Source organism: Blautia sp. AM29-29 (genome assembly GCF_003480555.1).
GTDB classification, from domain to species: domain Bacteria; phylum Bacillota; class Clostridia; order Lachnospirales; family Lachnospiraceae; genus Fusicatenibacter; species Fusicatenibacter saccharivorans.
This window is the reverse complement of sequence record NZ_QUJD01000010.1, coordinates 1-57671: the sequence shown is the minus strand read 5'-3', so window position 1 is coordinate 57671 and position 57671 is coordinate 1. Positions and strand designations below refer to the sequence as shown.

Sequence of the window (57671 nt, the reverse complement as noted above, 5' to 3'; positions counted from 1 at the left end):
GGGTTGGTCAGGTCAATGACGGTTCCGTCGGTTTTGTGAACCTTATAGATAACGCTCGGTGCGGTCGTCACGAGATCCAGATTGTACTCACGCTCCAGGCGCTCCTGAATAATTTCCAGGTGAAGCAGTCCAAGGAAACCGCAGCGGAAGCCAAAGCCCAGTGCTGCCGATGTCTCCGGCTCGTAGAAGAGGGATGCATCGTTTAACTGCAGTTTTTCCAGCGCGTCGCGCAGATCGCCGTACTGTGCGCCGTCGGCCGGGTACATGCCGCAGTATACCATCGGGTTGACTTTTTTGTAGCCCGGCAGTGCTTCTGCACACGGACGGTCGGCATCGGTCACGGTATCACCCACGCGGGTGTCGCGCACGTTTTTGATGCTGGCGGTGATATAGCCTACCATTCCGGCGGAGAGCTCGTCGCACGGGATCAGACGGCCTGCGCCGAAGTAGCCGACCTCGACAACTTCCTCGACAGCGCCTGTCGCCATCATGCGGATTCTCGTTCCTTTTTTCACGCTTCCTTCCATTACACGGCAGGAAATGATGACGCCGCGGTATGCATCGTAAACAGAGTCGAAAATCAGTGCTTTTAACGGTTCCGTCGGATCACCTTCCGGTGCCGGAATTTTCTGTACGATCTGTTCGAGCACCTCGTCCACGTTCAGGCCGGTTTTTGCGGAAATCCGCGGAGCATCCTGCGCTTCCAGTCCGATGACATCCTCGATCTCTGCAATTACACGGTCCGGCTCGGCGCTTGGAAGGTCTACTTTGTTGATGACCGGGAACACATCCAGGTCATGGTCAAGGGCGAGATAGACGTTGGCAAGGGTCTGCGCCTCGATACCCTGCGATGCATCGACAACGAGCAGCGCGCCGTCGCATGCGGCAAGGCTTCTGGAAACCTCATAGTTGAAGTCAACATGGCCCGGGGTGTCAATCATGTTTAAAATGTACTCCTCGCCGTCGGCCGCTTTGTATACGGTACGGACCGCCTGTGCCTTGATCGTGATGCCGCGCTCACGCTCCAGATCCATATTGTCCAGCACCTGATCCTGCATCTCACGCTCGGTCAAAAGGCCTGTTTTCTGAATAATACGGTCCGCAAGGGTTGATTTTCCATGGTCGATATGGGCAATAATACAAAAATTACGAATTTTACTCTGATCTATTCCTGACAAGTTTTTTCCTCCTGCTTTTTCACGGGTTAAATATCAATTTTATCTCATGTCTATTTTGTATGATACGAAATTCCACTCAAAAAAGCAAGATAAATTTATCCGCCTGATGCCGGACTTTTGCCCGACAGAACCTTATGCAGGATATCCGCAAACGGCCCCATTGCATTTTTCACCTCCTCGACCGTATTCGTCTGCGCACCAACCTCGAGAAGAACAGATCTCGGGCGGAGATGGAGGTTGTAGCGGTAGCCTTTTAAATAGATACAGCGCGAAAAGCCGGGATAATACTGTTTTGCCTCATACTCCATCTGAAAGGAAAATGCAAGGTTTTCCTCCTGATACGGATTGGGCAGGCTTGTCAGTTCGCCGCTTTCTTTCGTGCGGGAAAGGCCGTTGAAAAACATGATCTGCGCGGTCGGCTTTCCGTTGATTTCTGTCACAAGACGTTTTGAACCATTGACCCCGTCCCGGTGCAGGTCGATCACGACCTGAATGGACGGGTGTTCTTCCAGCGCCGCTGCGATGACCGGCTCCGCGTAGTTGTAGGCGCGGCTCCGCTCGAGACAGCCTTCTTTCATGTCAAATGCCTCTGTAATATGAAGCACTTCGTATCCGTACTGCTTTTCCAGAAGCTCCTGCAGATCATCACCGAGGCCGATTACCGTGTCCGCTCTTTCTCCCGGACGGGAATCGGCGAAGGTTTCCTGCGAATGGGTATGATAGATCAGAATCTGCGGGCCTTCGGCATTTTCCGGCAGGGTCAGGTCTTTTCCGAGCAGGGTGCTGCCGTCGATCTCGCCCGGCAGGACCGAAGTGTTGGGATCGACAACGAAGAAGCGGTTCAGGAGCGCCTGCGGGTCAGCAAGAAGGTCAGGGGAAATTGTCTCCTGAATCGTGTCGGCCTCCGGGTAGAGAATCTCACGCGGTGCGCCGCCGGTTTCGATGGTCTCCTCCGGGACAGACTGTGGCGCTTCGGGTTCTGCCGTTGATGCCGACTCTCCGGCTGCCGGTTCTGTGATTCCTGTTTCCGTCTGCTCCGGCTCCGTGATTTCCATTCCATCTTTTTGAGTTTCATCTTTTTGAGTTCCATCCTTTTGATCTTCCTCAGTTCCCTGCTCCTTCGATTCTGTCTGCCCTCTTTCTGCTCCCGGTCCCGGATTCGAATCCTGCTTCGCCGTATCCGTTTCCGCTGCTTCTGTCCCGGCAGACAGCTTATTTTCTGCCGTGCTTCCCTCCCGAAGCGCCGGTATCTGATCCCGCACTGCCGCGAGGAGATTTTCCATCCATCCCCTTCCGTCCTCTTTTCCGTCATAAAAAAGAAGCGGCATCATCACATCCACGGATAACTGCTCCGCCTGTGCTGCCGCCCGCTGCAGCAGAACTTTCCCCTCTGAGAAATGATTTTTCCGGAGAACCGCTGCACTGCGGAACAGCAGTATACTGCAGGACAGGAAAAGACATCCCCATCCGAACCATCGTCCATTTCGCCTGGCATTCCACATATTATCACCATATTCATGATATGTTACAGTTCCCCGGAAAATGCCTGATTCATACCTGCCGCAAGAACCCCGGCCAGGCGGCGGACCATCTCGTCGATCTCTTTTGTCGTCACGTAAAGGCTTTCGAGCGCCGGTGAAATGACTTCTCCCAGAAATTCATCCATCTCGGACTCCTCCAGCGATTCCAGAACGCCTGCGACGGCATCGTGGACGATCGTTCCTGCCCCTACAACGGTCGGCACACCGATTCCGATGACCGGCACGCCGAGCGTCTCCTGATTTAAGGCATTGCGGTGGTTTCCGACGCCCGAGCCCGGCCAGATTCCGGTGTCGGCAAGCTGGATCGTACAGTTCAGCCGGTGAATACTGCATGCGGCAAGGGCATCCACGGCGAGAATCACATCTGGATGGGTCTGTTCTGCCGTTCCGCGCAGGATTTCCACTGCCTCCATGCCCGTCTGTGCCATAACGCCGGGAGCAAGGGCACTCACTTCCCGGCCCTTCTTTCCGTAGGTGCGCACCAGATGGCGCGTAACGTTAAGCTGCTCCACCGTCTCCGGCCCGAGCGCATCCGGCGTGATGCCGCGGTTGCCGAGGCCGGCCACAAGAACGGATCCGCACGCTTCCGGCACCATTTCCATCAGACAGTGGGAAAACTCCTCCGCCGCTTTCCGGCTCTCCTCCTCGTCTGCCGTCAAAAGCAGCGGCGCTTCGATCGTCACATACGTCCCTTTCGGCTTTCCCATCATTTTTGCACCCTGCTCCGATGTGATTTTCACAATGGTTGTCTGAATTTCCGCCTTTCTTTTCTTCTTCTCAATCTCGACCCCGGAGATCTCCACATGGTCCCTCTCAAATTTTTCCTGATTCTCCATCGCCAGGTCTGTCCGCATCCTATACTTTCCTATCATACTTTTCTCCTTCTCCTGTATTTTTGTTGTAGTTTTTGCAATTTTTCCAAAAATATGTATTGACAAACCATGCGAAATATTATAGGATAATAAAGCATGTTTCAGTGGAGCGCCCGTGTCTGTTCCATTGAATAACATCCCTTAAATCACATTAATTTTAAAAATATTGGAGGTGTACAGTTTGGCTAACATTAAATCCGCAAAGAAAAGAATCCTGGTAAATCAGACAAAGGCAGACCGCAACAAAGCAATCCGTTCTGCAGTTAAGACTTCTATGAAAAAAGTAGATGCTGCTGTTGCTGCAAACGATAAAGAGGCTGCTGCTGCTGCATTAGTAAATGCGATCTCTACCATCGACAAGGCTGCTTCTAAAGGCGTTTATCATAAAAACAACGCTGCCAGAAAAGTATCCAATCTGAGCAAAGCTGTAAACTCAATCGCATAATCAAGATATAAAACAAAGAGAACTTAGTCATACCGTCATGTGGCTGGGTTCTTTTTTTATGCTTACCAAAAGAGTGCGCCGCGACAGATCTTTTGATAAACACAGAACAAGGCGTATCGGCCAGTTTTCCTGTACCGGTACGCCTTGTTCTTTTTATAGCAATCCCCGAAAATAATGCAAAAAATTCAGCACCGCAGAGCGTGAATTACTGCGTCACAGATTTTCGTCGTACCCCGGTACGCCTTCAAATCTGTTCCTTGCAATTCGCGCTCAGCAGCACTGCCTTTTTTGCATTATTTTCGGGTCTTGCTATAGAAAACTCTGCTCTTACGCCGCCCTGCTGTATTTCGTAATCAGCAGCTCCACGCTCAGCAGATCGGAAATTTTTCCCGTCTTCACGTCCTCTTCCATCTGCACGCAGTCATTGACCGCCGCTTTTAATTCCTCCGCCGCATACTGGCGCGACATGGGAATATAGTTCCGCACAACGAAGCTCTGCAGTCCCGTCCGTTTTGCGATCGTCGCCTGATCGCAGTGCTCTGCCAGCAGCTCTTTGACCTGCAGCAGCAGATTGAACTGGCGTGTCAGCAGAAAGAGAATCCGCATCGGCGGCTCCTTTAAAGCCAGCAGATCCTGATACAGATCAAGCGCTTTCCGCTGCTTCTTCTCCGTTACCGCGCGGATCATCTCGAAAATCCGGTTCGTAATCTGCGTTGTGCAGACTGCCTCGATATCCGCCCGCGTGATCACATCTCTTCCCATCGTATAGCTGAGCAGTTTTTCCAGCTCCTGCGAGATATTTCCCATATCCGTGCCCGTCTTTTCCAGAAAATCTTCCATATCCTGGCGCGTGATCTTTTTTCCCTCTTTTTTCATCATGCCGAGTACCCAGGTCATCAGCGTCTTTTCGTCCTGACGAGCAAATTCCACTGCTCTTCCCTGCTTCTGCACCGCCTTGTACATACGGTTCCGCTTATCGACTTCCTCCTCCACGAAGATCAGCACCAGATAATCCGGCAGGGATCCCATGTAGTCTGCCAGCGCGTCGGCTTTGTTTTTGAAAAATCCTGTATTTTCCAGCAGAATCACACGGCGGTCCGCAAAAAACGGCATCGTCTCCGCAAGGTCAATCACTTTGGGAATCTCGGTTCCTCTTCCCTCAAAGCGGGAGAAATTCATCGTGTCGTCCTCCGGCAGCAGTGCGTTTTTCAGCTTGTTTTTATACTGATGCTTCAGATAGGCTTCTTCTCCGTAGAGCAGGTAGGCCTGCTTAAAATTCTGCGTTTTGATATCTTCTAAAATGCTTTTCATTCCATCCTCTTTCTTTTGTTCCGGCAGAAGCACGTTTGCGCAGTGCCGCAGCAGCCGGAGCTTTTGACCATTCAGGAGACGGGAAATTCCACATCCGACCGGTATCCGTGAACCGCCAGGCGGTCACGCTTCAGCTGTACTGTCACGGCTCCATCCACCGGTGTTCCGTAGATATGGCTTTTGCAGGCACGAAGCCGCTCCAGCAGCTCCCGGTGCGGATGGCCGTACCGTCCCGGCCACGCGCAGGAAATCAGGCTGATCTGCGGCTGTATGCGGTTCAGAAATGCCTCGCTCGTTGAATTTCTCGAGCCGTGGTGCGCCACCTTTAAAATCTGGCACCGCTCTGCCGCCCCCAGGACCTCTTCTTCTCCGCTTCCCTCCAGATCTCCCGTCAGAAGTGCGCGGCAGGCACCGCAGGAAAGCTGTAATACAACACTTCCGGCGTTTTCCTCTCCCGTATAGTCTTCGCCCGCTCCCGGATGAAGTACCGATACGGTGAGTTCTCCTGCACGGATCTCGTCTCCCTTTTTTAGATATTCTACCATAATTCCCGCTTTTTGTGCGGCTAAAATAAAAGGATTTTCTTTTTCGCTTCCTTTCATCCACACAGGCAGGAACAGATGGCGGATGCGAAGCGCCGTTTTCTGCTCCCCGATCAGCTCCAGCAGTTCGAGGATTCCGTTCGTGTGATCTGCGTCCGGGTGCGTGACAACAACGGCATCAAGAGCGGCAATGCCGCGCTGTTTCAGATATGGGAGAATCCTTTTTTCCCCGACCGCAGACGCACTGCTGCTCCCGCCGTCATTCAGCATCACAAAACGGCCGCTCTCCACCACCAGCGAATCGCCCTGGCCGACGTCCAGCGCTGTAATGGAAAACGTTTCCCGGGGACGGTAAAAAAGCAGAACACAGGCAAAAAACATGGTAATACCAAAGAGCATCCGCTCCCGCTTTCGTGCCTGCGCACCTTTTCGTTTTGCCCCCTCCGGATTCATCTCCCGTTTTCGTTTTCGCACATACAGTATCACCAGCAGACCGGTCAGAATGATTCCATATCCTGCCATCTGCCATTTTTCCGGCTGACCGCAGATCCACACATTTCCCGGAATCTGTGCGACCGCCGCTGTCATCTGCCGCAGAAGTGTGAGCAGGAACCGCGTCGGAAGCAGAACAACACTTCCCGCTTTCACGCTTGCCAGTCCCGCCAGAAGCCCCGCAGCACCCGTCAGCAGCACCGCCGTCATGACAGCTCCTGCAAACAGATTCGGCAGAAACGCAAAGAGCGGAATCTCATAAAAATACCACGCCTGCAGCGGGATCATGACAAGCTGCAGGGAAAGGTACACCATCGCAGCCTCTTTTCCTTTCACCGCAAGCTTTTCCAACCCCGTTTTTTCCCCGCGTCTCTTCCGTTCCGCCTTCTCCCCCGCCAGAACCGGATAAACCCCGGAAATGGCTGTTACTGCTCCAAACGAAAGCCAGAACCCGCTCTGCTCCAGATACGAGGGGTTTTCTGCCAGCATCAGAATTGCCGCAAGAGAGAGCGCACTTAAGGAATCATACGTCCTTCCCACTGCGACAGCTCCCATCCGCACCGCAAACATCACCACTGCACGCACGGTCGCCGTTCCGCTGCCGGTAAACATGCCATACAGCACCATACCGGCGGCCGCTGCCAGAGACGCGGAAGTTTTCGGCAGATGCAGCGCCATCAGCAGCCGTCGGAGTGCCATGCCGAGCAGCATCAGATGCATGCCGGAAACGGAAACCAGGTGCAGCAGACCGCTCTGCCGATACGCCAGATACGTCTCCTCCGTGAGTTCCGACCGTTCCCCGAGCAGCATCGCAGAAAGCACACCTGCCTCCTCCTCCGGCATCATTTCTTTTAAAACGGCACAGCACCGCTCCCGCTCCAGCCGGAGCGCTTCGCCGAGATTCCACCGCCCGGCATCCACAACTTCCTCCCGCTCCGAAATCACGTAAAACGCACAGCCTTTTCCCTCATAATATGTTTTCTCATCAAACATCCCCGGATTGCGCGGGCTTTCCGGCTTTTTTACAGTTCCGTACACCCGCACAGCGGCTCCGACCGGCAGATCTCCCCGCTTTGCGAGCAGATAAATTTTCCCTTTGCTTCCCTCCCCGCGCAGCACATACCCGTTGTTGCTGCTCTTTTTCTCATACGTTTCAATTGTCCCTGCAATCCACACCCTGCTGCCCTGCTGCGCCTGTTTTTCGTATTTCGGGTCAGAAAAAGGCGTGCCAAGAGGCACGCCCGCAATCCGCAGCAGCACAAGCACCAGCATGAATCCAAGACACGCCAGGCACATGGGCCGTTTTCTCATGTATCTTTTTCCTCCAGATAAGACAGGTCTTCCTCGTAGAACTGATTGAGTTTCATCGTTTCACGGAAGGTTACATCGCTCTCTCCGTTGATGGAAAACTGCACCTTATCCACCTTACAGTTCGCCGTGATGGAATCCACCACCGCATAAATCGGAATCTGCTCCGCCACACTCAAAAGTGCAGAATCCTTAAAAGATTTGTCAAAATTCACATAGGCAATCCGGTCAGACGTTGTAACGCTGAGGACATTCATCGTCTCAGGAAATACTGCGTAGTGGCCGTCTTCTTTCGGCCCCTTCATCAGCTGCTCCACCACGACACGCTCCAGCGGAATGTTCGTGCTGTACGGAACCCGCCGTGTCTCCTTCACCAGCCGGTCGCCCGCTTCATTTGCAAAATACAGTGTCAGCGTCGCATACTGATACTGATAAATTTCCCTTCCGGAATTTTCCAGAAAGCTGTCCGCCGTCATCGTTCCGATCTCGCGTCCTTTGGAATCCTTTAACGGATCCCCGTCAATCAGAAGCGTCACGCGCTCCACCTCCGGAACCTGCACAAAGGTACGCACCAGTCCTGCACGCACCAAAACCTCCTGCGGCCGCGCAAGCTCTCCGTACTCTCCACTTAAGTTCAGCGTAAGGAGCCCGTTCTCCAGCGTATACGTCTTGATGGAAATCCCATTGGAAAGAAGTGCCTGGTTTCCGTCCTTGGCAGGTTTCTCCTGCAGCGCGTCAACCAGCTCCTTGATCAGTTTCTGATCCGTTCCTTCTTTTGGTTCATACGGCTCCTGCACCAGTGTTGTGCCGGTTTTGTCCAGGCAGTACAGGTGATACGCCGACTCCTTCTGGCTCTTCTGCCACTGCCCGCAGCCGCTAAGAAGCAGCACGCCGGCCAGCAGTACGCCAAGTATCCGTTTCATGTGCGCCACCTCCTACATCACGTAATTCAGAGGAATCCGCACGGAAAATGTCGTTCCCTCGTTTTCTTTGCTGTATACACGGATCGCTCCCCGGTGCATGACAATCGCGCTCCGCGCAATCGCAAGGCCAAGGCCGGTTCCGCCGATTTCCCGCGAGTGGGACTTGTCCACGCGGTAGAAACGCTCGAAGATATGCGCAATCGACTCCTCCGGGATGCCGATGCCGGAGTCTGCCACCGTCACGTAGAAATATTTGTGATCCGCATTTAAGGATACACGCACCCATCCATTCTCGTTGTTGTATTTGATGCCGTTTTCGATCAGGTTCGAGAACGCCAGCGAGAGCTTCGTCGCATCCACCTCCGCATTGACCGGGCGGAAGCTGTCGAGAATGAGCTCCACATTTTTCTGTGCGGCAATCGGATGAAGCCGCTTCAGCAGCTGCTCTAACAGCTCGTTGATATTGACCTGGGTGATATTGAGGTCTGCCACCTTTTTATCCATCTTGACCAGCGACAAAAGGTCGGTAATAATCTGGTTTTCGCGGTCGATCTCCGAGGTAATATCCTGCATGAACTCCTGATAAAGTTCCACCGGAACGCCCTCCTGCCCGTTCAGCGAATCCGCCAGAACCTTCATGGACGCAAGCGGCGTCTTTAACTCATGCGAGACGTTCGAAACAAATTCCTGGCGGGAATCGTCGAGCGTGCGGACGCGGGTCAGCATCTTGTTGAATGCGTCCGTGATCAGCTCTGTCTCGAGGTAATCCGGAACAGAAATGCTTTCGTCGAGATAGCCGTCGGTGATGTCCTCGATGGAACGGGTGACCTTCTGGAACGGCTTCATCAGAATGCCCGCGAGCAGATAGCCAAAAACCAGCACGAGAAGCGCAATGATCGAAAGAATCGTCATTCCCTTCGTCTCCAGAATTTTCATATTCGCACGGATCTCATCCGTCGAAATGCTGACGAGCATAACGCCGAGCGTCTCCTTCGTCTCGGTATTCTGAATCCGCACCGTCATTTCCAGATAGCTGTTTTTCCGGTCGTACTGGCTCGTCTCCTTGCCCTGAAAGCTCTGGATGACCTCCTGCGAGATAATCGTCTTTCCGCGGTCCATATCGTACGTATCTTTGATGACGCGGAAATCCTGGTCGATAATCAGGATTCTGCCGCCGTAGATATTTGTCAGCATACTGAGCTGTCCGTTGATGACATCCGATCCAGGATCTTCCATGTAATTCTGCTGGATGAGCTGGTTGCAGATAATATCGCACTGATTTTTTACGGTAATGCTGCGCACCGATACCGCACGGTCCTCATAGCTGTTTACGATGCTCTTCTCAAGGATCACACACGGTACAATGCCGATGATCACAAGAATCACCGTGATGCGGAAGCGCAGACTCCGCAGAAACTTCCATTTTTCTTTGTTTTTAAGCCTGGAAATAGTAACCAACTCCCCACTTTGTGTGAACGTACTTCGGTTCACTTGGATTTTTCTCAATCTTTTCGCGCAGACGGCGGATATGTACATCTACGGTGCGCACGTCGCCCGGGTACTCATAGCCCCAGACAATATTCAGCAGGTTCTCTCTGCTGTACACCTTGTTCGGATTGAAGACGAGAAGCTCGAGCACATCGAACTCCTTCGCAGTCAGATTGATCTCGCGGTCTCCGATGAAGACTCTTCTGCTCTCGCAGTCGATCCGCAGGTCTTTCACCTGTACGACTTTTGCTTTCTCTTCTTTTGGCTCCTGGCGGGCCGCACGGCGCATGATGGCCTTGATGCGTGCTTTTACTTCCAGAATGTTGAACGGCTTTGTGATGTAATCATCTGCGCCGTATTCCAGTCCCAGGATTTTGTCCATGTCCTCGCCCTTTGCGGTCAGCATGACGATCGGAACGTTGGAAAATTCACGGATCTGCTGGCAGACGGACAATCCGTCCAGCTTTGGCAGCATCAGATCCAGAAGGATCATATCGTATTCTTTTTCTTTTGCCATGGAGAGTGCTTCCTCGCCGTCGTATGCGCAGTCAACCTCCATGCCGTCCTGCTCCAGGCTGAAGCGGATTCCTTTTACGATCAGTTTTTCATCATCAACTACAAGAACTTTCTTTGCCATTTCTTCTCCTTCTTGTTCTAAACCTCGATAGAACCCCTTATCTTTTCAAACATCTTTCCCTTGATGCCCTCAATGTTCATAATCTCCTCAATCGAACCAAACGGGCCGTTTGCTTCGCGGTAGGCGATGATGGCATCCGCACGGCTCTCTCCGATGCCGGAGAGTGTCATCAGTTCTTCTTTTCCGGCCGTGTTCAGGTTGACTTTGCCGGAACCGGAAGCCTGCTCCGTGCCGCCCGTATTCTGCTGCGGCGTTTCCGTGATTTCCATGTTTTCTGCCTCCTCGCGCGTCCAGACGGTGATCTGCTCTCCGTCTTCGATTTTCCGTGCAAGATTGAGGATTTTTTCTTCAGCATCCGGCAGAAATCCGCCTGCCGCTTCCACAGCCTGCACTACGCGGCTTCCGCCCGGCAGCGTGTAGACACCGGGGGAAGCGACCGCACCGCAGATATAAACCTGCACTGTTTCTTCCGGTGCTGCCTCCTGTGCCTCACGTTTTTCCGGAATGCCTGTGGTTTCTCCGGCGCTTTTTTCGGAAACCGTCTGCTCCTCATCCACTTCCTTCTGATTCCCGAAAACGGTTTCCGCCGTGCTCCCGCCTGTGCTATCTGACAGTTTGTATTCTGTATCCCTGTGGTTGCATCCGCAGAGCAAAAAAACCAGCATCGCCGCCAGTATTTTTGCATGTTTTCTGCCTCTGTCCTGCTGTTTTTTCAATTTCATGCTGTGTACTCCCTTCCGCTTCGCATCTGACGCGCAAGGGTCCCTTGTGTACGCATAACTACGTTTCTATTGTATCGAAGAAACCATAAAAATACAAGTAGAAATCTTAATCGTTATTCCCACTGAAACACTACAATTCCCACAACGGCGATCGCCATGCCGATCAGTTTTCGCACGGTGAAATCCGTTTTTTCCATACCGAAAAGGCCGAACAGTTCAATCAGCCACGCCGCTGCGAGCTGGGAAATGACGATCAGCATCGCCGCCTTCGCCGGGCCGAGCCCTGCCATACTCCAGATAACCGTGATCGTGATAAACGCGCCAATTGCCCCGCCGAGCAGCAGATACCACGGCTTTACGCGGAACAAATCCCCGATCGGCTCCCTCCCGGTGATGCACCATGCCGCAAGACAGACGGCAAACGCACTAATCTGCACCCAGCCGGCCGCCAGCCATGTACTCGTCTGTTTCGTCACCTCTGTGTTGAAAACGCCCTGAATACTCATCAGCGCTCCGGAGAGCAGCGCTGTTAAAATTCCCGCCATTGATTTTTCCTCCTGCTGTTTTTTTATGTACTCTCGGAGTCTTTCTGCGCTTGATTTTACGAGAAGATTTTTTGTCAGTTGTGCCCAAATTTCTGAGGCGTACGCGGTGCGTACGTTGATGAAATTTGGGTGCAGCTGGCGGAAAATCGGCCGTAAAAGCAAGTGCAGAAAGGCTCCGAGAGTACATTTTATACTATTCCTTTTTTCCCCGTTTTTATACAGAACTCAGGGACAGCAGGAAAACAGCCGACCGGTCTCCTGCCTAGGAAACCAGACGGCTGTCTATTTCACATTACTGTAATGCTTTCTCCAGTTTTTCAATCATCTCATCGATGTCATCTTTCGTAATCACAAGCGGCGGTACCATACGAAGAACGTCGCTTCCGGCGGAAATCACAAGAAGTCCGTTCTCAATCGCGCGGTTGATGACTTCTCCGACCGGACGTCCCGTTACGACAAGGCCCTGCATAAAGCCTTTTCCACGGCGTGCTGCGAGGCAGTCATATTTTTCCACCAGCTCGTCCAGCTTTTTCTCCAGATACGGAGCCGTCTCTGCTACATGCTCTACGACATGCTGTTTCTCATAGCATTCAAATACAGCATTGACAGCCGCGCAGGCCAGCGGGTTTCCGCCGTATGTCGTTCCGTGGTCTCCCGGAACGAGCGAATGCTCTGCCGTCTTTTTATTCAGCACGAAGGCGCCGACCGGAACGCCGCAGCCAAGTGCTTTTGCACACGTCATGACATCCGGCTGTACGCCGTAATCCTGCCATGCGAACAGTTTTCCTGTTCTTCCCATACCGCACTGGATCTCGTCGAGAATCAGCAGGATGTCGTGCTCGTCACACAGATCGCGCACGCCCTGTAAAAATTCTTTCGTTGCCGGATAGATACCGCCCTCGCCCTGTACAGTCTCCATGATGATCGCACATGTCTTGTCGGTAATCTGTGCCTTTACGCTCTCCAGATCATTAAAATCCGCAAATTTAATGCCGCCGATCAGCGGTTTGAACGGATCCTGATAATGCGTATTTCCTGTTACAGAAAGCGCTCCAAGGCTTCTTCCATGGAAGGAATGGTTCATCGCGATGATCTCGTGATCGTTGCTGCCGTCTTTTAAGTAAGCGTATTTTCTCGCTACTTTGATGGCTCCCTCGATCGACTCCGTACCGCTGTTCGTAAAGAATACTTTATCCATGCCGGATGCCTTCGCCAGCTTTTCTGCCGCGGAGCCCATCGGAACATTGTAGAACAGGTTGGAAACATGGATGACTTTGTCCACCTGGTCTTTCACTGCTTTTTTATAATCGTCATTGCTGTAGCCGAGCGCATATACCGCGATACCTGCCGCAAAGTCCAGATATGCTTTTCCGTCGGTGTCATACAGATGAACGCCCTCGCCGTGGTCGATCACAAGCGGGAACCGGTTATAGGTGTGGAGCACGTACTGCTCGGTCTGTTCCATATACTCATTTGTCTTCATGATTGAATTTCTCCTTGTTTTCCCCTAAAATCGCCGTACCAATTCCTTTGTTCGTAAAGATCTCAAGCAGCAGGCAGTGCTGGATTCTTCCGTCCATGATGTGGACTCTTGAAACACCGTTCTCAATCGCGTCGATACAGCCCTGGAGCTTTGGAATCATACCGCCACCGACATTTCCGTTGGTGATGAGATCTCTTGCTTCCTGTACGTGGAGCTCGGAAATCAGGCTCTCCGGGTCCTTCGGATCTTTGTATACACCCTCGATATCGGTCAGGAATGCCAGTTTTTCTGCATTTAACGCCTCTGCGATCGCGCAGGCTGCGTCGTCTGCGTTGATGTTGTAGGTGTTGAAATCATCGTCCATGCCGACCGGGCAGACTACCGGCAGGAAATCGTTATCCAGAAGATCGTACAGCACTTTCGGATTTACATTTTTGATATTTCCAACGAAGCCGATGTCTTCTCCCTTGGACAGCTTTTTCTCTACGTTTAAGAGACCGCCGTCTTTTCCGCTGATGCCGACTGCGTTGACACCGAGCGACTGAATCATGGTGACAAGCTCTTTGTTGACCTTATTCAGCACCATCTCTGCCACTTCCATCGTATCGGCATCCGTTACACGAAGGCCGTTGACAAACTTCGGTTCCATGCCGACCTTTCCGACCCAGCGGCTGATTTCCTTTCCGCCGCCGTGTACGATGATTGGTTTGAATCCGACCAGCTTCAGAAGAACAACGTCCTGAATAACGTTTCTCTTCAGCTCTTCATCCACCATCGCGCTTCCGCCGTATTTGATGACAATGATTTTGCGGTTGAACCGCTGAATATAAGGAAGTGCCTCGATCAGCACATTTGCTTTGTCCAGATACATCTGATTTACCATGATTTTTTCCTCGCTCTCCTCTTTTGATTCCTGATTCTGCTGTACCGGAAATACGGTTTTCCGGCACTGTTTCGTTGTATTCCCTCAGAATTTTATCCGACTATTTTTTTAAGAACGGTAATCCGCATTAATTTTTACATAGTCATAGGTCAGGTCGCAGCCCCATGCCGTTGCTGTCGCCTCTCCCATGTGGATGTCGGCGGTCGCAGTTACTTTCGGCTCGGAGAGGATCTTCGTTGCCTCCTCCTCGCTGTAGTCAACGGCAACACCTTTCGTGATAATCTGCAGTTTTCCGGCTGCGCTCTCAAAGTAGAGATCTACATTTTCCGGATCGAATTTTGCTCCGGAGTAACCCATCGCGCAGAGGATTCTTCCCCAGTTGGCGTCATGGCCGAAGATTGCCGCTTTCGTCAGACTCGATGTGATGACGGATTTTGCCAGTGTCACGGCCTGCTCTTTGCTCTCGGCTCCCTGAATCGTCACTTCGAACAGTGCGGTTGCGCCCTCGCCGTCGCCTGCGATGTGCATCGCCTGTGTTTTATTGACTTCAAAGAGTGCTTCTTTGAAAATCTTGTAATCCTCGTTTTCTTCCGTAATTTCCGGGTTTCCGGCAAGACCGTTTGCCAGAAGGAGAACGGTATCGTTTGTGGAAGTATCACCGTCTACGGAAACCATGTTGTAGGTGTCCGGTACGACTTCGCTCAGTGCTTTCTGCAGCATCTCTTTCGAAATATTGGCATCGGTTGCCACAAAGCTCAGCATGGTGCACATATTCGGATGGATCATGCCGGAGCCCTTGCACATGCTGCCGATCGTTACGGTTTTTCCGCCGATTTCGATCTGAACAGCAACTTCCTTCGGCTCGGTGTCGGTTGTCATGATCGCCTGTGCTGCTGTAGCTGCGGCTTCTCTTGTAGCTGCAAGCTGCGGTTTCAGCATTTCCACGCCGGCTGCGATCTTATCGATCGGAATCTGTTTTCCGATAACACCGGTCGATGCAACGAGAACGGAGTCCTCTGGAATGGAAAGTGCAGCCGATGCTGCCTCTGCGGTTTTTCTGCAGTAGCCATAGCCCTCCTCGCCGGTGCATGCATTGGCGATTCCGCTGTTGCAGACGATTGCCTGTGCGGTTGGATGGTTGTATACAATCTCCTGGTCCCATTTGACCGGAGCTGCTTTTACGATGTTTGTAGTAAAGGTTCCTGCTGCTACGCACGGTACCTCGCTGTAGACAAGTGCCATATCCTTTACGCCCTGTTTTTTAATTCCTGCTGCGCCGCCTGCTGCCTGAAAACCTTTTGCAGCAGTGATGCCTCCTTCAATCTTTTTCATTCTTTTATCCTCACTTTTCGTAAATTCCGTCTGTTGTCTGCTTCTGTCTTTTTTACGGGAACATCGGCGGCATGCACAGGCCTTCGTTTTCCGGCAGGCCGAACATCAGGTTCATATTCTGTACCGCCTGTCCTGCTGCGCCTTTGACCAGGTTGTCCATCGCACCCATCATGATGATTCGTTTCGTTCTCGGATCGATCTTGAAGTTGACATCCACATAGTTGCTTCCCTCGACCCATTTCGTCTGCGGGCAGACATCCTTATCGAGAACACGTACAAACTGCTCGTTGGCATAATACTTATCATAAACGGCTTTAACCTCTTCGTAAGTCACATCTTTTTTCAGGGATGCATATGCCGTTACGAGAATGCCGCGGTTCATCGGAACAAGATGCGGGGTGAAGTTCAGGGTGATCGGGTAGCCAGCTGCATAGGAAAGCTGCTCCTCGATCTCCGGTGTGTGGCGGTGGCTGGCAACGCCGTATGCCTTGATGTTTTCATTGACCTCACAGTAGAGGTTGTCCACTTTCGCTCCTCTTCCTGCTCCGGAAGTTCCGGATTTTGCATCGATGATGATGGTGTTGCCATCAATGAGATCTTCCTTTAATAAAGGATAAATCGAAAGAGTTGAGCAGGTCGGATAGCATCCCGGGTTTGCCACGATGCGCGCCTGTTTTACTTTCTCACGGTTGATCTCGCACAGTCCGTAAACCGCCTCGTCGATATACTGCGGGGATTTATGCTCGATCTTGTACCACTCTTCATACGTTTTTACATCTTTAATACGGAAATCGGCGCTCAGGTCGATGACCTTTACTTTCGAAAGAATTTCATCATTTACCAGGGAAGCACAGAGTCCCTGCGGAGTTGCTGTAAAAATGACGTCTACTTCCTTTGCAAGCTGCTCCATGTTGTCGTCCTTGCAGACATCGTCTACTAACTGAAACATATTCTGGTAAACCGACGCATATTTCTTATCGATATAGCTTCTGGAACCATACCATTTAATCTCCACATCTTTGTGTCCCAGGAGAATACGCACCAGCTCGCCTCCTGCATATCCTGTAGAACCGATAATTCCTGCTCTGATCATACCTTTTTCTCCTTTTTTCTTTCGCCCGTTTTCTTGTCTTGCCGGACATTTTTTCTTTTTTCTTTATGATAGCTCAATTATTTTCTTTTTTCAATGAAAAATCTTTGTTTTCTGCTGTCATATACCGTCGTTTGCATAAGTATACACCTCAAATGTATATTATGCAAGTTTTTTTTGAATTTCTCAAAAAAAGCTTGCATAATCCTGTCGTATGATGTATATTTTAGTCATTGACGATGCACCGCGCATATAGGTGCACGAGAAATCCAAGGAGGATCTTACATTATGAAAGAAAAAGTTGTACTTGCCTATTCCGGCGGACTTGATACTACTGCCATTATTCCGTGGCTGAAAGAGACCTTTGACTACGAAGTAATCTGCTGCTGCATCGACTGCGGCCAGGGAAACGAGCTGGTTGGCCTCGATGAGAGAGCAAAACTTTCCGGCGCTTCCAAATTATATATCGAAAACGTTATCGACGAGTTCAGTGAAGACTTCATCATGCCGTGCGTAAAAGCAGGCGCTGTTTATGAGAACAAATACCTGCTCGGTACTTCCATGGCACGTCCGGTTATCGCAAAGAAACTCGTTGAGATCGCAAGAAAAGAAGGTGCTGTTGCCATCTGCCACGGCGCTACCGGTAAAGGAAATGACCAGATCCGTTTCGAGCTCGGCATCAAAGCCCTTGCTCCGGATATCAAAGTAATCGCTCCTTGGAGAATGACCGATGTATGGACCATGCAGTCCCGTGAAGACGAGCTGGCTTACTGTAAAGCACACGGCATCGACCTTCCGTTTGATGCAAACCACAGCTACAGCCGTGATCGTAACCTGTGGCACATCAGCCATGAGGGACTTGAGCTTGAGGATCCGTCCAACGAGCCGAACTACGACGATCTTCTCGTACTGACCACTCCTCCGGAAAAAGCTCCGGACGAAGGCGAGTACGTAACCATGACCTTTGAGGCCGGCGTTCCGAAGACCTTAAACGGAAAAGAAATGAAAGTTTCTGAAATCATCACCGAGCTGAACAAGCTGGGCGGAAAACACGGCATCGGTATTGTTGATATCGTTGAGAACCGTGTTGTCGGCATGAAATCCCGCGGTGTTTATGAGACTCCTGGCGGAACCATCCTGATGGCTGCACATGAGCAGTTAGAGGAGCTGATTCTCGACCGTGAGACCCTGAAAACAAAGAAAGATCTCGGAAACCTGCTTGCTGAGGTTGTTTACGAAGGAAAATGGTACACTCCTCTGCGCGAGGCAATCCAGGCATTCGTTGATGTCACCCAGAAATATGTAACAGGCGAAGTAAAATTCAAACTGTTCAAAGGCAACATCATCAAAGCCGGCGAGTCTTCTCCGTACAGCCTGTACAATGAGTCTCTTGCTTCCTTCACCACCGGCGATCTCTACGATCACCACGATGCAGACGGATTCATCACACTGTTCGGTCTGCCGCTGAAGGTTCGTGCGATGAAAATGCAGGAGCTGGAGAAAAACAACAACAAATAAGATCTGATCCTATGGATTCCCAAAAGAAAGCGGACTCGCTCCGCTTTCTTTTTTTGCATACAAAAAGGACCCGCCCATTTCAGGCAGGTCCCTTTGTTTATTCGTAATATGCGTCGATTCCGTCCGCAATTCCCTGTGCCATCTTGTTTCGGTAATCCTCGGTTGCCATCAAACGGTCCTCGGAAGGATTGCTCATGAAGCCAAGCTCAATGATCGTGACCGGAATGGTACTCCAGTTGATGCCGCTCATGGAATCGGTGTAAATCACATCGCGGTTCTTCGCACCGGTGTCTTTGCAGAATGCTGCGATCATCTTCTGGGAGAGCTTCTGGCTCTTGCTGACCACATCACCGGAAAGATACGTATTTCTGCTGCTCGGTGCCATCGTGAGTGCTCCGTAAACCGACTGGTTCGAATCTCCGTTCGCGTGTACACGCACGAGAATGTCTGCTCCGTTCTGCACGGCAAGTTTTGCACGCTCGGAGTTGCTGATATTGACGTCGTGCGTCTCGCGGATCATGTAAACATCGTAGCCGCGCTCCTCAAGGATATCGCGTACCTTTAAAGATACCGCAAGGTTCAGCTCATACTCATTGATGCCGGTTGCCACACCGCATGTTCCGGAAGCAACCTTCGCCTTATAGGTCGATGATCCCGGTCCGATCGGCTCTTTCTCGCTGTTTCCTCTTCTCTGGTGTCCTGCGTCGATTGCCACGCAGATATTTTTGCTGTTCCGGCGGACACCGTTTTTATCAACGTAATAGCCGTCGATGTAGGTATCCTTATAGATGCCGCCCCAGCTTCGGAAGTAATACGTTTTTCCGTCCACTTCCTGCCAGCCGTTCTTGTAAATACCGCCCCAGCTCCGGAAGTAATACGTTGCGCCTTTGATCGTTACCCACTGGCTCTTATACATGCCGCCCCAGCTCTGCAGGTAATACCAGTTATTATCATACCACAGCCATTCACTGTGCATCATTTTGCCGTCCTGCCTCAGATAATACCAGTTCTTGTCATACAGCAGCCAGCCTTCCCCTTTTGGGGTTCCGTTGCTGTCCATGTAATACCAGTCACTGCCCTTGGCCGCCCAGGCGTTCACGCGCATGCCGCCCCAGCTTTCAAAGTAATAATCAACGCCGTCAATCGTCTGCCAGCCGGTACTCATCACACCGTCTGCGTCTACATGGTACGTTCTTTTATCATGCACAAACCACTGATTCGTTCTGAGGCTTCCGTCCTCATTCAGATAGTACCATGTTCCGCCGACTTTTTTCCAGCCCTGGAATCCGGCTCCGCCCCAGCTCTCGAAGTAGTAGAGCGTTCCGTCAATCTTCTGCAGTCCGGTGCTCATCACACCGTTTTCATCTACATGGTATGTTCTCTTGTCGTGAACGAACCATTCATTCGTTTTGACGCTTCCGTCCTCGTTCAGATAGTACCATGCCCCGCCGACTTTTTTCCAGCCTTTGTATCCGGCTCCGCCCCAGCTCTCAAAATAATAGAGCTTTCCGTTGACCATCGAAAGACCCGTGCACATGATTTCGTCTGCATTCAGATAATATCTCCGGTTCAGATGGGTGATCCACTCGCTGGCGGCCATCGTGCCGTCCTCTTTTCTGTATTTCCAGCTTCCGTCCTCCTGTTTCACCCAGCCGGCAGGAAGTTTCTCTTCCGGCTCCTGTTCGTTGTCCTCACCTGGAATCGTAACAGCCGGCGTCTCGTTTTCCGAAGTACCGCTCTGCTCCTGCGCTGCCGCTTCCTCATCCGAATTCTGCTCGGAACTTTCCGTCTCATCCTGCTGCCAGGTTACGGCCGTGCCGTCATTTTCTGCTGCGCTTACCCTTGCCGGAAGCGCCCAGCCTCCCGCCGCAACGGCCGCTGCGATCAGCAGTGCTGCGATTTTCTTTTTTGCCATCTGTTTTTCCTCCTTTTATCGCGCCATCTGGTAAATCTCATATACTTCCTGTGCGCCCAGCTTGCGGATGCGGGACAGTTTTACAGTGTCCTGCTGTGTTGCATCCATGGAAAGGGCACGCAGATCCTCATCCGACGGGTTCAGAATATCAAGCTCATGCAGGGAGGTCGGCATGCCGAGCGAATGGAAGAACGCTACTGTGCGCTCAATGCCTTCCGTTGCCCGTTTGTGATCGCTTCCCTCTGTGATGCCCCAGACTTTTTCTGCAAACCGTGCAAACCGCCAGAGAACCGTCTCCTCATCGTACTGGTATTTCGCCCAGGCACCCCAGACTGCCGCCAGGGATGCGCCGTGTGCTACATCATATTTTGCACTTAACGCATGGCCAAATTTATGTACCGAAAAATCTTTGCCGCGTCCGCACTCCGTCAGTCCATTGTGTGACAGGCTTCCGCACCACATGATTTCCGCCATCGCATTGTAATCGGATGGGTTTTCCAGAACCTTCGGTCCGTTTTTGATTACGGTACGGAGGAGTCCCTCTGCAATCTCGTCCGTCATCTCGCACTGGCTCTCCGGAATGAAATAGCGCTCCATCGTGTGCATCATGATGTCGGTTACTCCGCAGGCAATCTGGTATTTCGGCAGGGTTGCTGCCAGCTCCGGATTCATGATGGCAAATTTGCAGCGGTTGAACGGCGTGTTGATGCCTGCCTTTTTGCCGATTGCCTCGTTTGTCAGAACGGCGGAATCACTCATCTCGCTTCCGGCTGCCGGTATCGTCAGAACCGCTCCTACCGGGAGAGATTTTGTCAACGGTACTTTTTTCGTCCAGATATCCCAGAGTGCCTCCTCCGGATTTGCAGCTCCGTGTGCAACGGCTTTTGCGGTGTCAATCGAGCTTCCGCCGCCGACGGCAAGAATAAAGTCTGCCTGCATTTCCACTGCTTTTTTCACACCCTCCTCGGCAAGGGCAAGTCTCGGGTTTGGTTTTACGCCGCCAAGCTCTTCAAAGGCAAGGCCTTCTTTTGCAAGAGATGCTTTCACTCGGTCCAGAAGACCGCTCCGTTTCGCACTTCCGCCTCCGTAAACGACGAGCACCTTTGTGCCGCCCCATTTCTTTACCTCAGCGCCTGCCTGGTTTTCAGTCTCTTTTCCGAACACGACTTCCGTCGGGGTATACTGTATAAACTGATCCATCTTCTTATTTCCTCCCTGCATTTTTATTCTTCATAAATCCGTACGTTTCCCGAGCTTACACGGTAAAGATCGTCTCTCCTGTTTTCCAGAGACGGGATTTCATTTCTTGTCCGCTCCAGCACTTCCGGATCCAGCTCTGCGATGAGTACCTGCGGGGTATCATCTGCCTCCGCAAGAATTTCGCCGTCCGGCGCAATGATCATGGAATGGCCGTACGCCTCAAACCGCGCTTTCTGGCCGCACTGGTTGGCGGCGAGCACGTAGCATCCGTTTTCAATGGCGCGCGTGCGCAGCAGTGCTTCCCAGTGGCGCTCTCCCGTTGCTTTCGTAAAATCCGCCGCTATCAGAAATGCATCTGCTCCGGAGGATGCCATCAGCCGGTACTGTTCCGGAAAGCGGATATCGTAGCAGATGCTCATGCCGAACAGGCCAAGCGCCGTGTCCGCAAGAACAATTTCATTTCCCGGGCAGATCTCGTGTGATTCTTCGTAGGAGACACTGCCCGGAATATTTACATCAAACATATGTATTTTGCTGTATTCTGCAATCGTTTCTCCATCTGGTCCGAACAGAAACGACGTGTTGGACGGACGCCCCGGATGGCGCCGTACCGTCATGCTGCCGCAGTGCAGATAGACACCGTACCGTTTGGCAAGGCTGGAAAACCGGCGGCTGACGTAGCCCGGCACTGCACTTGCGTGCCCCGGCATGTCTGCTCCCGTGTATTCTGCGGTCTCCGGGAAAAGAATCAGCTTCGCTCCCTGTTCCGCCGCCTCCCGCACATACTGCTCGGCCATGCGCATATTTTCATTCATATCCGGCCCAGAATCCATCTGCACCAGGCCTGCAATTATTTTTTCCATCTTTTTGTCCCCTCGTTTCACATGTTAGCTTGTGATTTTTCCGCTTATATTCTCGTTTATTATATCGCATATTCCCCGAAACAGCTACCCAAATTCGCAATTTTCATACCTTTTGCAGCTTTTATTTTTTAATTTTTGAAAATAACAATTGACAAATCCAGAAAACAGGAGTAGCTTAGAACCATAAGCTGTCGTGTTCGATCAGATGCGGCAGAAAAAATCACGAAAGGAGAACACCACTTATGATCAATCTTATTTATGCATCCAGCGTAAAACAGAATAAACTTCGTATGGCGATCAAACCAGGTGGCTGCCCTTCTTTCGAAATTCTTTGTAAGCATTAACTCTGCATAACAAATCTCTATGCATTCTTTATGCCTGCTATTTCGCACAGAAGGCGCGGTACGTCGATACTGCGGCTTTTTTTATTGCTATAAACAGTACGAAACCGTTCTTTCCGGCTTCGCTCCGTTTCCGGCAGGCAGATTCCGCGGTCTTCTTACCGCATCGATTCCCTTCTTTTATATACAAACGCAGCCTTCGCTTTCGTTTCCCGTTGTTCCGTTCCCACACTTACGGAGCTTTTGAAAGCCTATGTTCTGCCAGACACCCAAACGACATCAATGAGGAGGTTTTAACATTCATGAAGAAAAATCCAATCGGTAAGTACCTGCTCCAGAACTGGTACTACTACGTTTTCGCTTTTGGTTCCATGGCCTTAAGTGTCTTTCTCGATATGCTCGCGCCGCTTGTCACGCTGCACATCGTGGATGACGTGCTGGTCAGTCACAAAATGGAACTGCTCTGGAAATACCTTGCCGCCTTTCTTCTGATCGGTGCCGCAAAAGCCCTGTTTCAGTACATCAAAGAATTTTTATTCGATGTCAGCAGCGTCCGCGTCGCCAGCCAGATGAGGGACAACCTGTTCCGCCACGTCCAGCGGCTTTCGGTGGAATACTTTGACAAAAACAATACCGGCGAACTCCTCGCCCGCGTGCGCGATGACGTCGACCGGATCTGGGATATCCTCGGCTTTGCCGGCATGCTGATCTTAGAAGGCCTGATCTGTATCATGATGGCAATGGTCAGTATGGTCAAACTGGATCTGCCGCTGACACTCGTCTCCGTGGCGATCCTCCCTTTCGTCGCAGGCATCGCAATCCGCCTCGAAAAAGAACTCGACCGTGTCTACGATGCGATCAGCGAGGAAAACGCCGTCATGAATACCGTTGCACAGGAAAATCTCGCCGGTGTCCGCACCGTCAAATCCTTTGCACGGGAACCGTATGAGATCAAAAAATTCCGGAAACACAATCAGAAATACTGCGATCTCAACATGGATCAGGCGCGCGTCCTGATGAAATACGATCCCGCCATCTCGTTTCTTACGAAGCTGATGCGCGTGCTCGTCCTTCTCGCGGGCGGCTACGGTGTCATCCACGGACGCATTACGCTCGGTGTTTTAACGGCCTTTATGGAGTACACCTCCAAGATCACCTGGCCGATCGAAAACGTCGGCTGGCTCGGCAACTGCTTCGCTTCTGCGATTGCTTCCAACAAGAAGCTGAACAAAATTCTCGCAGAGGAGCCGCAGATCGCAGAACCGGAAAATCCGGTGGAGCTTTCAAAACTTCCGGGTGACCTGGAATTCCATCACGTCGATTTCTCCCTGCATGACACACCGATTCTGCAGGATATCGACTTTACCTTAAAGCAGGGCCACACACTCGGCATCATGGGTATGACGGGTTCCGGAAAAACAACCATCGTCAATCTGCTCGAGCGTTTTTACGATGTCACCAACGGTTACATCTGTCTCGACGGCCACGATATCCGCACCCTGCCGCTGCGCACCGTGCGCGATACTTCTTCCGTCGTCATGCAGGACGTCTTCCTGTTCTCAGATACCATTTCTGAGAATGTCCGCCTCGGCAGCCGCAGCACGATGAAATCCGAGGAGGTACATAACGCCGTCTCCGCTGCATGTGCTTCCGAGTTCGTCGACCATCTTTCGGATCAGTACGAAACCGTCATCGGCGAACGCGGCATGGGACTTTCCGGCGGTCAGAAGCAGCGTCTTTCCATCGCACGCGCCCTGGCAAAACAGGCTCCGATCCTCGTACTGGATGATTCCACCTCGGCGCTCGATATGGAGACCGAATACGAAATCCAGAGCCATCTCGCCGAGAAAAAAGATGTTTCCAAGATCATCATTGCCCACCGCATTTCTTCGGTGCAGAATGCCGATGAGATCCTGTATCTCGATCACGGACGCATCGCCGAGCGCGGCACGCATGAGAGTCTGATGGCACAGAAAGGCCTGTACTACTCCACCTGGGAGGCTCAGTACGGTGATTACCATAAAGCAAAGGCAGCCCTCGAGCAGGCACTTCCTGCCAATGCTTAATTCAATTTAATCTATTACCCGACAACTTCTGTATTTACTTACCCGTTAAGAGAGGAACAATACGATTATGGCTATCAATTCCAGTAAAGTAGATGAAGAGCAGAAAGAGGTCTTAAAGAGCGCGACCATCCGCCGCCTCTTCTCCTACTTAAAAAATTATAAACGCCAGGTTGCCGTCGTTCTCGTGGTTCTCGCCGTTACCATCGCGATTTCCACTGTGAACCCGCTGCTCCTGGAGTACGCCATCGACGTCAATATTGCGCAGAAAGACTGGCGTGGGCTTGTTGCCCTCTGCGTATTCATGGTTGTGATCAACCTGGTTTACGCGGCCGGTGTCCGCCTGCGGATGCTTCTGATGGCGCGCATTACCAACAACATTCTTCTGGAAATCCGTGACGAGCTCTACACGCATATCCAGACCTTAAGCTTCAGCTTTTTCGATACCCGCCCGGCCGGAAAGATCCTGGCGCGCATCATCGGCGATGTCAACTCGTTAAAGGATGTGCTGAACGACGGTGTCACAAAGCTGATTCCAAACATTCTCACGATCATCGCCATTCTGGTGATCATGATGATCAAAAACATCTGGCTCTCCTTAAGTGCGATTCTCGTGCTGCCGCTGATCGCTATCGGCATGTATTTTATTCAGATCGTCGCACACAAGAGATGGCAGACGTTCCGAAAAAAATCTTCCAATGTTACGGCGTATATCCACGAGGACTTCTCCGGTATCCGCATCATCAAGAGCTTTACCGCAGAGCAGGAATCGCAGGGCGAGTTTGACCGGCTTCTTCTTGAGCATCAGAACTCCTTCATCCATGCGGTCCGCCTGGCGGATGGTTTTTCCGCTGTGATCGAAGTGACATGGGGCATCGGAACGTTTCTTCTGTATTTTATCGGTATTTCCGTACTCGGCGTGGATGCCGTTCCGATCGGTACGTTCACGGCGTTTGCGATGTATCTGACGATGTTCTGGGATCCGATCCAGAACCTGGCCGGTTTTTACAACAAGCTGATCACGAACCTTTCCGCTGCGGAGCGAATCTTTGAGATCCTCGACACACCGGCGGAGGTTGCCGACAAGCCTGGCGTCACAGAACTGCCGCCGATCAAAGGAGAAGTAACGTTCGACCACGTCAGCTTTGCCTACTCCGATGATCCGGACACGCTGGTTTTAAAGGATGTCAGCTTTACAGCGGCTCCCGGTGAGACGATCGCACTCGTCGGCCCGACCGGCGCTGGAAAGACGACCATTGTCAATCTGATCAGCCGTTTCTACAATATTACTTCTGGAACGGTCCGCGTCGACGGCTACAGCCTGACGGATGTCTCCATCAACAGCCTGCGTGCCCAGATGGGCGTTATGACCCAGGACAACTTTCTCTTCTCCGGCACGATTCGCGACAACATTGCGTATGGAAAGCTCGATGCCACGGAGGAAGAAATCATTGCCGCCGCAAAGGCCGTGCATGCCCATGACTTTATCATAGAGCTGCCGGACGGCTATGACACCGAGATCAGCGAGCGCGGTGCCCGTCTTTCCAACGGCCAGCGCCAGCTTCTCGCCTTTGCCAGAACGATGGTATCCGATCCGCGGATTCTGATTCTCGACGAGGCGACGTCCAGCATCGACACACAGACAGAAATTCAAGTGCAGCAGGGAATCGAAAGCCTGTTGAAGGGCCGTACCTCGTTCATCATTGCGCACCGTCTTTCTACTATTAAAAATGCGGACCGGATTTTCGTGATCGACCACGGAAAGATTTTCGAGCAGGGAACCCACGACGAACTGATGGCAAAACAGGGCGCGTACTACCAGCTCTACCAGGCACAGTTCCGCAGGGTATCGTAAAATCAAGAAATTTTCTCAAAACTGCCTTTCTTTTTTACAGGGAAAGGCAGTTTTTTTCCCTCTTTTCTATAACTGGTTTTCCTTTCCTTGACAAATGAATCCTCCCTGCTATATGATGATAACTGATCTTTTTTCGGGGACATTTGTTCCCGTCTGCCGCTTCCCACTCCTGCGGCATTTGTCACGAAACAGTCTGATACGGAGCTTTTTCGAATGCCTCCGTGTTTTCTTTCAGAAAGGAGTATCATGACATTTTTTTCAAAAAAAACGTTACGCCTTCTCCTCCTTCCTGCCCTCCTTCTTCTGACGGGCTGTGCGGGATCCTCAAAAGAGACGGCGGATTCCCAGGAGAACACGAAACTCTCCGCCGTGGCTACGATTTTTCCGCAGTATGATTTTCTGCGCGCCATCGGCGGCGATCATCTCGATCTCCACATGCTGCTTTCCCCGGGTGCGGAAAGTCACTCGTTTGAACCGACACCGGGCGATATGATTACGGTTTCCGAATGTGATCTCTTCGTCTACGTCGGCGGCGATTCCGATGCCTGGGTCGAGACAATCCTTGATTCTGTCGATACCTCGAACAAAGAGGTAGTGACGCTGATGGACTGCGTTGACACCGTTGCCGAGGAAACCGTCGAGGGAATGGAGACCCACGGCCACGCACACGATCATGAGGACGAGGATGCGCACGACCATGAGGACGAAGATGCAGATCACGAGGATGTACACGACCATGAGGACGAGGATACACACGACGAATCTTCCCATGATCATGCGCACGAATCCCACGGCGAACAGGACGAGCACGTCTGGACCTCGCCGAAAAATGCGATGCGGATTGTCCAGAAACTCTGCGATTCCCTCTGCCGCCTCGACCCGGAGCATGCGGATGAATACCAGGCAAACACCGCCTCGTATCTTGCTTCGCTTGCCTCCCTCGATGAGGAATTTTCCGATGTCACCGCAATTGCAAGCCGCCATACCATTGTTTTCGGCGACCGTTTCCCGTTCCGCTACTTTGCGGACACCTACGGCCTCGACTACTACGCGGCGTTTCCCGGCTGCTCCTCGGAATCCGAGGCAAGTGCCAAAACCCTTTCTTTTTTAATTGATAAAATCAAGGAAGAACAGATTCCCGTCGTTTTCCACACCGAGCTGTCCAATGAACAAATGACGGACTCCATCTGTGAGGCGACCGGCGCGAAAAAGCTGCTGCTTCATTCCTGTCACAATGTATCCAAAGATGATTTCGAAAGCGGCGCTACGTATCTCTCCCTCATGGAACAGAACGTTTCCGCATTAAAGGAGGCTTTAAACTAAATGGCTCTACTTACCTGCAGTGATGTCACCTTCTCCTACGAGGGCATCCCGGTCCTGACCGATGTCAACTTTGCCCTGGAAGCCGGCTCCTACCTCTGTATTGTGGGCGAGAACGGTTCCGGAAAAAGTACTCTGATCAAGGGACTGCTTCACTTAAAAAATCCGTCCACCGGCTCGATCACAACCGGCGACGGGCTTCATCCAAGCGAGATCGGCTATCTGCCGCAGCAGACCGCCGCACAAAAGGATTTCCCGGCGAGCGTCTGGGAAGTCGTGCTGTCCGGCCGGCAGAACCACCCGCATTTCCCGCCGTTTTACACAAAGGCAGACAAAGAGGACGCGCTCCGCAATATGGAGCTTCTCGACCTCCTTCCATTAAAGAAACGATGCTACCGTGATCTCTCCGGCGGCCAGCAGCAGCGTGTGCTTCTCGCTCGTGCGCTTTGCGCCACAAAGAAACTGCTGCTCCTCGACGAGCCGGTCACTGGCCTTGACCCGGTCATGACAAACGAAATGTACCAGCTCATCCGCCGCATCAACCGCGAGCAGAACGTTACGATCATCATGGTTTCCCACGATATCCGCAATATTCTGCCGGACGCAACGCACATTCTCCAGCTCGACCAGAAGCAGGTCTTCTTCGGTCCGATGGACAAGTATCTGAAAACCGAGGCGGGAAAACAGTTTTTAGGAGGTGCTGACTTATGATTTCGAATCTGCTGAAAATGCTTTCTTATCCGTTTATGCAGCGTGCCCTTGTGGTCGGCATTCTCGTCTCTTTGTGTGCCGCACTGCTTGGCGTCAGCCTCGTGTTAAAGCGCTACTCCATGATCGGCGACGGCCTCTCCCATGTCGGATTCGGCTCTCTTGCAATTGCAACGGCACTCGGTTTTGCTCCGCTTGCCTTCACAATCCCTGTCGTCGTGCTTGCCGCCTTTCTGCTGCTCCGCATGAACGAATCCAGCAAGCTCAAAGGCGACGCCGCCATCGGCCTGATTTCAAGCTCTGCGCTTGCGATCGGTGTCATCACGGTTTCGTGGTCGAGCGGTATGAACACCGATGTCAACAACTACATGTTCGGAAGCATCCTTGCGATGAGTGATGAGGACGTTGTTCTCTCCGTGGTGCTCTCCATCATCGTGCTGATCCTGTTCGTCCTGTATTACAACCGTATTTTTGCCGTCACTTTCGACGAGACATTTGCCAAAGCAACCGGTGTCCGCGCAGAGGTTTACAACATGCTGCTGGCATTCTTAACCGCCATCACCACCGTCCTCGGCATGCGCATGATGGGCGCGCTTCTGATCTCCAGCCTGCTGATTTTCCCGGCACTGACCTCGATGCGTCTCTGCCATACCTTCCAGAGCGTGGTGATCTGCTCTGCGGTTCTCTCGGTGGTGTGCTTCCTTCTTGGCATGTCCCTCTCGTTTTTCCTGTCCTCCCCTGCCGGAGCGACGGTCGTAATCGTGAACCTGCTGGCATTCCTGATCTTTTCTGCGATTGCCGGAATCCGCGAGCATACCGCATAAAAAGTTTCCGATCTGACCTGCTTTGTTTTACTGGAGGTATTTTATGAATCGAATTGTAATTGCACTGTTAAAACCGTTTTCCTTCATCCCGGCGATTCTGATGATGTCGCTGATTTTCTCCTTCTCTTCCCAGAACGGAACGGAATCCTCACAGCTCAGTGAAAAAGTGGCGCGCGGCATTTTCATCACGATCGACCACGTCATGGACCGCGGATGGGATGATGAGAAGATCCAGGAACTGGCTGACGAGTATCAGTACCCGGTACGGAAGCTGGCTCATATGACAGAGTACTGTCTGCTTGCAATCTGTGTTTCGCTTCCGCTCTACGTCTACGGCCTGCGCGGCTTCGCGCTCACATTTCTTGCCGGCATCCTCTGTGTCGCCTTTGCCGCGAGCGATGAGTTCCACCAGACGATGGTCGCCAACCGCGGCCCGTCGGTAAAGGACGTCGGCATCGACAGCATCGGCGTTCTCTTCGGCATCACGTTTGTACGGCTGTTCTGCTGGATTGCACTCGGCGGAAATACGAAAAAAAGAAAGCGGCGCAGACGGCGTTACTATTACTAAAAATATTGGATAACAGAAAAATCCCCGTTGGAAAAATCATTTCTCCTGAAACTGATTTTCCCAACGGGGATTTTTTCATTTTTCTTAAAAACAGCTCTTAGGAAAGTGAATCCGCATACGCCTGAATATCTGCCTTCATCTGAATCCAGGCATCCTCATGCTCCACGTAGTACAGAGGGCAGAGCTTTTCGGTTACATCATAGTGACGGATCACATCGTCCGAAGTCAGATTGAACCGCTTGCATAAGAAACCGGCGAGCTGGACCACAGAATTGTATGTCTCATCGGTAAATTCACCGCTGTCATCCGGGTGGCAGCATTCAATCGAGATCGTATCGAAATTACGCTGGTTCGATGCATACGACCATTCACTCGTCGGGATACACTGAACGACTTCTCCCTCGATGCCGACGACGAAATGGCTGCTGGCCTGCGCCTCCTGCGTCTCAGGCAGGTTTTCAAAGTAATCACGGTTCTGCATCGCCGTGCTTCCCGGGTTTGCGGTGTAGTGAATAACGATACCGTCCACCTTTTTCAGCCTCGTCTGCGGTCTGGACCAGCTGTTCGGCGTCAGAAGCTCCACATCAATCGGCGGAGCGCCGGTCCAGTCGGTGATATCGTTGTCCTCATAATCAGAACCGGAATAGTCAACGGCCGTGATATCACTTGCCGTTTTTGCCACACGGCGGATGCCGCTGTAAATGCCGACGCAGATCAGCACCACCAGAACTCCCGTCAGAAACATTCTGCGGTGAAGCTGGCGCTGCCTCTGTTTTCTTGTCGTTTTTCCCCGTCTCTTCTGTGCCATATGTTCTCTCCCCGCTGCAAATAAGCGCTCCCTCATTTGAAAAGGCAGAAGCTGAAAAGTTTCTGCCCTTTCCCCCTTCTGCCTTTTGCGACTTTTTATTCTTATTTATCGTCCACGCTGTAGTTCGGAGCCTCTTTGGTGATGTGGATATCATGCGGATGGGACTCTTTTAAGGATGCTGCGGAAATCTTCACAAATTTTCCGGTCTCCTTTAAGGTCTCAACATCTTTCGCTCCGCAGTAGCCCATACCGGAACGAAGTCCGCCGATCAGCTGGAATACAGTGTCCTCTACGAGGCCTTTGTATGCTACACGGCCTTCCACACCTTCCGGAACCAGTTTCTTGGCGCCGGTCTGGAAGTAACGGTCTTTGCTTCCGTTCTCCATGGCTGCGATGGATCCCATTCCACGGTATACTTTGTATTTTCTTCCCTGGAACAGTTCGAAATCTCCCGGGCTCTCATCGCATCCTGCGAAGATGCTTCCCATCATGCAGACATTGGCACCGGCTGCGATAGCCTTTGTCATGTCTCCGGAGTACTTGATACCGCCATCGGCGATGATCGGAGTTCCGGTCTTCTTTGCTTCCGCATAGCAGTCCATAACGGCTGTGATCTGCGGTACACCGATACCTGCAACGACACGGGTCGTACAGATAGAACCAGGTCCGATACCGACTTTAACAGCGTCTGCTCCGGCTGCGATCAGGTCTCTTGTTGCCTCTGCGGTTGCCACGTTTCCGGCGATTACCTGCAGATCCGGATAATGCTCTTTGATGAGACGAAGTGTTTTGAAGATATTTGCGGAATGTCCGTGAGCGGAGTCGATGACGATCACGTCTACGTGTGCTTTTACCAGCGCATCGACACGATCGAGCACGTTTGCCGTGATGCCGACTGCGGCACCGCAGAGCAGACGTCCCTGCTCATCCTTGGCGGACAATGGGTACTTGATGGTTTTCTCGATATCTTTGATGGTGATCAGACCTTTGAGATTGAAATCGTCATCGACAATCGGAAGTTTTTCTTTTCTGGATTTTGCAAGGATTGCTTTTGCCTCGTCCAGCGTAACGCCTACTTTTGCAGTGATCAGGTTTTCGCTGGTCATGGACTCTTTGATTTTCTTGGTGAAATCAGTTTCAAACTTCAGATCACGGTTTGTAATAATACCAACCAGTTTTCCGTTCTCGGTAATCGGGACACCGGAAATACGGAATTTTGCCATCAGATTATTGGCATCTTCCAGGGTGTGCTCCGGAGACAGATAGAACGGATCGGTGATAACACCGTTCTCAGAACGTTTTACTTTGTCTACTTCTTCTGCCTGCTGCTCAATCGACATATTCTTATGAATAATACCGATTCCTCCCTGACGTGCCATGGCAATTGCCATACGGTGTTCTGTAACCGTATCCATGCCGGCGCTCATCATCGGGATGTTCAGCTTGATCTTCTTGGTCAGATGCGTAGTCAGATCTACCATGTTTGGGGTTACTTCAGAATACTGCGGAACCAGAAGCACATCATCGAAGGTAATACCATCACCAATAATTGTACCCATTTTCATTTCTTCCTTTCTTCTTAAGTCTTTTTGATTTATCACCTAATTTAACATAAAACAAAAAAGCTGTCAATCCATAAATACTTTTCTTGGTGCACGGTTGCGGATATCTTTTAACATCACTTCGTCCGGCTCGAAGATCACCATCTGCATGGCATTGTCCTTGGAGATGACGAATGCGTACGGTTTGTGGCCCTGTCCTTCGATGCCGGAGGAATAGTTGTAACGTTTGATACTCTGGTTGTTTTTGTAGGAATCAAGCTGATGGGACTGGTACGGAGCCAGGATTTCCATGTTGGAAAGCTCATAGCTTGCGGCTCTTTTTCTTCTTGACTGCGAATAGATACGGTCGATATCGAGCTCGCCGTTGACGTACAGATACTCAAACTCTACCGAAAGCTTCGGGATAAAAATATAGTCTACGATTCCAAGTACCAGCGCAAGAAGCAGAATCAGCGGATTCATCATAATTCCTGCGGCTGCAAAAAGAACGGTAAAGAAGATCAGAACTCCTTTGATCGCCTTGTCTTTTCCTGTCTGCTGTTTTTTCACCAGCACTTCTGTGTACAGATCACTCATTTACTCCATCCTCCTCAAGATATTCGATCAGTTTTGCTACATTGTCCGCGTTCTTTGTATTGACCAACACGGTCAGATAACACGGCTCATAGTACGTAAGGCCCATATCCTGGTACTTTTTCAATTTGGAAATGTCGAGGCAGGTATCTCCCGCCTTTATCCCGTACTTCTCACACGTCGCTTCGTCAAACAGTGTGGACAGATCCAGAAAATAATCGTCTTTGCTGTAGTTGTCGTACACGGCCTGTGAACAGATCAGAACATCCATGCTCTGTGCGGCAATCACGGCTGTGAATTTCATCAGCGTATTGTAATCCGCGTTTTCCAGGTTTTCACCGAAGCTGTAGCTTGTATCGATGCTTACCTTTTCGTACTTATCTCCGGTTCCGAGCGCTTCTTTTAGGTCCTCCTCGATCGGACTTACATCCTGCAGTCCTGCGTAATCCACTACGGCAATGCTCACGAGGTCATAATACTTCGCATTTTCATGGATATTCACAATCGTGCCGATGATGAAGATAACAGCGATGATGCCGAAAATGACAGCCTTGTAGTATTCCCAGATATAGGCCAGTTTCTCTTTAAAATTCATTTTCGACAGCTTCTCTTTTTCGAGCTGCATCTTCTCCTTCCTTGTCATGTCGGATTCATAACGACTTGCCATGTGTGTTTCTTCTCCTTTGTTGTATTTCCCCCAACATCCTACAAATCAGTATAGCATAAAACGCCGGAAGCGTCCATATACGCCGCCCGGCGAAAGCATGAAAACTTTCTGAAATTTTTTGTAACGATTCAGGGCCATGCGAAATGGAAGAAAAACTTTCCACTAAAAAATCGGCCGGCAAAGACAGGACTTCGGAACCCATGTTCCGCTACGGTCTTTGCCAGCCGGTTTTCTTATTTTGTTTTACCAGACATTTTTATCCCGGAAATTACATCATTCCCATTCCGCCGTCTGCGCCTGCCGGCATAGCCGGAGCCGGCTCTTTGATGGTGGAAACTACGGACTCGGTGGTCAGCAGCGTTGCGGAAACGCTGGTAGCGTTCTGCAGTGCGCTTCTGGTAACCTTAACCGGATCAAGGATACCAGCCTGGATCATGTCTACATACTCTTCGTTGTATGCATCAAATCCAACACCTACTTTGGACTCTTTTACTTTGTTGATAACAACAGCGCCTTCCAGACCTGCGTTTGTTACGATGTGGAACAGAGGAGCCTCAAGTGCTTTCTGTACGATTCTTGCACCGATCTTCTCGTCGCCGTCCAGGTTGTCAATCAGCTCTGCAAGCTGTGTTGTTACATGGATGTATGCAGAACCGCCGCCTGCGATGATACCCTCTTCTACGGCTGCTCTCGTTGCATTTAAAGCATCCTCCATACGGAGTTTCTCTTCTTTCATCTCGGTCTCGGTTGCTGCACCTACACGGATCACAGCTACGCCGCCTGCCATTTTTGCCAGTCTCTCCTGCAGTTTCTCTTTATCGAACTCAGAAGTGGTCTCCTCGATCTGGGATCTGATCTGGCCGATTCTTGCAGCGATGGCATCTTTTGCGCCGGCACCGTCAACGATAACAGTGTTCTCTTTCTGAACTTTAACAGATTTTGCACGTCCGAGCATTTCCAGAGTAGCGTCTTTTAATTCCAGACCAACTTCCTCGGAGATCACCTGGCCGCCGGTCAGGATTGCGATATCCTCGAGCATTGCTTTTCTTCTGTCGCCGTATCCCGGTGCTTTGACAGCTACTACGTTGAAGGTTCCGCGCAGTTTGTTGATCACGAGTGTCTGGAGAGCCTCGCCCTCTACGTCCTCAGCGATGATCAGCAGTCTTGCGCCGTTCTGTACGATCTGCTCCAGCAGCGGAAGAACTTCCTGAATGTTGGACAGTTTCTTATCGGTAATCAGGATATATGGATTGTCGAGAACGGCTTCCATTTTCTCCATATCGGTACACATGTAAGCGGAGATATATCCACGGTCGAACTGCATACCTTCTACCAGCTCCAGCTCGTTCTGCATGGTCTTGGACTCCTCGATGGTGATAACGCCGTCTTTGGAAACTTTTTCCATAGCGTCAGCTACCATCTGGCCTACTTCTTCGCTTCCGGAAGAAACAGCTGCAACTTTTGCAATCTGCTCTTTGCCTGCTACCGGCTGGCTCATCTCTGCAAGGATCTGAACAGCTTTATCGGTTGCTTTCTTCATTCCCTTACGAAGAACGATCGGGTTCGCACCTGCTGCCAGGTTTTTCATTCCTTCGTTTACCATAGCCTGTGCCAGAACGGTTGCGGTTGTGGTACCATCACCTGCTACGTCGTTGGTCTTTGCAGCAACTTCTTTGATGAGCTGTGCGCCCATGTTTTCAAAGCCGTCTGCCAGCTCGATCTCTTTTGCAATCGTAACACCATCGTTTGTGATGAGCGGAGCGCCGTACTGTTTGTCCAGAACAACGTTTCTTCCTTTCGGTCCAAGGGTTACACGTACGGTATCTGCAAGCTGGTTTACACCATTCTGAAGAGCGTTTCTTGCCTCTGCTCCATATTTAATCTCTTTTGCCATGATTGTCATGCCTCCTGATTTTTACTTGATTATTCTTTATTTTACAACTGCCAGAATGTCATCCTGTTTTACGATGATGTACTCTTCGTCTTCCAGTTTGACGTTGGTTCCTGCATATTTGGAATAGATTACCTGATCTCCGACTGCAACTTCCATTTTTACTTCTTTGCCGTCTTCTACTTTTCCAGGTCCTACTGCGATAACCTCAGCCTGCTGCGGTTTCTCCTGTGCCTGTCCCGGAAGTACGATACCGGATTTTGTGGTTTCCTCTGCTTTTAACTCTTTTAATACAACTCTGTCACCTAAAGGTACTAACTTCATTTATGTTTCCTCCTTCAAGATTTCATTCAGTTTTATTTATTAGCACTCAGTTCATTCGAGTGCTACTTGATGGTTCTTACTATAGTGTTTTCCACCTCATTTCGCAAATGCATGAATTTTGTAATTCTCTTTTTTTTTCTCGTGATAACTCTTAATTTCTCTTATTTTCTCGTTTTTTCTTATTTTGGCAACTTTTTCATATTTTATACTCTCTTTAGAATCTAATTATAGTTTATTCCTAAAAACGGGAATGATACCATTTTTTTCCGCTCCCCGAATGCTTTTTTGCACAAAAAGAAACGGCGCCATTCTTAAACGGCTCCGATTCTTTTCTACATTCCACTTTTTTATTTTTTCGCCTCGTCCGGATGGGCATCGCCCTTTCCTTTCAGGTTCTTTCTTGCTTTGATCTCGTCGAGTTCATCAAAGATATAATCATTTAATACCTTGATATACGTTCCCTTCATACCGCTGGAACGGGACTCGATGACGCCTGCGCTCTCGAATTTGCGGAGGGCATTTACGATGACAGATCTTGTGATGCCGACGCGGTCTGCAATTTTGCTTGCAACCAGAATGCCCTCATCCCCGTTCAGTTCATCAAAGATATGGATGATGGCTTCCAGTTCGGAGAAGGACAACGTGTTGAATGCGGATTTAACCACCTGAACCTTGCGGTTTTCCTCCACATTTTCCTCGTTGACGGAACGCATCATTTCCAGTCCGACAACGGTTGTGCCGTACTCACTGACGATGATATCGTCGATATCGTACTGCGGGGTGCAGCGGTACATAAATACGGTACCAAGGCGTTCTCCGGCGATCTCGATCGGGCAGATAATTGCGGTGTAGCGCTCTACACCAGGCCGCTCAAAGCCGAGGGTCTGTAAATTGACGTTCTCTTTTGTGGAGAGTACGCCGAGGAGACGCTCGTTTAATGCGGCATCGACATAACCGCCCACCTTATCCTCGATCAGCTCCGTAATTTCTTCCACGCCCGGGCAAAGGCTGATGCCCAGCACTTTTCCTTTTTTACTGATCACCAGGATATTGGAACTTAACGTTTCCATCAGGACTTCACAGATATCGTTGAACACGACCTTCGTGGAGTGATTGTTATGAAGCAGTTTGTTGATTTTTCTGGTTTTATCCAGCAGTTGTACGCTCATGTTCTTCTCCTTTCTTTATTTTCTGCATTTTTTTGGCGTATCCGCCGAAAAAAATGCACACTGATGCCTTTTTCAGACAACCCTTAAAACTAAGCTCATTCTATCATGTAGTTTTCCGGAAATCAATATATTTTTCAGAAAACTATAAATTTTATAAAAATTCATGCTAAATTTTTTCGGATCTTCCTGTTTTTCCGCCTCGATAAGCAAAAAAAACGGCCTGCACCAGTTTTTCACCAGTACAGACCGCTTTGTCATTCTCAGTCTTCGTCTTTCTTTTCGCGTGCTTCTACATAGCCGCACTGCTCGTCCGCGCAGACCAGCTTATTGCCTTTTTCCAGCATATAGCCGCCGCACTGCGGGCATTTCTTGGCAGACGGTTTCTGCCAGGACATGAAATCGCATTCCGGATTGTTTTCGCATCCATAATATTTCCGTCCTTTTTTCGTCTTGCGCAGGATCACTTCTTTTCCGCACTTCGGACACGGAACACCGATCTTTTCCAGATACGGCTTCGTGTTCTTGCAGTCCGGGAATCCCGGGCAGGCGAGGAATTTTCCGTGAGGGCCGTATTTGACCACCATGTTGCGGCCGCAGTTCTCGCAGATGACATCCGTCACCTCATCCTCTACCTTAACTTCTTCGAGGTTCTTTTCTGCCTCTGTGACCGCCTCATAGAGATCCGGCCAGAAGTTCTCGACTACTGTCTTCCACGGAACACTTCCATCTCCAACCCTGTCGAGCAGAGCTTCCATCGTTGCCGTAAAGTTGACATCCACGATGCTCGGGAATGCCTCTTTCATCATGTTGTTGACCACCTCGCCGAGCTCTGTCATGTAAAGGTTCTTGTTCTCCTTTGCCACGTAACGGCGGTTGATGATCGTTGTGATGGTCGGCGCATACGTACTTGGACGGCCGATGCCGAGTTCCTCAAGCATTTTGACAAGGGATGCCTCGGTGTAGTGTGCCGGCGGCTGTGTGAAGTGCTGCTGCGGATCCATCTTTTCCAGTGCCAGCTCCGTTCCTGCCTCCAGGCTCCGGACAGCGGCGTTTTTCTCTTTCTTTTCCTCATCCGGATCGGTGTAAACGGACATGAAACCATCAAATGCCAGACGGGAGGAAGCTGCTGTAAAGAGATACTCTCCTGCATTGATCCGTGCGGAAATTGTCTCATAGACGGCTGGCTGCATGCGGCTTGCCACAAAGCGTTTCCAGATCAGCTGATACAGGCGGAACAGATCTCTTGTCAGGGATTCTTTTACCATTACCGGTGTATTCGTCACATCGGTCGGACGGATGGCCTCGTGCGCATCCTGTGCCTTGCTGTTTTTATTCTCCGTCGTGTCCCCGCTTGCGGTATATTTTGTGCCGTACTGCTCCTGGATAAAGGAACGTGCTGCCGCATCGGCCTCCTCGCTGATTCGTGTAGAATCGGTACGCAGATAGGAAATCAGAGCGATCGTTCCCTTTCCTTTTACTTCCACGCCCTCGTAGAGCTGCTGCGCCAGACGCATCGTCTTCTGTGTGGAGAAGTTCAGCACCTTCGATGCTTCCTGCTGCAGGGTACTCGTGGTGAACGGAAGCGGCGCTTTCTTGGAACGCTCTCCTTTTTTCACTTCGGATACGGTAAAGGTCTCATTTTCCAGTCCCTTTAAGATTTCATCGAGCTGCTCTTTCGTCTCGATCGCCATCTTTTCACTGCCTTTTCCGTGGAATTTTGCGACGAGCGGTTTCTTCTCGCCTGGAATTTTCAGATCTGCTTCCAGTGTCCAGTATTCTTTCGGAATGAACGCATTGATCTCATCCTCGCGGTCGCCGATGATGCGCAGTGCAACGGACTGCACACGGCCGGCGGAAAGTCCGCGTTTGATTTTCTTCCATAACAATGGGCTGATTTCATAACCTACCATACGGTCGAGGCAGCGGCGCGCCTGCTGCTCGTCCACCAGGTTCATATCGATGTCGCGTGCCTGTTTGATCGACGCTTTGACTGCTGATTTTGTGATCTCGTTGAAGGTGATGCGGCGCATCTTGTTCTCATCGAGATTCAGCGCAATCGACAGATGCCAGGAAATTGCCTCTCCCTCGCGGTCAGGGTCAGTTGCAAGATAAACTTTATCTGCTTTTTTTGCGGCTTTTCGAAGAGATGCCAGAAGCTCTCCTTTTCCGCGGATGGTGATATATTTTGGTTCAAAGTCATGTTCTACATCAATTCCAAGCCGGCTTTTCGGCAGATCGCGCACATGGCCCATAGATGCTGCAACTTCGTAATTTGCCCCGAGATACTTTTTCACCGTCTTGACTTTTGCCGGTGATTCCACTATTACAAGATATTTTGCCACCTCTGATGCCTCCTGAATACATATTTTTATAACTGTCCAGATCTATATTGCGTTTTTCATATCGCATAGTTCTGCATCATTACAAATTCCAGAATAATTCCTAAATTAGTCGTAACTTCCACTGACTATACACCAAAAAGTTTTTTCTTGCAAGTGTTTTCCATTTTTAAAATGTACCATTTTTCGATGTTTCCCGACAAAATAACAGGATTTTTTCAATTTTTTAACGATTTTTCCTGATTTTTTTCTTTTCTTTTTCCTTTTTCAGACATGCACGCGGCGCAGAAGAGCCCCCTTTTTTCTTTTTCTTCTATTATAATTGTGCACCGGGCGGAATATCACAAAACCTTTCTTTTCCTCGTCCCTTTTACGATAACGCCATGTACACGCCCGGCGGATTTTCCGCAATAACGCCGTCAATTTCGAGTGCCAGCAGAATGCCGGTCAGCTCCTGCAGCGGGATTCCGGTGCTGCCGGCAAGCTGTGCAAGATTCTGCGGTTCTGCCGCGAGTGTTTTCAGAACCATTTCCGCCTCTTTTCCATAGCGCGGACGCGGTGCGGCTCTTTTTGTCCCGGCCTTTTTCACGCCCAGCTCCTCGAGAATCGTTTCGGGTGAAATCGCAATTTCCGCTCCCTGCGCGATCAGGCGGTTGCAGCCGCGGCTTGTCGCATCCGTTGTCCGTCCGGGCAGGGCAAATACCGTTTTTCCCTGCTCCAGCGCGTAGTCCGCCGTAATGAGCGAGCCGCTCTTCTCTTTTGCCTCAATTACCAGAACGACATCTGCCAGCGCACTGATCACGCGGTTGCGGATCGGGAAATGCCACGGAAGCGGCTCTGCGCCCGGAGGAAATTCGCTTAAGACACCGCCTCCGTTTTCCAGCATCCGCCGCATCAGCGGGTAATTCTGTTTCGGATAGCAGATATCCACACCGCAGCCAAGCACGGCAAACGTCTTTCCCTTTCCGCGCAGTGCCCCCTCGTGCGCCGCCGCGTCGATTCCGCACGCCAGTCCGCTGATCACCGCCACGCCGTTTGCCGCCAGCACCTGCGCGAAAAAGGCCGCCTGGCTCTTTCCGTACGCCGTACATATCCGCGCGCCCACAATCGCCGCTGTTTTCTGCTCATCCGCCGGCAGCGCGCCCCGCACGAAAAGGCGGGACGGCATGTCCGCGAACGGCATAAGCCGCTCCGGATAGCCCTCCTGCCCGCGGCCGACTGTAAAGATTTCCATCGCCATACGTCAGATCCTCCATATACTTTTGTCGGCGCTCCGAAAGCAGATCGCCTCGCTGATATGCGGCACGCCGATTTTGACCGCCCCGTCCAGATCCGCAATTGTCCGCGCGGTGCGGATAATCCCGTGGTAGGAACGCGCGCTGAGGCGCAGGCGGCGGAAGGCATCCTCTAAAAGCTCTTCCGCTGCCTTTTCCAGGATACAGTATTTCTCGATCTGGCCTGCTTTCAGTTCGCTATTGAAATGAATCGACTCCTGCCGGTAGCGCGCCGCCTGAATTTGCGCCGCTGCCGTCGCTTTTTCCCGCATCCTGGCCGAGGATTCGCACCGCTCCTCGCCGTGCAGATCCTCGTAGGAAAGTGCTTCCACCTGCACGCAGAGATCCATGCGGTCGAGGAACGGCTGGCTGACTCTCGAGAGATACCGGCTGATGTCGCCGGGTGCGCAGGTACAGCGCGATAAGTCGGGGTAAAAGCCGCAGGGGCAGGGGTTCATTGCCGCCACCATCAGAAATGACGCCGGGAACACATAGTTTCCGCTGACACGTGAAATCACAATCCGGTGCTCCTCGAGCGGCTGGCGCAGGATCTCAATGGTTGTGCGCGTCATCTCCGGGAGTTCATCAAGGAAGAGAACGCCGCGGTGTGCCAGCGTAATTTCGCCCGGAGACGGCTGTTTTCCGCCGCCTGCAAGAGCCTGCGGCGACATCGTGTGATGCGGAGCACGGAAGGGCCGCTCCCGGCGGACACCCTCTCCTTTGGCAAGCATTCCGGCGATGCTGTAGATCCGCGTTACTTCCATCTGCTCCTCCTCAGACATCGGAGGCATGATCGTCGGAATCCGCCTTGCGATCATGGATTTTCCGCTGCCCGGCGGCCCCAGCATCAGCAGATTGTGAAATCCGGCCGCAGCGATGAGCGCCGCCCGCCGCGCCGCCGTCTGGCCCTGCACTTCGGAAAAGTCCGGCTCTTTTCCGTCCTCCTTCTTTTGATTTTCTATAGACGGAAGCGACGGCATTTTCCCTTCACAGCAGTAGTTCAAAAGCTCCTGTAAATTCTGGATTCCAACGACGTGAAGCCCGCCGACCAGACCCCCTTCCGCGGCATTTCCGGCTGGAACAAGAAGCGTTGTGCATCCAAGCTCCCGCGCCTTCGCCGCTGCCGGAAATACACCGCTGATCTCCTGCACATGGCCGTCAAGGCCGAGTTCGCCGAGCACCATCGTTTTCCGGAGTGACCCGGGCGGAATCCGGCCGAGCGTCATCAGAACGCCCGCTGCAATCGGAAGATCGAAACGCGATCCTTCTTTTCGGACGTCCGCCGGGGATAAATTAATCGTAATTCGTTTCGGCGGCAGGGAAATTCCCATGTTTTTGAGGGCTGTCCGCACGCGGTCCTGCGCCTCCTTTACCTGGGCACTCACGTAGCCGACCATCGTAAACTGCGGCATGCCGTCACTGACATCCGCCTCCACCTGCACCGGAATCATCTCCATGCCCGAGACGGTGGCTGATAATACACTGCAATACAAAGAAAACCTCCTTTTCTTTCAGTAGCAGGTCGTATAGTTCCTATTTATTTTTCATTTTGGGAAAATGTCCGGCAAGAACACCGGGAAGATATTATCTTTGATTTTTGTTCGAAAAAGTAAGGATAAGGAAACCTTTTCTGCACCTGATTTCCTTACCCTTTATTATAGAAGCAGTCCGTTTGAAATGTCAAGCATTTACGAAGCGGCAAACCGTAACCGCAACTTTTCAATTGCATTCTTCTCGATCCGCGACACGTACGAACGGCTGATGCCGAGCCGGGCAGCGACCTGTTTCTGTGTGTATTCTGCTTTTCCGCCAAGGCCGTACCGGAGAAGAAGCACCTGTTTTTCCTGCTCTTTTAATTCCGAATCCAGATAACAGTACAGCCGCACCGCGTCCTCTTTCCGGTTGTACTGTTCCGCGATATCCTCCCCGCCGCCCTCCACGATGTCGAGCAGATGGATCTCATTTCCCTCCTTGTCGGTTCCGATCGGCTCGTAGAGGGAAATCTCCCGTGCCGTTTTCTTTTTGCTCCGAAGATACATCAGCAGCTCATTATCAATACAGCGGGCGGCGTATGCGGCCAGCCGGTTTCCTTTTTTCGAATCATATGTCATCACCGCCTTGATGAGGCCGATCGTTCCAATGGAAATCAGATCGTCGAGATCATCGGGCAGGCCCTGATACTTTTTCACAACGTGCGCGACCAGGCGCAGATTCCGCTCGACCAGAATGTCTCTGGCTTTTGTATCGCCCCTCTGATACGCATCCAGACAGCTTTTTTCTTCCTGTGCAGACAGTGGTTTTAAAAAGGGTTCCAAGAAAAGCGGCACCTCAAAGGGGATTTTTCTTTATTTTATGTTTGAATTGCAGGAAACGTGCCTGTCTGCTATACTGATAAGATCAGCCGGGTTTTCCGGCACTCGACATTATATTTTTAAGAGGAGGTTTCCTTTTATGACAGACCAGAAAAACGGACAGGAATATCTTTCTTTTGTGCTGGAAAAGCTGCAGGCGCGTCTTGCCGAGATTAGTCAGTCTCTGCTGGACGGACAGAAAGAAATTGAAAATATGCACGATTATTACTGGCAGAACTATACCGAGATGGACCAGTACGGATATGAGGATTACGACAATCAGCAGGCGCTGCTGCATCAGGTGAATGCGAATCAGGAGCAGCTTCTTCTGCGGAGCCGCTTCCGGAAAATGCTGGATTCTCCGTTCTTCGGGCGTGTGGATTTCTGCTATGACGGGGATGATGAGCCGGAAATTTTCTATATCGGCATCGGCAATTTTGCGGAGCGGCCGGGCGAGCTGCCGCTGATTTACGACTGGAGAAGCCCGGTCAGCGGTCTTTTCTACGATTTTGACCGCGGGCCGGCTTCCTATCTGGCGCCGGGCGGCGAGATGACAGGGGAAATCTGTTCCAAGTGGCAGTATAAGATCCGGGATGGAAAGATGATTTACGGATTTGAGAGTGATGTGAAAATTGATGATGATATTTTAAAGGCGGAGCTTGGCAACAACGGCGAGGTACAGCTGAAAAATATTATCCGCACAATTCAGAAGGAACAGAATGCGATCATCCGCAATACGAAGGACCGGATTCTGGTAATTCAGGGAGCGGCTGGAAGCGGCAAGACATCGGTGGCGCTGCATCGGATTGCCTACCTTTTGTATCATGACAGACAGAATCTGAAGTCTTCGAATATTCTGATTTTATCGCCGAACGGGGTATTTTCGGATTATATTTCACATATTCTGCCGGAGCTCGGTGAGGAGAATATTCAGGAGATGAGTTTTGATCTCTTTGCTTACCGCAAATTACAGGACACGGCGGCGGACTGTGAGGATCGCTGTGATCAGATTGAGCGGGAGATGCGGGATCCAAAAGCCGCAGAACGGTTTGCTTTAAAACAGTCGCAGGCGTTTGTGGACCAGATGGAGGGATTTGCGCTGGAGCTTGAGGACGAGCTGATGAATTTCTCAGACGTTTCGTATAAGTCGTTTGTGAAGTCAGAATCGGAGATTATTACGCTGTTTTATGACAAGTTTGCGGATATTCCGCTGCTCTCGCGGATGGATGCGGTGGCGGAGACGTTTATTGACGAGATCGAGACGCTGCTGAACCGGGATCTGCCGGAGGAGGAGCGGATTCCGCTCATCGAAAAATTCCAGAAGATGTATGAGACGATGGATTTTTATGTTCTCTACAATCGTTTTCTGAAGAAAGAGGGATATCAGACGCTGCCGCGGCGGCCGTTGGAGAAGCGGAAACTGCGGTATGAGGATGTGTATCCGGTTCTGTATCTGAAGTACCGCCTGTCGCGGCAGGCGGAGCGGTCGAATATTAAGCATCTGGTGATTGATGAAATGCAGGATTATTCGCGGCTCCAGTATCTGATTATCCGGCGGATGTTTTCCTGTAAGATGACGATTCTCGGCGACCGGGCGCAGACGATGGCGGATCAGCAGCAGGATGTACTGCAGTTTTTACCGGGGATTTTCGGGAAGGATCTGCGGCGGATTGAGATGCGGAAGAGTTACCGGAATACGGTGGAAATTGCGTCGTATGCGGCAAATCTCATTGGCGTAACGGATCTGGAGCTGTTTGAACGGCACGGAATGCCGGTGTTGGAACGGAATGTCACGGATCTTGAGGCGGCTCTGCGGGAGGCAGTGGATACGCTGTTTCCAGATGAGAAAACGTATGAGACGGCGGCGGTGATTGTACCGGATGAGAAGACGGCGGAACGGGCTTATTTGATTTTACGGGAGATTCTGGCGGAAAAAGATTTTGACTGTGAGAAGCGGCTTTCGTGGCTGAACCGTGACAGCTCCAGTTTTAAGAAAGGACTGACGGTTACCACATTTTATCTGGCAAAAGGGCTGGAGTTTGATCAGGTGTTCTCGATTTTCCCAAAGGACGAGAAACGGGAGATGATGATGCAGGCGCAGTATATTGCAGCGACCAGAGCATTGCATGAGCTGAGAGTGTATCATATTTAAAAACAGGGAGATCCTCCGAAAAAATTCGATTGGATCTCCCTGTCATTTTTATTTTCGATCAGATATGATAGAATCCTGCGGACTGTGCCGGGATGGTGATGATTCCGTCTTTGGATTCTGCTTTTCCTCCGATCGTGTAGAGGGCATCCTTCAGCTCTGCACTGTATGGGAAGGACTGCTCTTTGTCGGATGGGTTGATGATAACGAGGACTTTTTCACCCTCAGCCTCACGGACGTATGCCAGCGGATACTGGTTTTTCTCTGCATAAACGAACTCGATGGTTCCGCGGCTTAAGAGTGCTTTGCTGCTCTGGCGGATCTGGATGAGTTTTTTAACTTCGTGGTACAGGGAATCCGGATCGGCCATCTGTGCTTTTGCGGTCGGACGGTCTTTGCCCGGATCCATGGTGATGTAGAGGTCGCTGGCCGGTGCGCTGGAAAATCCTGCGTTGGTGCTGTCATCCCACTGCATCGGAGAACGGGAACCGGTGCGGTTGTATCCGCCCTCAACGGATTTCAGGCCTTCGACGTAGCGCATACCGATTTCATCACCGTAGTAGATGAACGGCGCACCTGGCATGGAAAGAAGGAAAGCGAAAGCAATTTTCAGCTCATTCCCCTGCAGACGGCGTGCCAGACGGTCCATATCATGGTTTCCGGACGGGATGCAGATCAGGCCTTTCTGTGCGGTCTTATTGTAGTTGGTTTTGTAGGTCTCTACAAACTCAGAGATATCTCCTTTTCCGCGTTTGGAGAAGAATGGCTCATCGCAGCGGAACAGATCGTTGTAATGGGACGGTCCAAAGTGAAGCAGGAAGTCCATGTGGAAGCCGCCCTGTAAGGATTTGTCCGGCTCGCCCCACTCGGATACCATGGCTGCATCCGGGAACTCGGCGTCGAGGAATTTCCGTACCTGCTGCCACAGGCGGATGGTTCCTTTGCCTTCCTGATCGTTCTTTACCAGGGAGCCCGCCATATCGACACGGAAGCCGTCGCAGCCCATGTTCAGCCAGAATCTCATGACATCTTCCATCGCTGCCAGCGTTGCCTGCGGTCCCTCATCATCAAAGGACTGCTGCCACGGTTTTTCCGGATCCGGCTGATAAAAGCCGTAGTTCAGGGCCGGCTGGTTGGAGAAGAAGTTGATGGCGCAGGCGCCGTCACGCTCGGAAATGCCGCGCAGGCTTCCCATTCCTTCCGGTGCTTCCCATACGTTATTAGTCCATACGTAGCGGTCTGTAAATTCATTGCGGTCTGCTTTCATGGATTCTTTGAACCATGGATGCTCAACAGATGTATGGCCCGGAACCAGGTCGAGCAGAACGTGCATGTCACGTTTGTGTGCCTCTTCGAAAACTCTCTTCAGATCCTCATTCGTTCCGTAGCGCGGTGCAACGCGGCAGTAATCTGCGACATCGTATCCTGCATCACCGAATGGGGACAGGAAGCACGGGTTGATCCAGATGGCGTTGCAGCCCAGTTCCTTGATGTAGTCTAATTTTTCAATGATACCCTGGAAATCTCCGATTCCGTCGGCGTTGGTGTCGTTGAAGGACTGCGGGTAAATCTCATAAAATACTGCGTTATCTAACCATTTTGACATTTTTTCTTTTCCTCTTTCGCTCTTATTTCTGCTGTATTTTCGTCGTTGCAGCAAGTGTTTCTATATGATATATTACTACTGTATCCGCTGAAATACCAGTAATTTCCTATTTCATTCTAATACTATTCTATGATTTTATGCATGCCGCGCTCTGCCATTTCCGGCATTTCACGGACATGCTTTTGGGAGGAGGATTTTATGATGCTTTCTGCTGCGAAAGAAAAACGCCAGCACGGCTCCATGCAGGTTCCCTACAGTTATTATGACTGCCGGATGCCCGACTATTTTCCCGGCGTACCGCTGCACTGGCACGGGGAGATGGAGCTGAATTATATCAAACGCGGAACGGGGTATTTTCAGTATGAGGACCGTCTGCTTACGGCGCATGCCGGTGATATTTTTCTGATTCAGCCGAACCTCGTACATGCCATTCTGCCCGCCGAGCAGGAGTCGATGTTTTATGATACGATTGTTTTCCACAAGAATATGCTGATCGGCGGGTATGACGACCGCAGCTACACGGAAATTCTGCAGCCGTTTTTCTCCGCCCGGCGCCGCATCCAGGCACCGATTTCACCCGAACATTCCAGTTATGCTGCACTTTCTGCATCCGTCCAGCAGATTTTCCGCTGCATCCGTGAAAACTCTGCTGTCTCCGATCTTCTGCTGAAAAGTGAGCTGCTCCGCTTCTTCTATCTGCTCGCCGCATCGCCGGAACTCTGCACCGATCGTCCCGCCATGCCTGCGTCTGCTGAAAACCTGCGGCCTGTGCTCGCCTATATCCAGGAGCACTTCGCCGACCCAATTACCATAGAGGAACTTGCCAGGCTGTCGCATTTGAGCAAAAGCTATTTTATGAGCTGTTTTAAGCAGACCTTCGGACTCGGGGCCGTTGAATATCTGACACAGTTTCGGATCAAAGCCGCCTGCGAGGCGCTGCGCAGTACGACGCAGAGTGTGTCCGAAATCGCGTACGACAATGGTTTCCGCAACCTTTCCAACTTCAACCGGCAGTTCCGAAGCAAAGTGGGATGTACGCCGCAGATGTATCGGAAGGAATTTCAAAATTCATAAATTCAAAAAGGGATGCATCAAAATATGCATCCCGAAAATCTATCTCTGATCCTATTTTTATTCCGTAATCTCCGGTACCGACGGAACATCTTTATCTTCTTCCCGCCAGCTCCCAGAATGCGACAGCGCTCGCCGCAGCGACGTTCAGTGAATCCACACCGTGTGTCATCGGAATCAGCACGGTTGCATCTGTTTCAGCGATCGTATCACTTGCCAGTCCGTCACCCTCGGTTCCGAGCAGAATGGCGAGCTTTTCATGCGTTTTCAACGACGGATCATCCATCGGAACGGAGTCTTCTTTTAATGCCATCGCAACGGTATAAAATCCAAGTTCCTGCAGTGCAGCAATTCCCTGCTCCGGCCAGTAACTGCCGCCTGGCAGCACGGTCCACGGGACCTGGAAGACATTTCCCATGCTCACGCGGATGGCGCGGCGGTACAGCGGGTTGCTGCAGCCTGATGTGAGAAGCACGGCATCGATGCCAAGCGCGGCGGCAGAACGGAAAATCGCACCGACATTCGTCGGGTTCACGACATTTTCCAGAATCGCCACGCGGCGGGCATTCCGGCAGATTTCCTCCATAGCCGGAAGCGTGCGGCGGTGCATCGCGCAGAGCATGCCGCGCGTGAGGGCAAAGCCTGTGAGCTGTTCCAGCACCTTCGTCTCTGCTGTATAGACCGGCGCGTCCGGGCAGTGCGCAAAGAGTGCTTCGTTTGCGGCAAGCTCTGCGCTTCCGGCAAGGAACGAAACCGGTTCATATCCGACATCCAGCGCACGCTCGATGACACGCGGACTCTCCGCAAGAAAAAGGCCTGGCTGCGGTTCATAATAGTGCAATAACTGCGGTTCTGAAAGACGCGCATACACGTCGAGCTCCGGCGCCGCAAAGTTTTCGATTTTTCTGATCTCTGACATAATATTGATTTCCTTTTGCGTTTTCTCTTTGTTTTCACTATGTTCTATTGTAGCAATCCCGCTCCCGTTTCGCAATCCATTCTTTTTCCCGCCGGTGCCGTTCCCCGCACCATTCGCCAAACCGTGCTTCCAGCACGCATCGAATTTTCTTGTTTATCTGTCTTTTTTAAAAATTTCTCAATTTCCTCTTGCCAAACGCCGCCAGAGACGTTATAATAATCGACGGTTCAAAATTAAAAACTGCAGAAAAGATTGGTATCAGATTGGAAACGGCACAAGTGCATTGCTTGGTTAACGAACAACACATGTGTCTTTTTTGCGCCCATTTTTCAAAATTGCAAAGAAAAGGAGAACAATCGATGCCAAAAACAAAATTTCAAAACGTTGTATTTACCCTCATGATGTCCTTTCTGATGGTCTATGCCATGATCTGCTACAACATTTCCATGAACATCGGCGGAATGACAAATCAGGTCTTTCTGATGGCGTTTCACGAGATGATAATCATGTGGCCGGCCGCTTTTATCCTCGAGTTTTTCCTCGTGGATCATCTGGCTCACAAATTAGCTTTTTGCATGGTAACACCGCAGGATCGTCCGATCGTAATCACGCTGGCAATTTCCATTATGATTATTGCTATTATGTGTCCGATTATGAGTTTTATTGCAACGCTGCTGTTTAAAAATGCCGGAAAGGAATTCGTTGCTGTCTGGCTCCAAACCACGTTTTTAAACTTCCCGGTTGCCTTCTTCTGGCAGCTCATGTACTGCGGACCCTTCATCCGTTTTCTGTTCCGCAAACTGTTTCCGGAAAAATAAGAAAAGATATCCACAAAGGCGAACCGCTTTTCCCCTCTCTTTCCACAATTTCTGTGGACAGACGGTGCAAAATGGTTCGCCTTCTGTGGATATCTTTTGTTTTCTTCCGGGATTACTCCTGCGGTACCGGATTGGATACGCTGACTACATGATCATACCAGGTTCCTTTTTTACCAATGATCGCAACATTGAAATCCTCGTCCAGTTTTTCTACCGGGATATCAAAGCCGTACACTTCATCTGTGGTTCCGTCAGAATACGTTACCTCATCTGTGGTCGGCTCGATCAGCTCTGCGCCGTCTGCCTGTGCTTCTTCTTTTGTTCCCACAAAGACATTGACAATGTTTTTGGATACCAGGCTGACGTGGATGGTCATTTTTCCGTCTTTTACCGTCAGGACACCCTTTCCTTCTTTTGCTTCATTGACATGGAACATATTGCTGTCTGTATTGAAGTCTGCCGTATACGTACCGTCTTCCAGCTCTGATGCGCTGCTTTCTCCTGCAGTCTCCGCTGCCGATGCGCTTTCTGCTGAAACATCTGATGTGGATGTACTGCTCTCTGCCTTAGATGCATCCTGTACAGAAGCGGAAGATGCGTCTGCCGCAGAAGACGCAGATACTGCAGATGCAGAAGATGACGCTGCATCCTTTCCGCCACATGCGCCGAGCATGGATACAGTCAGTGCTGCTCCAAGAAAAAGAACTGCCAATTTTTTTCTCATAATAAAATTCCTCCTTGTATCACCTTGAAGCGGATCTTTTTCATCCGCTCAACTTAAAATCCGACAGCACACTGAGTCTCTTCAGCCGTACTGCCGGATCTTATTTTACTCTATTTTACGTTCGGAATACAACCCCTAATTATTCAGCATCGTCCTGAACGCCGTTGCCGTCCATAGCTGCCTTGGTGTGCTGTACATACAGCTGCTCAACAGCATCAATTCTTCCAAGACCTTCGATCTGAGTGTTGATCTCATCGAATGCACCGGATGCCTCAAACTGGCTCTTCCAGGAATCCTCATCCTCGCCTGCCATATCGTTGTTTGCGTGGTCACCTGCAACAACCATCAGCGGACGAAGAATTACTTTCTTGTATCCGGCTGCTTTTACTGCCTCGATCACATTCTCGCAGGCGGTCTCTTCCGGCTCGCCCTCAACGGTTCCGATGAATACGTTTTTGTATCCAAGAGTATCCATCTGTGTCTGCATCTGGCTGTAAGTTACTTTTGCATTGTGGGAAGTACCATGTCCCATAAATACGAAAGCAGTGCCGTCCTCTGCTGCTGCATCCAGACTGTCATAATTTGCAGATTTTACTGCCTGTGCCGTGATTGCTTCTGCAACGGCCTGTTTGTCCTCGTTGATTACGGTAGCGTCACTTCCAACCTCGCCAAGCAGCGGCTCTGCGATGGTTACGGACTCAAATTTATCTTTATAGCTATCTACTGCTTCTTTCAGCTCGTCGTACTCTGCGCCGTGCATCAGATGAGTCGGCTGAATAATCAGTTTTTTCACGCCATTGCTTACAGCTCTTTCCAGTGCCTGATCTACGTTGTCGATCTTCTCGTCATCGCGGGCCTGTACATGGTTGATGATGATCTGTGCAGTGAAGGCACGTCTTACGGACCAGTCCGGATATGCAGCCTGCAGAGCTTTCTCAACGCCTCCGATATCCTCAGCACGGCTGTCGTTGAAGGAAGTACCAAAGCTTACAACCAGAAGCTCATTCTCGCCGATCTCGTCTCCGTTTAACGGATCATCCTTGGAAGCATCCCCTGTGTCTCTTCCGAAGTAATCCGGATCTGCGTTCTCACCTTCTACGAGTTCTTTCTGTGCGTCTGTCAGGGCATCCCATGCCTCTTTTGCTTCTTTGCACTGCTCGTCGGTGTTATCATTTCTTTCCTGTACATAAATTGCGTCAATCAAAGCTGCCACTTTATCTGCTGCCTCCTGGTCTGCATCTGCGGATACCTCTTCAGATGCAGAAGATGCGCTTACGCTGCTGCTTGCTGCTGTGGTGTCTTCCTCAGATGCGGAAGATGCACTTACGCTGCTTGTTGCTGTGCTGCTTGCGCTGCTGCTGGATGCGTTGCTGCTTCCGCATGCGCCGAGCATAGATGTTACCATAGCTGCTGAAATTAAAGCGACTACAAGTTTCTTTTTCATTTTTGTTTTCCTCCCATTTGCTGGTATCTTTGCAACAACCAATATCGGGGACGTTTTACATTTCAAACTATGAGAAACACGCTCCGCGAGTTTCTCAAGTTATCGCGGCAGTCGCTAAGGTCTCGTGCAAGCACGGACTTTGGCTCGTTGCCCGCGTAAATAGAAAGAAGCCCTTTCGTTTTTCAACGAGGGGCTTCCAGTATTTTCATCACAAAGAAAACCATCTCACCCGCTGTGGGGCAAATGTCCGCTTTCCTGTTTTGTACTGCCAGTTCCTCGTGGCACGAACGTAACGTTCCTGTACTGCGAAAGGCAGGTCTCCCGGCTCATTGCTTCAGGATTTGACTCCAGCGCATCGGTCTCCTTCCCGGTTTCCCAGTGGATCATTCCCCTGCTTGCAAAATACGGTGACGAGTTCGTGCAGGATTCACACCTGCTTCCCTTTTCACCGGACACGCATGTCCGACACCTTACACATCGATATTTAATTGTTTTTTCTTTAACGACTGTTAGTGTAGCACATCGTCTTTTCTCTGTCAAGTGCTGTAAAATCAGGAAATCCGGCCATTTTCCATTTCATATACCACATCCGCGACGTTCATCGTGGACACTCTGTGCGATACGAGCACAATGGTTTTCTCTTCTGCCGATTCTTTCAGGGATTTCAGAATAATTCCTTCATTTAAGGAATCAAGATTCGATGTCGGCTCGTCCAGCAGGATCATGGATGCGTCATGCAGGAATGCCCGCGCGATACCGATCCGCTGTTTTTCTCCGCCGGACAGCGTATCGCCGAGTTCTCCGACTTCGGTGTCGTAGCCGTTTGGCAGTGTCATGATGAAATCATGTATGGACGCCTTCTTCGCCGCCTCCATAATTTCTTCCCGCGTCGCGCCGGGTTTTGCAATAGCGATGTTGTTCGCAATCGAATCGTGGAACAGATGTGTCTCCTGCGTCACATAGCTTTCCATATCGCGCAGATACTTCGTCGGGATTTCGCGGACATCGGCTCCGTCCACGGAAACGCGCCCCGTCTGGACATCCCAGAAGCGCATCAGAAGTTTTAAGATCGTCGATTTTCCGGAACCGCTCGCGCCGTGGATGCCGGTGATTTTTCCCGGTTCCAGTTTCAGCGAATACTGATCCAGAATCGTCTCGTCTTCGTAGGCAAACGTTACATTCTGCGCCTCGGCTCCTGCAAATGCGTGGTCACCGCCGGATGCCGCATCTCCCGGAATTTCTTCCACCAGCGGCGCTTCCTCGAGAAGGGAAAGCACACGCTCGCCGCTTGCCAGCGTCTGATTCAGGTTATTCGACAGGCTGGACAGCGCCACGACCGGGCCGAAGGAACCCATCATCGCGATTGTGCAGGTCAGGACTCCCTCAAATCCGATCCCGCCTTTCGTGTAAAGATAGATCGTCAGTGCCAGCATGCCGAACGATGCCAGAAGAATCACCATGTTGGTGACAGACCGCTGGGAGCCTTCCATGCGGCTTAAGTTTTCCTGCACAGAAGTCAGTTCTTTCGACCGCCCTGACATCTGCTCTTTCCGTTTTTCGCCCTGTCCGTACTGAATCGTCTCGTCGAGGCCACGCAGGGAATCCAGCACGAAGCTGTTCAGCTCGCCAAAGCCTGTCCGGAACTCCATTCCTTTCTGGCTTCCGCGCTTTCCGTTCCACATCGGGATCACAACGCCGACCGTCAGATACGCCGCAAGTGCAAGCAGCCCTGCCAGAACATGGTATCTTCCAATGAAGCATACCATAATCAAAGAAGTTAATGCTGCAATCGCAATCGGGGAAATCGTATGCGCATAGAATACTTCCAGAAGTTCGATATCGGTTGTGATAATCGAAATCAGATTTCCTTTGTCCCGTCCTTCCAGCTTCGCCGGGCAGAGCTTCCGCAAAGCTGCAAACACTTTATGGCGGATGATCGCCAGCAGTTTAAAAGCAATAAAGTGGTTGCAGTACTGCTCCGCATAATGCAGAATGCCGCGCAGCACCGCGATCACGATCATCACCGTGAGTATCGTTTTTACCGGGGTATGTACAAGCCACATGTTTTGCACCGAAAGGCTCGTCCCTGCCGCGCCCGTCAGTAAGCCATGCACGATGACCTGTCCTGCCAGAATCGTCAGGAAGATCGCACATAAATATCCCATTGTTCCAAGAATAATTGCCGCCATCATAATATGAAGCAATGGCTTCACCAGCCCGATCAGGCTTCCCATAATCCGGAGGGCGCTTCTGCGTTTTGCTGTATTTTTCTTCTCGTGCATCATGCATTCCCCTGCTTTCCATAGTTTTCCAGTACCATCTGGCTGTCGTACAGATGACGGTATGCGCCGTTCTGTTCCATCAGTTCCGCATGCGTTCCACGCTCGCAGATGGTACCGTTTTTCAGGAAATAAATCTGATCTGACTGTACGACGTTCGCAAGGCGGTGGGAAATCAGCAATACCGTTTTCGTCTTTGCGAGTTCATGAATCACATTCATGATCAGCTCTTCACTCTCGACATCAATATTCGATGCGGCTTCATCAAAGATATACACCGCACTGTCGCTCCGAAGCAGCGCCCGCGCAATCACAAGACGCTGGCACTGGCCGCCGGAGAGGTTTCCTGCTTTTTCGAGAAGCTCTGTCTGCAGTCCGTTCTGTGTCTGTAAGAATCCCAGCAGATTGACTTTCTGCAGAACCGCCTCCATCTCCTCCTTCGTCGCATCCGGTTTCGCCATGCGCAGGTTCTCTTCTACGGTTCCTTTAAATAAGTAACTGTTGTGGCGGACCAGAACAACGTGCTTCATCAGATCCGTCTCATTGACTTCCGAGAGCGGCACGCCGCCCAGGGTGATGCTTCCCGCATATCCGCGGTTCTTTGCCGCAAGGATGCCCGCGATCGTACTCTTTCCGCAGCCGGATTCGCCGACCAGTGATACAAAACTGCCCGCCGGGAGCGTCAGGTCAATGCCTTTTAAGATTTCCCGGTCCTCTTCATAGGAAAAATGTACATCCTCCAACACGACATCCAGCGGTCCGTCCGGCAGCGTCCGCTCTCCCGTCTGCGGCTCCGGCAGATCGAGGATTTTGAAAATCTTGTCACTCGCCGCCATGCCGTTCATCGCGATGTGGAAGAATGATCCGAGCAGACGAAGCGGCAGGAAAAACTCGCTCGCCAGCAGCACAATGCAGAGCGTGCCGGACACGGTGAGGTTTCCTTTCAGAAATTCCGATACCGCCATCGCCATGCCAACCGCCGCGCCGCCGTATGCTACGATGTCCATCACGCTCGTTGAGTTGAGCTGCATCGTCAGAACTTTCATCGTGATCCGGCGGAAGTTCTGGGATTCCACATCCATCTCGTCGGCTTTCTGCTGGTCGGCCTGATAGATTTTTAAGGTCGTCAGACCCTGCAGATTTTCAAGGAACGAATCGCCGAGCCCTGTGTAAATACTCCAATATTTGTTCAGCAGCTTCTTCGCAATCTTCTGCACAACCACAATCGAAATCGGGATCAGCGGCACACAGATCAGAAGAATCACGCTCGCTTTCATGCTCACCCGGCAGAGGATGGCGAACAGCGTGAGCGGCGCAATCAGGCTGTAGAACAGCTGCGGAAGATACTTTCCAAAATAGGTTTCGAGCTGCTCCACGCCTTCCGTGGATACCTGTACGACCTCCGAGGATGATACCTGTTCGCTGTAGGATCCCCCCAGTTTCAGCATTTTCTCATAAATTTTTTCACGCAGAATCCGTTTCACATCCACACACGCAAGATACGAAGACCTCGCACCCATCCGCTCGCAGAAAAAGCGGATCACAACAACAATTGCCAGCATAAAAACCGTCCGTTTCACAGCCGTCGCCGTTACCGCGCCATACACAACCCGCTCCAGCAGATCGGCAATCGTAAATACCGCGATCACCTGCGACAGAAGCGCCGCCCACTGCCACAGAATCGTGTACACGATATACTTTTTCGCGTGGGACAGCAGCCCCACCAGTCTTGTTTTAATCATAAGTACCTCTCTTTTATGCTTTTGCTTTTCGCTTCTCTCTCATGCTGCAGATTAAATGCCAGATAGCTAAAATCGGATGATACAGCAGCATCCTCGGCCCCGAAAACCGCATAACGGCGCGGATCTTTTCCCGCATTTCCGGCTTGTAGCAGTGTACTTTGCAGTTTGCGCAGAATGTTTTCTGTTCCATGAAGGGACATTTCTGGCTCCGCTGTTTTGCATAGTCCGCTAATTTCTGACATTCCGGACACATCCCGCCGGATGCATGCCCCTCTTTTCCATGGTTCTTCCGGCAGTACAGGCGGATCATCTCTTCCACGACGTACTGTTCTTTCTGCCGCTTTTTTTCTACTTTGTTCATTTTGTTTCTCCTAGGATATGATCTTCTGTTTTTACGGTTTTGACCCGCAGGAAGAAATACAAAATATGGCACATCCATACCACAGCAATACAGATTCTTCCGATCGGCATATTCTTCATAGCAAAAAAGCCGATCGCCATCACAACCGTTACCATCCCGATAATTTTACATTTCGTTCCTACCGTCATCGCCCGATGCTGTACGAAGCTGTCGAGATGCTTCTTATATAATTGAGTTCCAATAAACCAGCTGTGCAGCCGTTCCGAACTTTTCGCAAAGCAGAACAGGGTCGCCATATAGAATGGAACTGTCGGCAGAATCGGAAGCACAATGCCGATGGTGCCAAATCCCAGGCACAGAAAGCCGAGTACGATCCAAAATATTTTAAATGGACTCTTCATAATTTTCCTCCTTTCTCACCGAATATTAAAATAGAAAAATAGCCGCTCATGGTTCTTGCGAATACATGAGCGGTTAGTTGTCGCTTACGCTAGTTATAGATTAACATTATTTAACTTTCATGTCAAACACATTTCACTCCTGAGAGAACGCTCCTCTGCTTGCAGAATAACTGCTGTTATTTCAACTCACGAAGTGTGATACATCATACTCTAAATAATTCCGCCAATGTTTGAAGATTCAACTCACGGAGGGCGACAAAGGAATCGGGCCGGTTGTGTGGGGACGCATCATTTCAACTCACGCCCTCACGGAGGGCGACTTAGAATTTTTCGGATTATTAAAAGGAGATGATATTTCAACTCACGCCCTCACGGAGGGCGACCATCAACCTGCCGCCACTGGCTCTCCGGTCTCTTATTTCAACTCACGCCCTCACGGAGGGCGACTCCATTGGTTATTTTTTTTGCGCACCAAGCGATATTTCAACTCACGCCCTCACGGAGGGTGACTTTAAAACTATCAAAAGGTGGTCGATTGACTATCATTTCAACTCACGCCCTCACGGAGGGCGACGCAGACATTTTCTGTAGGTTTCTTCGTCAAAAAATTTCAACTCACGCCCTCACGGAGGGCGACCTCGGCCAGAGTTTCCACCGATGCTGTAGAAGTTGCATTTCAACTCACGCCCTCACGGAGGGCGACTGATGAAGCTCCCGTTTTGCTCCATTGATTTCATTTCAACTCACGCCCTCACGGAGGGCGACGCCACTGTCCAAGACCTCTGAGCATTCCGTAATATTTCAACTCACGCCCTCACGGAGGGCGACAAGTACGAAGAAGAATATGGTGTACGGTTTCATATTTCAACTCACGCCCTCACGGAGGGCGACTTCCATTTTCCCATCCAGGATAAGTCGTTCCCCATATTTCAACTCACGCCCTCACGGAGGGCGACGATAGCTCAAGGTGAAGATAATTAAAAGGAGACATTTCAACTCACGCCCTCACGGAGGGCGACTATACTGAAGCGTATTGTGGGTACGATCCCCACACATTTCAACTCACGCCCTCACGGAGGGCGACTGTCTGCACCAATACAGTTTTACGTGTGTCTCACATTTCAACTCACGCCCTCACGGAGGGCGACCATTTTTCTTTGACTGTGTCCCAATTCTTCCATATTTCAACTCACGCCCTCACGGAGGGCGACGTTTCGGTCTGCCGGATGAGG

Annotated in this window: 48 protein-coding genes, 1 CRISPR repeat array and 1 riboswitch (1 of these 50 running past the window's edge); of the genes, 11 read left to right on the top strand and 37 right to left on the bottom strand. The window is 51.0% G+C overall.

Features of this window, described 5'->3' with window-relative positions:
- The 3 genes from lepA to gpr form a co-directional block, all read right to left on the bottom strand.
- A protein-coding gene (gene lepA, locus DW769_RS08935; protein ID WP_022462217.1) for a translation elongation factor 4 crosses the window boundary here: on the bottom strand, positions 1-1178 show its 5' portion. It extends 637 nt beyond the left edge of the window; only the first 1178 of its 1815 coding nucleotides appear in the window; its start codon is at positions 1176-1178; its stop codon lies off the left edge, out of view.
- Positions 1179-1273: 95 nt separating this feature from the next.
- Positions 1274-2680 (bottom strand): stage II sporulation protein P, encoded by a 1407-nt coding sequence (locus tag DW769_RS08930; protein WP_243105441.1) that lies wholly within the window; start codon positions 2678-2680, stop codon positions 1274-1276.
- 23 nt (positions 2681-2703) lie between these two features.
- Positions 2704-3591 (bottom strand): GPR endopeptidase, encoded by an 888-nt coding sequence (gene gpr, locus DW769_RS08925; RefSeq protein ID WP_055218620.1) that lies wholly within the window; start codon positions 3589-3591, stop codon positions 2704-2706.
- 181 nt (positions 3592-3772) lie between these two features.
- Between gpr and rpsT the strand changes: the two genes are divergently transcribed.
- Positions 3773-4036, top strand: a complete 264-nt coding sequence (rpsT, locus tag DW769_RS08920; RefSeq protein WP_022462214.1) for a 30S ribosomal protein S20 — start codon at positions 3773-3775, stop codon at positions 4034-4036.
- 327 nt (positions 4037-4363) lie between these two features.
- Here the strand turns inward: rpsT and holA are convergent, their stop codons facing one another.
- The 11 genes from holA to argC form a co-directional block, all read right to left on the bottom strand.
- Positions 4364-5347 carry a DNA polymerase III subunit delta gene (gene holA / locus DW769_RS08915; protein WP_117813625.1) on the bottom strand — a complete coding sequence of 328 codons (984 nt, stop codon included), beginning with the start codon at positions 5345-5347 and terminating at the stop codon, positions 4364-4366.
- 71 nt (positions 5348-5418) lie between these two features.
- Complete coding sequence (locus DW769_RS08910) at positions 5419-7692, bottom strand: DNA internalization-related competence protein ComEC/Rec2 (protein ID WP_118750273.1); 2274 nt, start codon at positions 7690-7692, stop codon at positions 5419-5421.
- Positions 7689-8612, bottom strand: a complete 924-nt coding sequence (locus DW769_RS08905; protein ID WP_118750272.1) for a GerMN domain-containing protein — start codon at positions 8610-8612, stop codon at positions 7689-7691. The genes DW769_RS08910 and DW769_RS08905 overlap by 4 nt, the downstream gene beginning before the upstream one ends.
- Before the next feature lie 12 nt (positions 8613-8624).
- Entirely contained in the window at positions 8625-10103 is a 1479-nt protein-coding gene (locus DW769_RS08900) for a sensor histidine kinase (protein WP_022462210.1), read from the bottom strand.
- Complete coding sequence (locus DW769_RS08895) at positions 10048-10737, bottom strand: response regulator transcription factor (RefSeq protein WP_022462209.1); 690 nt, start codon at positions 10735-10737, stop codon at positions 10048-10050. The genes DW769_RS08900 and DW769_RS08895 overlap by 56 nt, the downstream gene beginning before the upstream one ends.
- A gap of 17 nt (positions 10738-10754) precedes the next feature.
- The gene (locus DW769_RS08890) at positions 10755-11459 is read right to left on the bottom strand and encodes a helix-hairpin-helix domain-containing protein (RefSeq protein WP_117801488.1); all 705 of its coding nucleotides are present in this window, start codon (positions 11457-11459) and stop codon (positions 10755-10757) included.
- A 113-nt stretch (positions 11460-11572) separates the two neighbouring features.
- Positions 11573-12004 carry a DMT family transporter gene (locus tag DW769_RS08885; RefSeq protein WP_118595125.1) on the bottom strand — a complete coding sequence of 144 codons (432 nt, stop codon included), beginning with the start codon at positions 12002-12004 and terminating at the stop codon, positions 11573-11575.
- 292 nt (positions 12005-12296) lie between these two features.
- Entirely contained in the window at positions 12297-13487 is a 1191-nt protein-coding gene (locus DW769_RS08880) for an aspartate aminotransferase family protein (RefSeq protein WP_022462205.1), read from the bottom strand.
- Complete coding sequence (argB, locus tag DW769_RS08875) at positions 13474-14370, bottom strand: acetylglutamate kinase (RefSeq protein ID WP_117761227.1); 897 nt, start codon at positions 14368-14370, stop codon at positions 13474-13476. Before argB ends, DW769_RS08880 begins: the two co-directional genes overlap by 14 nt.
- Positions 14371-14478: 108 nt before the next feature.
- Positions 14479-15702 carry a bifunctional glutamate N-acetyltransferase/amino-acid acetyltransferase ArgJ gene (argJ, locus tag DW769_RS08870; protein WP_022462203.1) on the bottom strand — a complete coding sequence of 408 codons (1224 nt, stop codon included), beginning with the start codon at positions 15700-15702 and terminating at the stop codon, positions 14479-14481.
- A gap of 52 nt (positions 15703-15754) precedes the next feature.
- Positions 15755-16795: an N-acetyl-gamma-glutamyl-phosphate reductase gene (gene argC, locus DW769_RS08865; RefSeq protein ID WP_118750271.1), complete on the bottom strand. Its 1041-nt coding sequence runs from the start codon at positions 16793-16795 to the stop codon at positions 15755-15757.
- A 282-nt stretch (positions 16796-17077) separates the two neighbouring features.
- On the opposite strand from argC, the gene DW769_RS08860 reads away from it, so the two are divergent.
- On the top strand, positions 17078-18310 hold the full coding sequence (locus DW769_RS08860) for an argininosuccinate synthase (protein ID WP_055218598.1): 1233 nt from the start codon (positions 17078-17080) through the stop codon (positions 18308-18310).
- A 97-nt stretch (positions 18311-18407) separates the two neighbouring features.
- On the opposite strand, the gene DW769_RS08855 is transcribed toward DW769_RS08860, so the two are convergent.
- The 3 genes from DW769_RS08855 to DW769_RS08845 are packed head-to-tail and all read right to left on the bottom strand — an operon-like array spanning position 18408 to position 22288.
- The gene (locus tag DW769_RS08855; protein WP_118750270.1) at positions 18408-20225 is read right to left on the bottom strand and encodes an N-acetylmuramoyl-L-alanine amidase; all 1818 of its coding nucleotides are present in this window, start codon (positions 20223-20225) and stop codon (positions 18408-18410) included.
- A 15-nt stretch (positions 20226-20240) separates the two neighbouring features.
- Complete coding sequence (locus tag DW769_RS08850; RefSeq protein WP_118750299.1) at positions 20241-21425, bottom strand: iron-containing alcohol dehydrogenase; 1185 nt, start codon at positions 21423-21425, stop codon at positions 20241-20243.
- A gap of 23 nt (positions 21426-21448) precedes the next feature.
- Complete coding sequence (locus tag DW769_RS08845; protein ID WP_055218595.1) at positions 21449-22288, bottom strand: carbon-nitrogen hydrolase family protein; 840 nt, start codon at positions 22286-22288, stop codon at positions 21449-21451.
- Between the two features lie 643 nt (positions 22289-22931).
- On the opposite strand from DW769_RS08845, the gene DW769_RS08840 reads away from it, so the two are divergent.
- On the top strand, positions 22932-24695 hold the full coding sequence (locus tag DW769_RS08840) for an ABC transporter ATP-binding protein (RefSeq protein ID WP_117509515.1): 1764 nt from the start codon (positions 22932-22934) through the stop codon (positions 24693-24695).
- A gap of 67 nt (positions 24696-24762) precedes the next feature.
- Positions 24763-26547 carry an ABC transporter ATP-binding protein gene (locus DW769_RS08835; RefSeq protein WP_117509516.1) on the top strand — a complete coding sequence of 595 codons (1785 nt, stop codon included), beginning with the start codon at positions 24763-24765 and terminating at the stop codon, positions 26545-26547.
- 2 nt (positions 26548-26549) lie between these two features.
- Here DW769_RS08835 and DW769_RS16595 read toward each other — a convergent pair whose 3' ends face one another.
- Positions 26550-26903, bottom strand: a complete 354-nt coding sequence (locus DW769_RS16595; protein WP_173815799.1) for a hypothetical protein — start codon at positions 26901-26903, stop codon at positions 26550-26552.
- A 13-nt stretch (positions 26904-26916) separates the two neighbouring features.
- Between DW769_RS16595 and DW769_RS08825 the strand changes: the two genes are divergently transcribed.
- The 4 genes from DW769_RS08825 to DW769_RS08810 are packed head-to-tail and all read left to right on the top strand — an operon-like array spanning position 26917 to position 29967.
- Entirely contained in the window at positions 26917-27870 is a 954-nt protein-coding gene (locus DW769_RS08825) for a metal ABC transporter substrate-binding protein (RefSeq protein ID WP_242856691.1), read from the top strand.
- Positions 27871-28578 (top strand): metal ABC transporter ATP-binding protein, encoded by a 708-nt coding sequence (locus DW769_RS08820; RefSeq protein ID WP_118750269.1) that lies wholly within the window; start codon positions 27871-27873, stop codon positions 28576-28578.
- Positions 28575-29399 carry a metal ABC transporter permease gene (locus tag DW769_RS08815; protein ID WP_118750268.1) on the top strand — a complete coding sequence of 275 codons (825 nt, stop codon included), beginning with the start codon at positions 28575-28577 and terminating at the stop codon, positions 29397-29399. Before DW769_RS08820 ends, DW769_RS08815 begins: the two co-directional genes overlap by 4 nt.
- 43 nt (positions 29400-29442) lie before the next feature.
- Entirely contained in the window at positions 29443-29967 is a 525-nt protein-coding gene (locus tag DW769_RS08810) for a VanZ family protein (protein ID WP_117509519.1), read from the top strand.
- Between the two features lie 97 nt (positions 29968-30064).
- Here the strand turns inward: DW769_RS08810 and DW769_RS08805 are convergent, their stop codons facing one another.
- The 11 genes from DW769_RS08805 to sigK form a co-directional block, all read right to left on the bottom strand.
- The gene (locus tag DW769_RS08805) at positions 30065-30775 is read right to left on the bottom strand and encodes a peptidoglycan recognition protein family protein (RefSeq protein ID WP_117761020.1); all 711 of its coding nucleotides are present in this window, start codon (positions 30773-30775) and stop codon (positions 30065-30067) included.
- Between the two features lie 101 nt (positions 30776-30876).
- Complete coding sequence (gene guaB / locus DW769_RS08800; RefSeq protein ID WP_055218584.1) at positions 30877-32334, bottom strand: IMP dehydrogenase; 1458 nt, start codon at positions 32332-32334, stop codon at positions 30877-30879.
- A gap of 69 nt (positions 32335-32403) precedes the next feature.
- Positions 32404-32913 (bottom strand): DUF6106 family protein, encoded by a 510-nt coding sequence (locus DW769_RS08795; RefSeq protein WP_055227377.1) that lies wholly within the window; start codon positions 32911-32913, stop codon positions 32404-32406.
- Positions 32906-33577 (bottom strand): hypothetical protein, encoded by a 672-nt coding sequence (locus DW769_RS08790; protein WP_055227379.1) that lies wholly within the window; start codon positions 33575-33577, stop codon positions 32906-32908. The genes DW769_RS08795 and DW769_RS08790 overlap by 8 nt, the downstream gene beginning before the upstream one ends.
- 268 nt (positions 33578-33845) lie before the next feature.
- Positions 33846-35471 (bottom strand): chaperonin GroEL, encoded by a 1626-nt coding sequence (gene groL / locus DW769_RS08785; protein WP_118700123.1) that lies wholly within the window; start codon positions 35469-35471, stop codon positions 33846-33848.
- A 36-nt stretch (positions 35472-35507) separates the two neighbouring features.
- Complete coding sequence (gene groES, locus DW769_RS08780) at positions 35508-35792, bottom strand: co-chaperone GroES (protein WP_022462185.1); 285 nt, start codon at positions 35790-35792, stop codon at positions 35508-35510.
- Between the two features lie 347 nt (positions 35793-36139).
- Entirely contained in the window at positions 36140-36961 is an 822-nt protein-coding gene (gene codY / locus DW769_RS08775; protein ID WP_022462184.1) for a GTP-sensing pleiotropic transcriptional regulator CodY, read from the bottom strand.
- Positions 36962-37221: 260 nt separating this feature from the next.
- Positions 37222-39303, bottom strand: a complete 2082-nt coding sequence (gene topA / locus DW769_RS08765; RefSeq protein ID WP_118750267.1) for a type I DNA topoisomerase — start codon at positions 39301-39303, stop codon at positions 37222-37224.
- A 367-nt stretch (positions 39304-39670) separates the two neighbouring features.
- Entirely contained in the window at positions 39671-40540 is an 870-nt protein-coding gene (gene dprA, locus DW769_RS08760) for a DNA-processing protein DprA (RefSeq protein ID WP_022462182.1), read from the bottom strand.
- Between the two features lie 3 nt (positions 40541-40543).
- Positions 40544-42067, bottom strand: a complete 1524-nt coding sequence (locus DW769_RS08755; RefSeq protein WP_117509525.1) for a YifB family Mg chelatase-like AAA ATPase — start codon at positions 42065-42067, stop codon at positions 40544-40546.
- Between the two features lie 195 nt (positions 42068-42262).
- On the bottom strand, positions 42263-42889 hold the full coding sequence (gene sigK / locus DW769_RS08750) for an RNA polymerase sporulation sigma factor SigK (RefSeq protein WP_022462180.1): 627 nt from the start codon (positions 42887-42889) through the stop codon (positions 42263-42265).
- Positions 42890-43025: 136 nt separating this feature from the next.
- On the opposite strand from sigK, the gene DW769_RS08745 reads away from it, so the two are divergent.
- Positions 43026-45077, top strand: coding sequence for a HelD family protein (locus DW769_RS08745; protein WP_118750266.1), 2052 nt, complete (start codon positions 43026-43028; stop codon positions 45075-45077).
- Between the two features lie 58 nt (positions 45078-45135).
- Here the strand turns inward: DW769_RS08745 and DW769_RS08740 are convergent, their stop codons facing one another.
- A complete protein-coding gene (locus tag DW769_RS08740; RefSeq protein WP_118697442.1) occupies positions 45136-46680 on the bottom strand; it encodes an alpha-amylase family glycosyl hydrolase in 1545 nt (514 codons plus the stop codon).
- A gap of 198 nt (positions 46681-46878) precedes the next feature.
- Between DW769_RS08740 and DW769_RS08735 the strand changes: the two genes are divergently transcribed.
- Positions 46879-47754, top strand: coding sequence for an AraC family transcriptional regulator (locus DW769_RS08735; protein WP_158579813.1), 876 nt, complete (start codon positions 46879-46881; stop codon positions 47752-47754).
- Positions 47755-47845: 91 nt separating this feature from the next.
- Here DW769_RS08735 and DW769_RS08730 read toward each other — a convergent pair whose 3' ends face one another.
- Complete coding sequence (locus tag DW769_RS08730; protein ID WP_118640080.1) at positions 47846-48670, bottom strand: TrmH family RNA methyltransferase; 825 nt, start codon at positions 48668-48670, stop codon at positions 47846-47848.
- 359 nt (positions 48671-49029) lie between these two features.
- Between DW769_RS08730 and DW769_RS08725 the strand changes: the two genes are divergently transcribed.
- A complete protein-coding gene (locus DW769_RS08725; protein ID WP_022462175.1) occupies positions 49030-49488 on the top strand; it encodes a DUF2798 domain-containing protein in 459 nt (152 codons plus the stop codon).
- A gap of 112 nt (positions 49489-49600) precedes the next feature.
- On the opposite strand, the gene DW769_RS08720 is transcribed toward DW769_RS08725, so the two are convergent.
- The 6 genes from DW769_RS08720 to DW769_RS08695 form a co-directional block, all read right to left on the bottom strand.
- Complete coding sequence (locus DW769_RS08720) at positions 49601-50212, bottom strand: hypothetical protein (RefSeq protein ID WP_022462174.1); 612 nt, start codon at positions 50210-50212, stop codon at positions 49601-49603.
- A 139-nt stretch (positions 50213-50351) separates the two neighbouring features.
- A complete protein-coding gene (locus DW769_RS08715; RefSeq protein ID WP_117761012.1) occupies positions 50352-51656 on the bottom strand; it encodes a sirohydrochlorin cobaltochelatase in 1305 nt (434 codons plus the stop codon).
- Between the two features lie 294 nt (positions 51657-51950).
- Positions 51951-52144: riboswitch (cobalamin riboswitch) on the bottom strand.
- A 63-nt stretch (positions 52145-52207) separates the two neighbouring features.
- Entirely contained in the window at positions 52208-53938 is a 1731-nt protein-coding gene (locus DW769_RS08710) for an amino acid ABC transporter ATP-binding/permease protein (protein ID WP_117761011.1), read from the bottom strand.
- Positions 53938-55677, bottom strand: a complete 1740-nt coding sequence (locus tag DW769_RS08705; RefSeq protein WP_118750264.1) for an ABC transporter ATP-binding protein/permease — start codon at positions 55675-55677, stop codon at positions 53938-53940. Before DW769_RS08705 ends, DW769_RS08710 begins: the two co-directional genes overlap by 1 nt.
- A gap of 13 nt (positions 55678-55690) precedes the next feature.
- Positions 55691-56038, bottom strand: coding sequence for a nitrous oxide-stimulated promoter family protein (locus DW769_RS08700; RefSeq protein WP_022462170.1), 348 nt, complete (start codon positions 56036-56038; stop codon positions 55691-55693).
- Entirely contained in the window at positions 56035-56439 is a 405-nt protein-coding gene (locus DW769_RS08695) for a YbaN family protein (protein ID WP_118750263.1), read from the bottom strand. The genes DW769_RS08700 and DW769_RS08695 overlap by 4 nt, the downstream gene beginning before the upstream one ends.
- Before the next feature lie 290 nt (positions 56440-56729).
- Positions 56730-57650: a CRISPR direct-repeat array (repeat unit 30 nt; unit sequence ATTTCAACTCACGCCCTCACGGAGGGCGAC).
- Positions 57651-57671: the final 21 nt, after the last annotated feature.

Excerpts from the sequence above, each read along its gene's own strand:
- DW769_RS08930 (WP_243105441.1), bottom strand. The coding sequence starts at position 2,680 with ATGTGGAATGCCAGGCGAAATGGACGATGGTTCGGATGGGGATGTCTT.
- gpr (WP_055218620.1), bottom strand. The coding sequence starts at position 3,591 with ATGATAGGAAAGTATAGGATGCGGACAGACCTGGCGATGGAGAATCAG.
- holA (WP_117813625.1), bottom strand. The coding sequence starts at position 5,347 with ATGAAAAGCATTTTAGAAGATATCAAAACGCAGAATTTTAAGCAGGCC.
- DW769_RS08910 (WP_118750273.1), bottom strand. The coding sequence starts at position 7,692 with ATGAGAAAACGGCCCATGTGCCTGGCGTGTCTTGGATTCATGCTGGTG.
- DW769_RS08905 (WP_118750272.1), bottom strand. The coding sequence starts at position 8,612 with ATGAAACGGATACTTGGCGTACTGCTGGCCGGCGTGCTGCTTCTTAGC.
- DW769_RS08895 (WP_022462209.1), bottom strand. The coding sequence starts at position 10,737 with ATGGCAAAGAAAGTTCTTGTAGTTGATGATGAAAAACTGATCGTAAAA.
- DW769_RS08890 (WP_117801488.1), bottom strand. The coding sequence starts at position 11,459 with ATGAAATTGAAAAAACAGCAGGACAGAGGCAGAAAACATGCAAAAATA.
- DW769_RS08885 (WP_118595125.1), bottom strand. The coding sequence starts at position 12,004 with ATGGCGGGAATTTTAACAGCGCTGCTCTCCGGAGCGCTGATGAGTATT.
- DW769_RS08880 (WP_022462205.1), bottom strand. The coding sequence starts at position 13,487 with ATGAAGACAAATGAGTATATGGAACAGACCGAGCAGTACGTGCTCCAC.
- argB (WP_117761227.1), bottom strand. The coding sequence starts at position 14,370 with ATGGTAAATCAGATGTATCTGGACAAAGCAAATGTGCTGATCGAGGCA.
- argJ (WP_022462203.1), bottom strand. The coding sequence starts at position 15,702 with ATGAAAAAGATTGAAGGAGGCATCACTGCTGCAAAAGGTTTTCAGGCA.
- argC (WP_118750271.1), bottom strand. The coding sequence starts at position 16,795 with ATGATCAGAGCAGGAATTATCGGTTCTACAGGATATGCAGGAGGCGAG.
- DW769_RS08855 (WP_118750270.1), bottom strand. The coding sequence starts at position 20,225 with ATGGCAAAAAAGAAAATCGCAGCACTGCTGATCGCAGCGGCCGTTGCG.
- DW769_RS08850 (WP_118750299.1), bottom strand. The coding sequence starts at position 21,425 with ATGGATCAGTTTATACAGTATACCCCGACGGAAGTCGTGTTCGGAAAA.
- DW769_RS08845 (WP_055218595.1), bottom strand. The coding sequence starts at position 22,288 with ATGGAAAAAATAATTGCAGGCCTGGTGCAGATGGATTCTGGGCCGGAT.
- DW769_RS08840 (WP_117509515.1), top strand. The coding sequence starts at position 22,932 with ATGAAGAAAAATCCAATCGGTAAGTACCTGCTCCAGAACTGGTACTAC.
- DW769_RS08835 (WP_117509516.1), top strand. The coding sequence starts at position 24,763 with ATGGCTATCAATTCCAGTAAAGTAGATGAAGAGCAGAAAGAGGTCTTA.
- DW769_RS08820 (WP_118750269.1), top strand. The coding sequence starts at position 27,871 with ATGGCTCTACTTACCTGCAGTGATGTCACCTTCTCCTACGAGGGCATC.
- DW769_RS08815 (WP_118750268.1), top strand. The coding sequence starts at position 28,575 with ATGATTTCGAATCTGCTGAAAATGCTTTCTTATCCGTTTATGCAGCGT.
- DW769_RS08810 (WP_117509519.1), top strand. The coding sequence starts at position 29,443 with ATGAATCGAATTGTAATTGCACTGTTAAAACCGTTTTCCTTCATCCCG.
- DW769_RS08805 (WP_117761020.1), bottom strand. The coding sequence starts at position 30,775 with ATGGCACAGAAGAGACGGGGAAAAACGACAAGAAAACAGAGGCAGCGC.
- guaB (WP_055218584.1), bottom strand. The coding sequence starts at position 32,334 with ATGGGTACAATTATTGGTGATGGTATTACCTTCGATGATGTGCTTCTG.
- DW769_RS08795 (WP_055227377.1), bottom strand. The coding sequence starts at position 32,913 with ATGAGTGATCTGTACACAGAAGTGCTGGTGAAAAAACAGCAGACAGGA.
- DW769_RS08790 (WP_055227379.1), bottom strand. The coding sequence starts at position 33,577 with ATGGCAAGTCGTTATGAATCCGACATGACAAGGAAGGAGAAGATGCAG.
- groL (WP_118700123.1), bottom strand. The coding sequence starts at position 35,471 with ATGGCAAAAGAGATTAAATATGGAGCAGAGGCAAGAAACGCTCTTCAG.
- groES (WP_022462185.1), bottom strand. The coding sequence starts at position 35,792 with ATGAAGTTAGTACCTTTAGGTGACAGAGTTGTATTAAAAGAGTTAAAA.
- codY (WP_022462184.1), bottom strand. The coding sequence starts at position 36,961 with ATGAGCGTACAACTGCTGGATAAAACCAGAAAAATCAACAAACTGCTT.
- dprA (WP_022462182.1), bottom strand. The coding sequence starts at position 40,540 with ATGGCGATGGAAATCTTTACAGTCGGCCGCGGGCAGGAGGGCTATCCG.
- DW769_RS08745 (WP_118750266.1), top strand. The coding sequence starts at position 43,026 with ATGACAGACCAGAAAAACGGACAGGAATATCTTTCTTTTGTGCTGGAA.
- DW769_RS08740 (WP_118697442.1), bottom strand. The coding sequence starts at position 46,680 with ATGTCAAAATGGTTAGATAACGCAGTATTTTATGAGATTTACCCGCAG.
- DW769_RS08735 (WP_158579813.1), top strand. The coding sequence starts at position 46,879 with ATGATGCTTTCTGCTGCGAAAGAAAAACGCCAGCACGGCTCCATGCAG.
- DW769_RS08730 (WP_118640080.1), bottom strand. The coding sequence starts at position 48,670 with ATGTCAGAGATCAGAAAAATCGAAAACTTTGCGGCGCCGGAGCTCGAC.
- DW769_RS08725 (WP_022462175.1), top strand. The coding sequence starts at position 49,030 with ATGCCAAAAACAAAATTTCAAAACGTTGTATTTACCCTCATGATGTCC.
- DW769_RS08720 (WP_022462174.1), bottom strand. The coding sequence starts at position 50,212 with ATGAGAAAAAAATTGGCAGTTCTTTTTCTTGGAGCAGCACTGACTGTA.
- DW769_RS08715 (WP_117761012.1), bottom strand. The coding sequence starts at position 51,656 with ATGAAAAAGAAACTTGTAGTCGCTTTAATTTCAGCAGCTATGGTAACA.
- DW769_RS08710 (WP_117761011.1), bottom strand. The coding sequence starts at position 53,938 with ATGCACGAGAAGAAAAATACAGCAAAACGCAGAAGCGCCCTCCGGATT.
- DW769_RS08705 (WP_118750264.1), bottom strand. The coding sequence starts at position 55,677 with ATGATTAAAACAAGACTGGTGGGGCTGCTGTCCCACGCGAAAAAGTAT.
- DW769_RS08700 (WP_022462170.1), bottom strand. The coding sequence starts at position 56,038 with ATGAACAAAGTAGAAAAAAAGCGGCAGAAAGAACAGTACGTCGTGGAA.
- DW769_RS08695 (WP_118750263.1), bottom strand. The coding sequence starts at position 56,439 with ATGAAGAGTCCATTTAAAATATTTTGGATCGTACTCGGCTTTCTGTGC.